51 protein-coding genes and 1 rRNA gene are annotated in these 45000 nt (G+C 48.6%); 11 read left to right on the plus strand and 41 right to left on the minus strand.

Annotation, left to right across the window (positions count from 1 at the left end; all coding sequences use genetic code 11):
* The 4 genes from C7R94_RS18825 to groES form a co-directional block, all read right to left on the minus strand.
* Nucleotides 1-231 (minus strand): 16S ribosomal RNA (locus tag C7R94_RS18825); the annotation flags it as partial.
* Between the two features lie 272 nt (nt 232-503).
* A complete protein-coding gene (locus tag C7R94_RS18830; RefSeq protein ID WP_106783638.1) occupies nt 504-1286 on the minus strand; it encodes an HAD family hydrolase in 783 nt (260 codons plus the stop codon).
* A gap of 231 nt (nt 1287-1517) precedes the next feature.
* Nucleotides 1518-3149, minus strand: a complete 1632-nt coding sequence (groL, locus tag C7R94_RS18835; RefSeq protein ID WP_047074052.1) for a chaperonin GroEL — start codon at nt 3147-3149, stop codon at nt 1518-1520.
* Between the two features lie 55 nt (nt 3150-3204).
* Nucleotides 3205-3489 carry a co-chaperone GroES gene (groES, locus tag C7R94_RS18840; RefSeq protein WP_007721023.1) on the minus strand — a complete coding sequence of 95 codons (285 nt, stop codon included), beginning with the start codon at nt 3487-3489 and terminating at the stop codon, nt 3205-3207.
* A 264-nt stretch (nt 3490-3753) separates the two neighbouring features.
* Here groES and C7R94_RS18845 point away from each other — a divergent pair, with 264 nt between their 5' ends.
* Nucleotides 3754-5073, plus strand: coding sequence for a CAP-associated domain-containing protein (locus tag C7R94_RS18845; protein ID WP_106783640.1), 1320 nt, complete (start codon nt 3754-3756; stop codon nt 5071-5073).
* Nucleotides 5074-5139: 66 nt separating this feature from the next.
* On the opposite strand, the gene C7R94_RS18850 is transcribed toward C7R94_RS18845, so the two are convergent.
* From C7R94_RS18850 to C7R94_RS18875, 6 genes are all read right to left on the minus strand, one after another.
* Nucleotides 5140-5559 (minus strand): hypothetical protein, encoded by a 420-nt coding sequence (locus C7R94_RS18850; protein ID WP_047074078.1) that lies wholly within the window; start codon nt 5557-5559, stop codon nt 5140-5142.
* Nucleotides 5560-5662: 103 nt separating this feature from the next.
* Complete coding sequence (tatC, locus tag C7R94_RS18855; RefSeq protein ID WP_047074049.1) at nt 5663-6439, minus strand: twin-arginine translocase subunit TatC; 777 nt, start codon at nt 6437-6439, stop codon at nt 5663-5665.
* A 21-nt stretch (nt 6440-6460) separates the two neighbouring features.
* On the minus strand, nt 6461-6826 hold the full coding sequence (gene tatA, locus C7R94_RS18860) for a twin-arginine translocase TatA/TatE family subunit (protein ID WP_047074047.1): 366 nt from the start codon (nt 6824-6826) through the stop codon (nt 6461-6463).
* Nucleotides 6827-6887: 61 nt separating this feature from the next.
* On the minus strand, nt 6888-7889 hold the full coding sequence (locus C7R94_RS18865; RefSeq protein WP_047074045.1) for a molybdopterin-binding protein: 1002 nt from the start codon (nt 7887-7889) through the stop codon (nt 6888-6890).
* Complete coding sequence (locus C7R94_RS18870) at nt 7883-8398, minus strand: MogA/MoaB family molybdenum cofactor biosynthesis protein (RefSeq protein ID WP_012684262.1); 516 nt, start codon at nt 8396-8398, stop codon at nt 7883-7885. The genes C7R94_RS18865 and C7R94_RS18870 overlap by 7 nt, the downstream gene beginning before the upstream one ends.
* A 131-nt stretch (nt 8399-8529) precedes the next feature.
* Nucleotides 8530-9108, minus strand: a complete 579-nt coding sequence (locus tag C7R94_RS18875; protein ID WP_106783642.1) for a 5-formyltetrahydrofolate cyclo-ligase — start codon at nt 9106-9108, stop codon at nt 8530-8532.
* A 107-nt stretch (nt 9109-9215) separates the two neighbouring features.
* On the opposite strand from C7R94_RS18875, the gene C7R94_RS18880 reads away from it, so the two are divergent.
* Nucleotides 9216-11150 carry an ABC-F family ATP-binding cassette domain-containing protein gene (locus tag C7R94_RS18880; RefSeq protein WP_106783645.1) on the plus strand — a complete coding sequence of 645 codons (1935 nt, stop codon included), beginning with the start codon at nt 9216-9218 and terminating at the stop codon, nt 11148-11150.
* Nucleotides 11151-11160: 10 nt separating this feature from the next.
* On the opposite strand, the gene C7R94_RS18885 is transcribed toward C7R94_RS18880, so the two are convergent.
* Complete coding sequence (locus C7R94_RS18885) at nt 11161-13398, minus strand: hypothetical protein (RefSeq protein ID WP_106783647.1); 2238 nt, start codon at nt 13396-13398, stop codon at nt 11161-11163.
* A 243-nt stretch (nt 13399-13641) separates the two neighbouring features.
* On the opposite strand from C7R94_RS18885, the gene C7R94_RS18890 reads away from it, so the two are divergent.
* Both C7R94_RS18890 and C7R94_RS18895 read left to right on the plus strand, forming a co-directional pair.
* Entirely contained in the window at nt 13642-14223 is a 582-nt protein-coding gene (locus tag C7R94_RS18890) for a sigma-70 family RNA polymerase sigma factor (protein WP_106783649.1), read from the plus strand.
* On the plus strand, nt 14195-14695 hold the full coding sequence (locus C7R94_RS18895; RefSeq protein WP_106783652.1) for a DUF3600 domain-containing protein: 501 nt from the start codon (nt 14195-14197) through the stop codon (nt 14693-14695). Before C7R94_RS18890 ends, C7R94_RS18895 begins: the two co-directional genes overlap by 29 nt.
* 46 nt (nt 14696-14741) lie before the next feature.
* Here C7R94_RS18895 and tsaD read toward each other — a convergent pair whose 3' ends face one another.
* From tsaD to C7R94_RS18925, 6 genes are all read right to left on the minus strand, one after another.
* Nucleotides 14742-15824: a tRNA (adenosine(37)-N6)-threonylcarbamoyltransferase complex transferase subunit TsaD gene (tsaD, locus tag C7R94_RS18900; protein WP_106783655.1), complete on the minus strand. Its 1083-nt coding sequence runs from the start codon at nt 15822-15824 to the stop codon at nt 14742-14744.
* A complete protein-coding gene (gene rimI / locus C7R94_RS18905; protein ID WP_047074036.1) occupies nt 15824-16279 on the minus strand; it encodes a ribosomal protein S18-alanine N-acetyltransferase in 456 nt (151 codons plus the stop codon). The genes tsaD and rimI overlap by 1 nt, the downstream gene beginning before the upstream one ends.
* A gap of 4 nt (nt 16280-16283) precedes the next feature.
* Nucleotides 16284-17006, minus strand: coding sequence for a tRNA (adenosine(37)-N6)-threonylcarbamoyltransferase complex dimerization subunit type 1 TsaB (gene tsaB / locus C7R94_RS18910; RefSeq protein WP_106783657.1), 723 nt, complete (start codon nt 17004-17006; stop codon nt 16284-16286).
* Entirely contained in the window at nt 16987-17457 is a 471-nt protein-coding gene (gene tsaE, locus C7R94_RS18915) for a tRNA (adenosine(37)-N6)-threonylcarbamoyltransferase complex ATPase subunit type 1 TsaE (protein ID WP_199197946.1), read from the minus strand. Before tsaE ends, tsaB begins: the two co-directional genes overlap by 20 nt.
* A gap of 5 nt (nt 17458-17462) precedes the next feature.
* Nucleotides 17463-18479, minus strand: coding sequence for a thiamine-phosphate kinase (gene thiL / locus C7R94_RS18920; protein WP_106783662.1), 1017 nt, complete (start codon nt 18477-18479; stop codon nt 17463-17465).
* 98 nt (nt 18480-18577) lie between these two features.
* Complete coding sequence (locus tag C7R94_RS18925; protein WP_106783664.1) at nt 18578-19039, minus strand: SprT family protein; 462 nt, start codon at nt 19037-19039, stop codon at nt 18578-18580.
* Between the two features lie 146 nt (nt 19040-19185).
* Here C7R94_RS18925 and C7R94_RS18930 point away from each other — a divergent pair, with 146 nt between their 5' ends.
* Both C7R94_RS18930 and cmpA read left to right on the plus strand, forming a co-directional pair.
* Nucleotides 19186-19524, plus strand: a complete 339-nt coding sequence (locus tag C7R94_RS18930) for a hypothetical protein (RefSeq protein WP_047074029.1) — start codon at nt 19186-19188, stop codon at nt 19522-19524.
* A 77-nt stretch (nt 19525-19601) separates the two neighbouring features.
* The gene (gene cmpA / locus C7R94_RS18935) at nt 19602-19724 is read left to right on the plus strand and encodes a cortex morphogenetic protein CmpA (RefSeq protein ID WP_012684250.1); all 123 of its coding nucleotides are present in this window, start codon (nt 19602-19604) and stop codon (nt 19722-19724) included.
* A 25-nt stretch (nt 19725-19749) separates the two neighbouring features.
* Here the strand turns inward: cmpA and C7R94_RS18940 are convergent, their stop codons facing one another.
* The 11 genes from C7R94_RS18940 to C7R94_RS18990 form a co-directional block, all read right to left on the minus strand.
* Complete coding sequence (locus C7R94_RS18940) at nt 19750-21912, minus strand: Tex family protein (RefSeq protein ID WP_106783666.1); 2163 nt, start codon at nt 21910-21912, stop codon at nt 19750-19752.
* A 97-nt stretch (nt 21913-22009) separates the two neighbouring features.
* Entirely contained in the window at nt 22010-22798 is a 789-nt protein-coding gene (gene sigB / locus C7R94_RS18945) for an RNA polymerase sigma factor SigB (protein ID WP_106783668.1), read from the minus strand.
* Nucleotides 22767-23261 (minus strand): anti-sigma B factor RsbW, encoded by a 495-nt coding sequence (gene rsbW / locus C7R94_RS18950; RefSeq protein WP_106783671.1) that lies wholly within the window; start codon nt 23259-23261, stop codon nt 22767-22769. The genes sigB and rsbW overlap by 32 nt, the downstream gene beginning before the upstream one ends.
* Nucleotides 23261-23587: an anti-sigma factor antagonist gene (locus C7R94_RS18955; protein ID WP_106652693.1), complete on the minus strand. Its 327-nt coding sequence runs from the start codon at nt 23585-23587 to the stop codon at nt 23261-23263. The genes rsbW and C7R94_RS18955 overlap by 1 nt, the downstream gene beginning before the upstream one ends.
* Before the next feature lie 23 nt (nt 23588-23610).
* Entirely contained in the window at nt 23611-24612 is a 1002-nt protein-coding gene (locus tag C7R94_RS18960) for a PP2C family protein-serine/threonine phosphatase (protein WP_106783673.1), read from the minus strand.
* Between the two features lie 20 nt (nt 24613-24632).
* The gene (locus C7R94_RS18965) at nt 24633-25046 is read right to left on the minus strand and encodes an anti-sigma regulatory factor (RefSeq protein WP_106783676.1); all 414 of its coding nucleotides are present in this window, start codon (nt 25044-25046) and stop codon (nt 24633-24635) included.
* A gap of 208 nt (nt 25047-25254) precedes the next feature.
* Complete coding sequence (locus tag C7R94_RS18970) at nt 25255-25605, minus strand: type II toxin-antitoxin system PemK/MazF family toxin (protein WP_005830205.1); 351 nt, start codon at nt 25603-25605, stop codon at nt 25255-25257.
* Between the two features lie 3 nt (nt 25606-25608).
* Complete coding sequence (locus tag C7R94_RS18975) at nt 25609-25908, minus strand: CopG family ribbon-helix-helix protein (protein ID WP_007721089.1); 300 nt, start codon at nt 25906-25908, stop codon at nt 25609-25611.
* 247 nt (nt 25909-26155) lie between these two features.
* Nucleotides 26156-27343 (minus strand): alanine racemase, encoded by a 1188-nt coding sequence (gene alr / locus C7R94_RS18980; protein WP_106783678.1) that lies wholly within the window; start codon nt 27341-27343, stop codon nt 26156-26158.
* Nucleotides 27344-27345: 2 nt separating this feature from the next.
* Nucleotides 27346-27786 carry a hypothetical protein gene (locus tag C7R94_RS18985; RefSeq protein WP_106783681.1) on the minus strand — a complete coding sequence of 147 codons (441 nt, stop codon included), beginning with the start codon at nt 27784-27786 and terminating at the stop codon, nt 27346-27348.
* A gap of 185 nt (nt 27787-27971) precedes the next feature.
* Nucleotides 27972-29054, minus strand: a complete 1083-nt coding sequence (locus C7R94_RS18990) for a coiled-coil domain-containing protein (RefSeq protein WP_106783684.1) — start codon at nt 29052-29054, stop codon at nt 27972-27974.
* 146 nt (nt 29055-29200) lie between these two features.
* On the opposite strand from C7R94_RS18990, the gene C7R94_RS18995 reads away from it, so the two are divergent.
* A complete protein-coding gene (locus C7R94_RS18995) occupies nt 29201-29392 on the plus strand; it encodes a hypothetical protein (protein ID WP_106783686.1) in 192 nt (63 codons plus the stop codon).
* A gap of 411 nt (nt 29393-29803) precedes the next feature.
* On the opposite strand, the gene C7R94_RS19005 is transcribed toward C7R94_RS18995, so the two are convergent.
* The 3 genes from C7R94_RS19005 to C7R94_RS19015 all read right to left on the minus strand — a co-directional run bounded on the left by C7R94_RS19005 (nt 29804) and on the right by C7R94_RS19015 (nt 31901).
* Complete coding sequence (locus tag C7R94_RS19005; RefSeq protein WP_106783691.1) at nt 29804-30841, minus strand: outer membrane lipoprotein-sorting protein; 1038 nt, start codon at nt 30839-30841, stop codon at nt 29804-29806.
* A 264-nt stretch (nt 30842-31105) separates the two neighbouring features.
* Nucleotides 31106-31492: a holo-ACP synthase gene (gene acpS / locus C7R94_RS19010; RefSeq protein WP_106783693.1), complete on the minus strand. Its 387-nt coding sequence runs from the start codon at nt 31490-31492 to the stop codon at nt 31106-31108.
* Between the two features lie 154 nt (nt 31493-31646).
* Nucleotides 31647-31901 (minus strand): gamma-type small acid-soluble spore protein, encoded by a 255-nt coding sequence (locus C7R94_RS19015; protein WP_047074004.1) that lies wholly within the window; start codon nt 31899-31901, stop codon nt 31647-31649.
* Between the two features lie 169 nt (nt 31902-32070).
* On the opposite strand from C7R94_RS19015, the gene C7R94_RS19020 reads away from it, so the two are divergent.
* Nucleotides 32071-32322 carry a glutaredoxin family protein gene (locus tag C7R94_RS19020; RefSeq protein WP_106783695.1) on the plus strand — a complete coding sequence of 84 codons (252 nt, stop codon included), beginning with the start codon at nt 32071-32073 and terminating at the stop codon, nt 32320-32322.
* A 21-nt stretch (nt 32323-32343) separates the two neighbouring features.
* Here C7R94_RS19020 and C7R94_RS19025 read toward each other — a convergent pair whose 3' ends face one another.
* From C7R94_RS19025 to pstB (C7R94_RS19050), 6 genes are all read right to left on the minus strand, one after another.
* A complete protein-coding gene (locus tag C7R94_RS19025; protein ID WP_047074001.1) occupies nt 32344-32679 on the minus strand; it encodes an ArsR/SmtB family transcription factor in 336 nt (111 codons plus the stop codon).
* A gap of 96 nt (nt 32680-32775) precedes the next feature.
* On the minus strand, nt 32776-34395 hold the full coding sequence (locus C7R94_RS19030) for a GMC family oxidoreductase (protein WP_106783697.1): 1620 nt from the start codon (nt 34393-34395) through the stop codon (nt 32776-32778).
* The gene (locus C7R94_RS19035) at nt 34382-34984 is read right to left on the minus strand and encodes a gluconate 2-dehydrogenase subunit 3 family protein (protein WP_106783699.1); all 603 of its coding nucleotides are present in this window, start codon (nt 34982-34984) and stop codon (nt 34382-34384) included. Before C7R94_RS19035 ends, C7R94_RS19030 begins: the two co-directional genes overlap by 14 nt.
* Before the next feature lie 27 nt (nt 34985-35011).
* Nucleotides 35012-35401 (minus strand): hypothetical protein, encoded by a 390-nt coding sequence (locus C7R94_RS19040; RefSeq protein ID WP_106783701.1) that lies wholly within the window; start codon nt 35399-35401, stop codon nt 35012-35014.
* Between the two features lie 135 nt (nt 35402-35536).
* Nucleotides 35537-36829: an arsenic transporter gene (locus C7R94_RS19045; protein WP_106783703.1), complete on the minus strand. Its 1293-nt coding sequence runs from the start codon at nt 36827-36829 to the stop codon at nt 35537-35539.
* 77 nt (nt 36830-36906) lie between these two features.
* The gene (gene pstB / locus C7R94_RS19050; RefSeq protein ID WP_047073991.1) at nt 36907-37659 is read right to left on the minus strand and encodes a phosphate ABC transporter ATP-binding protein PstB; all 753 of its coding nucleotides are present in this window, start codon (nt 37657-37659) and stop codon (nt 36907-36909) included.
* Nucleotides 37660-37889: 230 nt separating this feature from the next.
* Between pstB (C7R94_RS19050) and C7R94_RS19055 the strand changes: the two genes are divergently transcribed.
* Both C7R94_RS19055 and C7R94_RS19060 read left to right on the plus strand, forming a co-directional pair.
* Nucleotides 37890-39935 (plus strand): methyl-accepting chemotaxis protein, encoded by a 2046-nt coding sequence (locus C7R94_RS19055; protein WP_106783705.1) that lies wholly within the window; start codon nt 37890-37892, stop codon nt 39933-39935.
* A gap of 60 nt (nt 39936-39995) precedes the next feature.
* Nucleotides 39996-40379 (plus strand): hypothetical protein, encoded by a 384-nt coding sequence (locus tag C7R94_RS19060; protein ID WP_233220601.1) that lies wholly within the window; start codon nt 39996-39998, stop codon nt 40377-40379.
* Nucleotides 40380-40450: 71 nt separating this feature from the next.
* Here C7R94_RS19060 and pstB (C7R94_RS19065) read toward each other — a convergent pair whose 3' ends face one another.
* From pstB (C7R94_RS19065) to C7R94_RS19080, 4 genes are all read right to left on the minus strand, one after another.
* Nucleotides 40451-41224 carry a phosphate ABC transporter ATP-binding protein PstB gene (gene pstB / locus C7R94_RS19065; protein ID WP_047073985.1) on the minus strand — a complete coding sequence of 258 codons (774 nt, stop codon included), beginning with the start codon at nt 41222-41224 and terminating at the stop codon, nt 40451-40453.
* Between the two features lie 19 nt (nt 41225-41243).
* A complete protein-coding gene (gene pstA / locus C7R94_RS19070; RefSeq protein WP_047073983.1) occupies nt 41244-42134 on the minus strand; it encodes a phosphate ABC transporter permease PstA in 891 nt (296 codons plus the stop codon).
* Complete coding sequence (pstC, locus tag C7R94_RS19075) at nt 42135-43082, minus strand: phosphate ABC transporter permease subunit PstC (protein ID WP_106783707.1); 948 nt, start codon at nt 43080-43082, stop codon at nt 42135-42137.
* A gap of 89 nt (nt 43083-43171) precedes the next feature.
* The gene (locus C7R94_RS19080) at nt 43172-44113 is read right to left on the minus strand and encodes a phosphate ABC transporter substrate-binding protein (RefSeq protein WP_106783709.1); all 942 of its coding nucleotides are present in this window, start codon (nt 44111-44113) and stop codon (nt 43172-43174) included.
* Between the two features lie 181 nt (nt 44114-44294).
* Between C7R94_RS19080 and C7R94_RS19085 the strand changes: the two genes are divergently transcribed.
* Nucleotides 44295-44498 (plus strand): DUF378 domain-containing protein, encoded by a 204-nt coding sequence (locus C7R94_RS19085; protein WP_106783711.1) that lies wholly within the window; start codon nt 44295-44297, stop codon nt 44496-44498.
* Nucleotides 44499-45000 lie beyond the last annotated feature (502 nt).

A 45000-nucleotide genomic window follows, 5' to 3' on the forward strand; every position in this document is an offset into this window, starting at 1 on the left:
GCAGGCCCATCTCCCAGTGACAGCCGAAGCCGCCTTTTCTTTTCGGATCATGCGATCCAAAAACCTATCCGGTATTAGCATAAGTTTCCCTATGTTATCCCAGTCTGAGAGGCAGGTTGCCTACGTGTTACTCACCCGTCCGCCGCTAGGGTCCGAAGACCCTCGCTCGACTTGCATGTATTAGGCACGCCGCCAGCGTTCGTCCTGAGCCAGGATCAAACTCTCCAATAAAGTTTGTTACTGGTTCAAAGCTGGCAAATCATTTAATGATAGACTCATTAACGCTTTCGCTGTTCAGTTTTCAAAGAGCATATTGTTCATTTCTTTCGTCGTTAGCGCTTGTGGCGCCGACCTTTTAAACTATATCAGATCTTCTTTTAAAAATCAAGGGTTATTTTTAGAAGTTCGAAGTTTTTTTCATTCTCTCTAAAATTCCCTTCAAAAGCGACAAGAGTTATCATACCAAGCCGGAAGCAAAAACGCAAGCATTATTACCTGGAATTTTATCCCATCGCTTGTTCATCCAGAACAGACAGCAATTCTCCCATAGAACGGATAACCATTCGCGGCATTAGAAGCTCTGGAAGCTCTAACAATAATGGATTCTTGCACTCTCTTCTCAACTTCTCCAAGCAGAACAAACGCATTCCGTGATTGTTTGCGCGCATCTGCGGTTGGAGCTTCAGCAATTCCTCTGGCAAATTTCGCTCTATTAAAATAGAAGTTACATGACTGCGGTTAGCAAGTTGAATGTCGTGATCCAAGCGATCTCCTACATGAGCAATTACTTCTCCCTGCAGTTTTTGCAAAATAGCTGGGTCAGGCTTGCCGGTACCAGCTCGTTCTGGCGCAATGATCTCATCAAAATAATCTAGCAAGCCTAATGCCTCCATTACTGGTGCCTGAAACTTGTAAAAGCCATTTGTGACCACTGCCAATGAAAAACCAAGCTTCTTTATCTCCTCGAGCACCTGGAGAATTCCATCCTCGAGCAAATAAACCTTGGGCATTACAGAGTGCTTCCGCACCAACGATTCAATATCAACCCTTTTTTCTATACACCATGCATCGCATCTACTAACAAGGATATCATCCCAATCATACGCTTCTACATAGCGTTTTTGGGACATACGCTGCTCATGCTCGGCTACCATTTCAGAAACAACGTCGTGTTCTCTCCCCAATTGACCAGAGATTACACGCGCAATCTCCGGAAATACCCACGCTCCAAACGGGTTTTGCATCAAAGTTCCATCCAGATCAAAGCTAATCCAGCGCTTGCTCATTTTATCACCCCTGAGGTAAGTCCCTCGATAAACTGCTTGGACACAAATCATTGCAATTGAGATAGTCAATACTGGCAACAGCATATTTCATACCGTTTCGCACTCCTCAAATAGTGTAAGCACGCCTAACGGAATGGTGCTAAATTTTTCGCACTTTAAAAAGATCAGCGGGTAAATAAAAAAGAGACAGACTTTCGTCTGCCTCTCTCAAGAAAACGGCAAGCCGCTTTCTTACATCATGCCCATACCGCCCATGCCACCCATATCTGGCATGCCCATAGGAGCTTTGTTTTCTTCAGGTTTGTCAGCAATTACTGCTTCTGTAGTCAGGAACATAGCCGCTACAGATGCAGCGTTGGACAGTGCGGAGCGAGTAACCTTCGCCGCGTCAACGATACCAGCTTCGAGCATGTTTACATACTCTTCTGTTGCAGCGTTGAAGCCGATGCCTACTGCTTCTTTTTTCAGACGCTCTACGATTACAGAACCTTCGAGTCCTGCGTTCGCAGCGATTTGACGAACTGGCTCTTCCAAGGAACGGAGTACGATTTGTACACCTACAGCCTCTTCGCCACCTACATTGATCGCTTCAACCGCTTTGATTGCGTTGATCAAAGTAGTACCACCACCAGGCACGATACCTTCTTCTACTGCTGCACGAGTAGAGTTCAGAGCGTCCTCGATGCGGAGTTTTTTCTCTTTCAGTTCGGTTTCAGTAGCTGCACCGACTTTGATTACTGCTACACCGCCAGCCAATTTAGCCAGACGCTCTTGCAGTTTTTCGCGATCGAAATCGGAAGTAGTATCTTCGATTTGTTGACGGATTTGAGTTACGCGGCTCTCGATGGAAGCCTTGTCGCCAGCACCTTCAACAACAGTTGTGTTTTCTTTTGTAACCACGATTTTACCAGCGCGGCCCAGTTGCTCCAGCTTAGTGGATTTCAGGTCCAGACCCAGCTCTTCTGTGATTACTTCGCCGCCAGTCAGAGCAGCGATGTCTTGCAGCATAGCTTTGCGGCGGTCGCCGAAGCCAGGAGCTTTAACCGCTACAGCTGTGAAGGTACCACGCAGTTTGTTCACTACGAGAGTAGCGAGCGCTTCGCCTTCAACATCTTCAGCGATGATCAGGAGTGGTTTGCCGCTTTGTACGACTTGCTCCAGTACAGGCAGAACTTCCTGGATGTTGGAGATTTTTTTGTCAGTGATCAGGATGTAAGGGTTGTTCAGAACCGCTTCCATCTTGTCAGTGTCAGTGATCATGTAAGGGGAAGCGTAGCCACGGTCAAATTGCATACCTTCTACTACTTCCAGCTCTGTTACGAATCCTTTGGATTCTTCAACAGTGATTACGCCATCTTTGCCCACTTTTTCCATTGCTTCGGCGATCAGGTTACCTACTTCTTGATCGTCAGCGGAAATAGCAGCTACTTGCGCGATAGAGGATTTGTTCTCAACCGGCTTCGCGATGGATTTGATTTCTTCTACAGCTGCACGAACTGCTTTTTCCATACCACGACGGATAACCATTGGGTTAGCGCCAGCAGTTACGTTTTTCAGACCTTCACGGATCATAGCTGCAGCAAGTACAGTTGCAGTTGTTGTACCGTCACCAGCGATGTCGTTGGTTTTAGTAGCAACTTCTTTAACCAGTTGCGCACCCATGTTTTCGTAAGCGTCTTCCAGCTCGATTTCTTTTGCGATCGTTACACCGTCGTTTGTGATCAACGGGGAACCGAATTTTTTCTCAAGAACCACGTTACGGCCTTTTGGACCGAGGGTTACTTTAACTGCATTTGCCAAAGTTTCAACACCGCGGAGCATGGAGCGGCGAGCGTCTTCAGAGAATTTGACTTGTTTAGCCATCTAAACTCAACCTCCTGTTATGTGTTTATTCGTTCGACTTCCTATGTCAAGAGCCTTAACCGATGATCGCGAGGATATCGGATTCGCGCAGCACGAGGTATTCCTTGTTGTCCACCTTTACTTCAGTACCAGCGTATTTGGAGAAGATTACTTTATCGCCTTCTTTTACTTCCAAAGCGATGCGCTCGCCGTTGTCAGCAACACGGCCAGAACCTACTGCGATTACGCGGCCTTCTTGCGGTTTTTCCTTTGCAGAATCAGGCAAAACGATACCGCTTGCAGTCGTTTCGTCTTTGGAGATAGCTTCGATTACCACACGGTCACCCAATGGCTTAAGCACTAAAAACACCCTCCTCAAAAAATGTAGGTAAACAAATTTACGTTGTTAGCACTCGACTGTTATGAGTGCTAACACCCAATTCCTATAATAATGAATCACTATGTACTTTGCAAGTAGTTTCCCTCACTTTTTTCCATTTGCAACTGCTTGACTACTCTTCCTCCTATCAAATTACATTCTCTAGCAAAAAGGTTCTAGTATTTGGACACGCTCATATAAATGAAACATAGAATCAAGCAAGCTCGCCAAGGAGGGAATTGTTCCATGCACAAATGGCTCTGGATTGGCTTAATTGCCCTGGGAGTCTTCGGAATCAGCCGTCTCTTCACTTCGGATACTACTTCCTTTATACGGGTCAATCTTAACTCCGCCTCTATCTATTGGGATGGCCGTGAAATCGTCGCAAGCGAAAAGACCGGGTACTACACGGAGGAAGGAAAGGAAATACCAGCTTCCTTAGAATACGAAGGAACGCTATATGTACCTCTTTCCATGATCAGTCGCCACTTGAATAAGCCTATCGGGTGGGATGAAACTTCCCAAACCGCTTGGGTCGGTCAATCTCCAGTATTCTCCGTCGGACAGCCTGCAAAACAGACTACACCCGATGCAGTCCCTGCCTCTCTGTCGCTTCCCCAAAAGCCTGCAACAGCCAAACCGCCTGCAGCACCGATTCGAGAGGAGAAGCCTAACACGATTTTTGACATCGCTCTCGGGATGTCTTCTAAGGAAGTGCACAAACATTTAGGTGAACCTGCCCGCAAAGAGCCAAGCAGTCTCGGCTATCAATGGTGGGTGTACAATCATGACCCTGCGCGATACATTCAAGTCGGCATCGCAAATGACAAAGTCGTCGATGTATATTCGCTCGCTCCTACAGCAAAGCTCGGAAACATCGGAGTCGGCACCAGCCAGCAGTCACTGGAGCGTCAGTTGGATGTACAAAACATTGTTTCTTTCTCTTTTCAAGGGGCACAAATCCAGATTACCAATCAAAAGCAGCAACGCCCTCTCGTCATGAAAGACGGCACCCCCTACATTTATTACTTGGACAAGCAAAATGGCAACAAGGTCACCGCTGTACGTATAATGGATACGCAAATGCTGTTGCGCGGCAGTTTTTACGAAACGAAATGGACCTATCAAGGTCAGGCACCCAATTTTGATCCCCCGCCGCTTCGTGTCGGTGAACAAGAGCAGGTCGATGCTGCATCTGAGCGCCAAATCCTCGATCTGGTCAATGTCTCTCGCTACCGATACAAGCTTCCGCCCCTTCAATGGAACGAAAAGGCTGCCGATGTGGCACGAAAACACAGTATGGACATGGAGGGCAACAATTTCTTCGATCATATCTCTGCGACTACCGGGAGCAATCCATTTGACCGCATGAAAAGTGCCTCTCTCGCTTACAGCATGGCTGGAGAGAATATTGCAGCAGGCTACACGGATGCCATCGAAGTCCATGAAGGCTGGATGAACAGTCCAGGCCATCGCAAAAACGTTCTCGAAAAAGGCTTCACCCAGCTAGGAGTGGGCGTATATACAGACTACTTCACCCAAACCTTCCTCACTCCCATGAAATAATCGAAAAGCCCGGTTTCGTCGCTTTTTATGGACGACCGGGCTTGTTTTTGTAAGAAGAAGTGCACTTTACCGCAATTTCACCTGTTCCCTTAGATGGTCAACTTTTTCCGTAAACTCTACAACGACCGTCTCATATTCCTTCGTGTGCAGTATCAGCCACGGACGACGCTCCCCTTTTTTGGGCATGATGACAAACATCTCTGCAATCATCGCATCGAGCTTTGCGGATTTTAGCTTGATCGGCTTTGGAGGGACTAGCGGAATTTTTACGATCATGGCGGAATCCAACGATGGATTAAACTCCAAGACCCGTCCACTCACACTTTGCAAAATCTGCTGTGCTTCCTCCTGAAAGCCAGCTGTATTCTCAAAGCTAGCCACAACGCGCTGCTTATCCGTATCAAACAGTTCGATAGGCTCCCCCAGTCCGGCGGCATTAGCAGTACTCCCAGAAAAGAGCAACGCCAAGCATACGATCAGCCACATATTCAGCACCTCCCAGATCACAACGTCTGTAGTATTTCCCAATTTCTGCTGAAATACAAAAAAGTCCTCTGCCACTCGTGACAGAAGACTTCTCTCATGCTCGTTATTGAACGGGTTCGTTTGTTTCCAAACTGCCGTATTCTTGTTCCCACGCTTCTTGTTCTTTCAATTGCTTGCGATAAACAACGCGGGACAGCCAAATGCTCAGCTCGTACAGTAGCAGCAAAGGGATAATCACGAGAATATCGCTGACAATCTCAGGAGGCGTCAAGGTAATCCCGACGACAGCCAGTGCAAAGTAAGCGTAGCGTCGTGCCTTTGCCAGCCTCATTGGATTGAGGATGCGCAGTCTCGTCAGAAACATGACGATAATCGGCAGCTGAAACAGTATCCCGAACGGAATGACCATATTAAACATGAAGCCAAAATATTGCGCGATTCCGTAGTTCGGGTCTGCGCCCATTGATGCTGTAATACTGGTCATAAACTGCATGACCATCGGGAAAACAACGTAGTAGCCAAACAGGATACCAACGATAAACAGAAAACAAGCCGCCGGGATGAAGTAAAGCGTCCCGCGCTTTTCCTGTACTTCCATCCCTGGGGAAACAAAACGCCAAACGTGATAAAGTGCTACAGGCAGTGTGATGACAGCGCCCACCAGAAAGGCTACCTGCATGTAAACACGAAGTGCGTCTGACGGATGCAACGAGACAATGGGCACGCCATCCGCAATCGGTTCTTGCTTTAAATAATCCACGAGTGGACCGGCGAGGAAAAAACCGACGATCAATGCGACAATAAACACGGCCAGCACCCATATGATGCGCTTGCGAAGTTCCGTCAGGTGTTCTACCACTGTCATTTCCTGATCCTTCATGGTAACCACCAACCTTACCTGTTACGCGTTCTTCTGCTCTTTTTCCATTTGCAGGCGCTCTTGCTCCAGCTTTTCGCGGATTTCTTTTTCCAAGCGCTCGCGTTCCATTTTTTCACGAACTTCGCGTTCAATTCTCTCCCGCTCCGCTGCTTCCTTCTCTGAGACTACCGGCGTTGTTTTGGCAGACGCTTCTTTTGCGGCTAGCTCCTTGCGCTTTTTCTCCTCATCGTCGTCTTCATCGTCGCTTGTCAGACTACGCGTAGCATTTTTGAATTCTTTCAAAGTATGACCTACCGCACGCCCCAATTCTGGAAGCTTTTTCGGACCGAAAAGTACCAAGGCTAAAACTAAAATTAAGATTAATCCAGGAATCCCGATTGAGCTCATACGTGTTCACTCCTTTTTCTTGTGAAGTCGTTTGCTTTTCGTTATTTGCCAGTCTAACCAGCTAGCACTTTCGTAAACCACCATATCCGAGTCTTGTCATATCGGAAGCCACAATTCGCTCCCCAGCCAAAATGCGCGGCAAAAATACATCAAAGGAAGTAAACGTTTCATGCATGACTGCTCCCGGCAATCCGAGAATCGGCACTTCGCCTTTGTAAGCAATCATCAGCATGGAACCCGGCAGCATCGGTGTACCGTAACGCACTACTTCTGCTCCTACTCCTGCAATCGCTCCCGGCGTACGGTCATCTGGATCGACAGACATGCCCCCCGTGACCAAGATCAGATCGACCCCTTCATCGAGGAACGAGTGGATCTGCTGTTCGATCGCTTCCTTGTCATCTGGCGCAAAGCGCTGGTCTACGACAGTAGAGCCGAGAGCTTCTACCTTGTTTCGAATCACAGGACCGAACTTGTCTGCAATCCTGCCAGAGAAAACTTCTCCCCCTGTCGTAACAAGTCCCACTCTTTTATCCTGAAACGTTTTTACTTGTACAATCGGTTCGTCAAACTGTTTGGCCAGTTGCTCCAGCTCGATGATTCGAGACTCCTCCATAATTAACGGGATGATTCTCGTAGCCGCCAATGTATGTCCCGGATGCACGATCTGATCGCCGTAAATCGTAGAGAACGCAATGCCTTCGAGTTTGTTCAACGCATGGACAGCTTCCTCGTTGATTTTGGCTAACCCTGTTCTCGCAGCCTTCATCGAAACCTTGCCCTCGTAAGGAGGCGTCAAGGTCAATCCTTGTCCGGAAACAGCCTTCGCGATACGAATGCCCGCTTCTTCCTCATGGATGTAGCCTTCTGGCATCTCCAGCACGTAAATATGCTCTTTGCCAATGGACAACAGCGGCTCAATATCCGCCTCGGTGACAACATGTCCTTTTTTAAACAAGCGTCCTTTGAATTCTCCAGGCAAAATTTGCGTCATATCGTGAGGAAGCATCATTCCGATTGCTTCACGCACTGGCACTTCCCGCATCTGAGGTTTTTCTACCAATGCAATCCTCCCCAATCTTCATTGGCTTCTCCCGTTCCTTGCAAAATGTGCAAAGCGTCGGACAGCATATCACCAATCGCATTGAAACAGATTTCTACACCTTTCGGATTGCCAGGGAGGTTGATAATCAACGAGTTCCCCCTCGTTCCCGCAACTGCACGGGTCAGCATCGCCCGACGGGATTGCTTCAAACCAGCACGGCGCATTTCTTCTGCCAAGCCTGGAACTGGTCTATCAATGACCCATGCCGTAACTTCTGGCGTAACGTCACGCGGGCTAAGTCCTGTGCCACCCGTAACAATCAACAGATCACATTTTTCACGGTCTACGAGCTCAATCATATGTTCTTGCAAATCTTCCATATCATCACTAACGGCACGGTATACAGCGACATCTACTTGAAGCCATTCCCTTGTCAGATGACGAACGATTGGCATACGATCGTCCACACGATCTCCTCTGGCAATCGAATCACTTGCAGAAATAACGCCTACCTTCCATTTGCTCACGATACATTCCTCCGGTTTCTCATTCGATAGTATTGTACACTTTTCTGTCAAAAACGTCTCGTCGTTTTTCCTTGGCGGATAGCACCATTCGCGGCAGGAGAAGGCATGAAAAAGCTACTGACACAAAACATTCAAAAATGCAGAAGACCTTTTTCGGTGACAACTGCATCTAGCAAAACATCATGAGCCTCTAGGGGCACATGCTCTACAACCTGAATAGAGAAGCCGACTCCAACCAAGAACGGGAGCTTTTTCAGCGTTGCCAGAAAGCGGTCATAATAACCACCGCCATACCCCATTCGCCCTCCCTTGCTGTCAAAAGCAACGCCGGGAACAACGATCGCATCCAAATGTGATACGTCCGCTTCCTCTGCCAGGGCAGGATCTGGCTCCCAAATCCCGTAGACGCCTTGCTTTAGCATGTCCGGTCCTGTATAGCGATAGGGAATGAGACGTCCTTCGGCAACATTGGTGAGCGGCAGCCATATGTCTTGGCCTCGCTTTTTTGCCTCAAGTATAAAGGGCAGGATATCCAGTTCATCGCCAAAAGGATGGAAAGCCATGATTGCTTTGGCATCAGCCAGCCTTTCATGAGACAGCAAATGATCGCATGCTTCTCTGGAAAACTGCTCCCGTTCCTTTGCAGGCATGGACTTGCGCCTCTCCAAAATATGGCTTCGCAGCTGTTTTTTATTCGTTTTTTGGTCCATGACAACCTCTTCCCTCTTTCGTAACGTGCTTGGGACATTCCCACGAGGCTTGTCCCATGCGCGCTCTCTAGGCTACACTGGCATTAGTATATAAAGAGGTGAATCCGATGATTTTGCTACAAGCTGAACATATAGAAAAAACGTATGGTATCGAAACCATTCTACAAGACATCTCCCTGCAAATTCAAACCGGGGAACGGGTTGGTCTGGTTGGCGTAAACGGTGCAGGCAAATCTACTCTAATGAAGATCCTCGCCGGCGAACTAAGCTACGACAAAGGAATTATCCGCATTCCAAAGGATGTTACGCTCGGGTATTTGGCACAAAACAGCGGCCTTGAATCGGAACGATCGATTTGGGATGAGCTGCTCTCCGTATTTTCCCATCTGCAAAAAGAAGAGCTGGAGCTTCGTGAGCTCGAGGCCAAAATGGGCGATCCGGCTATTCTCGCTGATGAGAAGCGTTACCAGCAGCTGTTGGAAAATTACTCTCACCGCTCGGAAGCCTTTAAGGAAAAAGGCGGCTACAGCTACGAGGGTGCGATTCGTGGAGTTTTGCACGGTCTGCGCTTTGCGGACTTCGATTACACAACGCCAATCCGCACATTGAGCGGCGGACAAAAGACTCGTCTGGCACTAGCCAAGCTGCTGCTCCAATCCCCTACTATTCTATTGCTCGATGAGCCGACGAACTATCTGGACATCGAGACACTGACTTGGCTGGAGACGTATTTGCAAAACTACCAGGGCGCCATTCTCGTAGTTTCCCATGACCGTTATTTCCTGGACAAGCTCGTTACCGTTGTCTATGAAATCGAACGGACACGCGCTACCCGCTATGTCGGTAACTACAGCCGCTTCCTCGATGAAAAGGCGGCTCGGCTCGAACAGGATTTGAAGCGATTCGAAAAGCAGCAGGAAGAGATCGCCAAGCTGGAGGATTTCATCGCACGCAACATCGCTCGAGCGACGACAACCAAACGAGCGCAGAGCCGACGCAAGACGTTGGAAAAGATGGACCGCTTGGACAAGCCGATTATGAACAACAAATCGGTCCACTTCTCCTTTGATGTGGCGAAAATGAGCGGCACCATCGTGATGAAAGCAAACAACGTCGCGATTGGCTACCCGGATGCTGTCCTTTCTCAGGGCCTTACGTTTGAAATCGAGCGCGAGGAGCGTGTGGCCTTGGTCGGTCCCAATGGTATCGGGAAATCGACGCTGTTAAAAACGATTGTGGAACAGTTGCCTAAGCTGCGCGGCGATATTCATTTCGGAAGCAATGTAACAATCGGGTACTACGACCAGGAGCATCGTAACCTGAACGAACGAAATACGGTGCTCGGCGAAATTTGGGATGAGTACCCGAACATGCTGGAAAAGGACGTCCGTACCTTGCTCGGCAACTTCTTGTTTAGCGGTGATGATGTACAAAAGAAGATCAGCGACTTGTCTGGAGGAGAGCGTGCACGCGTCTCTCTGGCAAAGCTCATGCTGAAGCAAGCTAACTTCCTGATCTTCGACGAGCCAACGAACCACTTGGATATTTTCAGCAAGGAAGTGCTCGAGAACGCCCTCTACGATTATCCGGGTACGATCCTGTTCGTCTCCCATGACCGTTACTTCTTAAACAAGATTGCCACCCGCGTACTGGAGCTGACAGGTGATGGCGTGACCAGCTATTTGGGTAACTACGATTACTTTGTGGAGAAAAAGCAGGAACTGGAAGAGCTCGCAGCCGAACAAGCAGCGCTGCCCGCAAAAAAACAAGGCGGTACCGTAGCGGCACAGCCTGAGAAATCCTCTTATGAGCTCGATAAGGAAGCGAAACGTCGCGAACGTCAACGCCAGCGCCGTTTGGAAGAGATTGAGGTCACGATCCAAAAACGAGAGGCTGACATTGTCAAATGGGAAGAAGAGCTCTGTCTTCCGGAAATTTATAGTGATCATGTGCAGGCAAAAGAACGCAACGATCAAATCCATGCTGCCAAAGAAGAACTGGAGCAGTTGTATGACGAGTGGAGTGCGCTATCAGAAGAGTAGTTGTTCCCCTTTACGTAGAACAGCGCTCCTGCGCAGGCTCCTCCAAGGCGGCATAGAGAGCAGGAACCACCAGAAAGGTAATGCAGGTGGCTGCTGTAACGATGCCAGAGTCATTTAGGATTAGCCCAGCCAGTGCCCCGACAATGACGCCAGCAAAGCCTTTGACCAAGTAAGGCGTGTCCTTCGCCAGATGGTGCAAAAAGCGGTCATTCTTCAAGGTGAGAACACCTAGGGCAATCAGAGAGACGACAAATGCTTTGCTCCAAATGGAAACGCGAATCAAGCGAAGATTCATCGCCAGCTTGCGTTCAATCATCTGCCCTACCTCGGACCATTCCCCATGTACAATCTGCTGGGAAAGACGTCCGACATGGGTCAAGGGCTGATCTGACATGAGACTGATCGCCATCAAACTGCATACACCCATAACCAGGCCGCCTGCCAACAGCAGGAGGCCTTTTTTGCCGATTCGCCAGCCCTCAAGCCGTGACAATGCCACGGAAAATCCAATCAGCCCCGCAAGAAAACCGCCTGCATCTGTTCCCAGGTTCGGTGCCACCATGTAATAAAGCACGACGCTGTATATGGCTGCGGAAACAGCAGGCAACCATTTATTTTCCCGACTTAGCTCTTTTTGTCCCCCACGCATCCTCTGGTACAGCGAAGCCACAAGCATGATCGTGCTGCCGATCAGGACCCCTTCGTATTCATTTCCTAGCCCGTAAAACCTCGCTCCGATTACTGGATCATACCCGAGGTACGATTGCCGCATCAAATGAGCGCCAGTCCATCCGTCCACCAGCAGAATGGCTGTCGTGACCCCGCTAACCGTCATCACGATTCGCGGGAGAGCATGGGCTTCCTGCCAAAAAGCCGCGATCAAGGCAGTCATGATGAGTCCCCCCAAGACAACCGCGCCTGAAACCTGCCAGTCGAGCAGGCTCTCTGCCAAAAGCAATGCAGGAAACCACAATAAAGCCAGCAGCGCGAGACGTATTCCTCTGCGAAGCCGCAAAAGTCCTGCCCCTTCTCTCTTCCGCCCAAACCACCAGAGAACTACCGCACACCCTACAATGACAATCTGCAGCATGACATAGGTATAGAGCACTGCTGACCGTGTCGCATATGTATGGTGAATTTCGCCTACCTGATTCTGTATGGCAGTGAGACCATTCCCTTTTTCGATTCGTATGACATGACCAGCCAGCCCTTTTGGTACGGGTACATCCAGCCAAGACAGTACGGTTGGTACCATATCGAGTCCACTGACTAATCCCGACTGCCTCGTGGTAGCCGATGTCAAAACTCCACTCTCTTTTTCTCCCCAGATTAAAACGGGAGTTAAGAGAGCCTTTTCTTTTGTCGCCACATGATTGACGGCTGGCGATGCCAATACAATGCGCTGATGTGGTTTACGTTCCACAAGGAGTTGGTCAAGGAAAAGGGACAAGTCTCGCAAAACGCGCTGATATTGCCGGGTAAACTGACCTGTGTCCATATCCATACTCAACTGGTATAACCGGGATAAATCTGAGAGTTGAGCAATGATCAAGCCCGCTTGACGCTCGTGGTGGATTTTCTCAAGCAGGTACGTGTAGTTTGTCTTGATCCCGTACGGATAGCCACGAAGGAGCTCCATACTTTTTGCCGAAATGTCCCCTGTCGGAACCCTTCCTTCCTGATCCATCGCAAACAGAACGGCATGTCTCTGTCGGATATCCTCATAGTCACCGTTTCCGTATAAAGCGACCTGAATATTATTTGCTGCAAGCACAGTACCAAGGAGCCCAATTTGCGCAGAATATGGTTTCTCCCGATTATCTGCCAAGAGCCGGAAAATTCCCGGAAAAATGATCGAGGAGCGCGCCACCTCCTGCGCCTGATCACTGCCTAGCTCTTGCGCCCGTTCACCGGCTGTTTCCCTGGACGAGAGCACTTCATACGGATGATAGCCTGTCCCACTCTTATCAGAGTAAAGCGCTTGACCGCCGCTCCCCATAAGCAAGTAGCCGTTTGCGGCTGTGCGCGATCCGGGTGTTCTTATGGAAAGAGCCCCAGCTCCTGCACCATCCAACCATTTATCCACAATAGATAACTTTTTGAGCTGCTCCAGATCATGAAACGACATCCCCTCCACAAACAGCATGATGACCTGTTGTTTTTCCTTTGCTATCAACGGTTTTCCTATATTTGTAGCTAGAAACAATATCAGGAATGATAAGCAAATCAGCGCGAGTTTCTTCCTCACGAGTCTCCCTCCTGTTGATAACTCGACTTTTTTATCCACATTTTCCACAGAACAATCCACAGAGTATATGCGGTTTTCCCGGTCATTTTCTCGTGTTATCACCAGTATTCACAGGAGTACATGTGAACAATCCAGAAAGTTATCCTATGATGTGGATAAACATAGGGAGATGAACGAAAACAACTGAACCTTTTTGCCTCTGTTAGCGAATATAGGGGTGTAATACGTTCTGGAGGGGCCCCCATGAATGATAAAGAGTTACTCCCTTGGCTGGAAAAAATGCTGACGGGAGACGAAGCAGCTTTTCGCGTCGTTTATCAAGCCACGCACACCGATGTTCATCGTACGATCGCTTTTCTTGTCTACAACAAACAAGACATCGAAGACATAGTGAACGAGACCTATATTCGTATGTGGCGTTCTTTTCACACCTATGACCAGAGTCGGCCTTTTCGATTTTGGCTTCACGGGATCACCGTTCGTCAGGTGCAGGACTGGAAAAGGAAGGCTTGGCGAAGAATACGGCTCTTTGAACGAAACCGCCTCATGCACGATGAGCAATTTGATTGGGCAGATTCCAAAGTAATCAAATCAGAGACACAACTCGAATTGCTCGGAGTGGTTCGTACACTTTCATACAAGTTACGCGTAGTGGTCATTCTGCGCTATTTTCACGACTATGCTCTGGATGAAATCGCCGAGTTACTGCAAATCCCGCTCGGTACCGTGAAATCCAGGCATCATCTGGCACTGAAGGCACTACGAAAGCATTGCGAATTATCGGGAGGAGACTCTTATGTCCATAGACAAACAACTACGCGATGAGCTTCTTCAACATGCTGAATCGTTGAAAACCCCACCCGAAATCGAGAGTCGTGTGCACCTCTCCTATCAAAATGACTTCTTGCAAAAGAAAGGGAGATTATCCATGAAAAAACGTTTGATAAGCGGAATCATAGCAGTGGCTATCCTGATCCCAACAGCGGCCCTGGCGACACCTTATTTGGCTGATCAAATCTTCGGGTCATCGCAAACCATCATCGAGCGTGGTGGAACACAGGAGGATTATCAGGAAATCGAGAAATTCTTTCAGGAAGCAAAAAGTAAGCTGACTGAAGAAGAGTACGCAGAGTTTTCGGCGGTCATGAAGCAACTCATGGATCTGAAAATAAAGATCACGGATGAAAACGGAGTGATGCACGAGGATCGACTGACCGCTGAGGAACGGAAGCAGTTTGAAGAGGTACTCCCCCAAAAAGCCGCACCCTTTTTCGAAAAGGTGCGTGGCGGCAAGTAAAAAAAGAAAGGGACTATCCTTGGATAGTCCCTTCTTGCATTTACATCTATTGCTCAGAAAGCGACAAGCTTGGGACTCCGTTCAAATCAAGCCCTTCAAACTGTCCTTTTTCATACTTGATAAAGCCTGCCGCCGCAATCATCGCAGCGTTGTCTGTGCATAACGAGAACGGAGGAATCACGAGAGGAATTCCTTCTGCCTCGCACCTTGCTTGCAGTCGCTCACGCAATCCGCGATTCGCCGCAACGCCCCCAGCCAGCAATACCTGCTTCGCTCCATGCGAACGAGCTGCCCGAATCGTCTTTTCTACGAGCACTTCTGTTACCGAGTCTTGGAAGCTCGCAGCCAGATTCGCCGGTTCGATCGTCTCTCCTCGCTGAGCTGCATTGTGCAAGGTATTGAGCACAGCTGACTTCAAGCCACTGAAGCTGAAATCGTATGAATCTGGCTCCAGCCATGAACGAGGGAGCGGTACATTTGCCTCCCCTTCATGTGCGAGGCGATCAATATGAGGTCCACCTGGATACGGCATATTCAGCGCTCGTGCTACCTTGTCATACGCTTCCCCTGCCGCGTCATCTCGCGTTTCCCCCAAAATCTCGAACTGACCGTGCTCTTTCATCCAGACAAGCTCCGTATGCCCGCCCGATACGACGAGTGCGATCAGCGGAAACTCCATTTCTTGCACCAGACGATTCGCGTAGATATGACCCGCGATATGGTGCACTCCGATTAGAGGAATGTCTCTGGCCATGGAAATGGCTTTTGCTGCTGCTACGCCAACTAACAGTGCTCCAACAAGCCCAGGCCCGTACGTCACCGCAATCGCCTGGATGTCATCCAACGTTTTCCCAGCCTCGGCCAGAGCCTCTTCGATGGTAAGCGTAATATTCTCTACATGTCTGCGAGAAGCCACCTCCGGCACGACTCCGCCAAACCTTTTATGGATATCGGCTTGGGAAGCAATGACGTTTGACAGCACCTCTCGGCCATCACGGATGACAGCAGCCGATGTCTCGTCGCAGCTAGTTTCAATTCCTAAAATATAAGTAGGAGCACCTGATTCCCTATGTGCTTCGTATTTTTGCTGTATGCGCTTCTCGTAGCGCGACGTATACGTCTTTTTCATTACAATGTCACCCACATAATGATTGCGTCCTCATTGTTATCCGAATAATATCCCTTGCGTCGCCCATGTTCTTTAAAGCCGAGCTTGATATACATGTTCCGCGCGACTGTGTTCGAAGGTCGTACTTCCAGCGTCATGCTATGGGCACCCTGCATCTTGGCAACACCCATCATTTTGATCATCAGCGCCAATCCAACCTTCTTTCCACGATATAAGGGATGGACGGCAATATTGGTAATATGTGCCTCATCGATCACGATCCACATGCCGCAATAAGCGATAACCCGATTTTGGTGAACGACGACTACATAGCGTGCATTTGGATTTCTCGTCAGCTCGTTGACAAATGCATCATGCGGCCATGGAGTTGTAAAAGCCAAGCGCTCCAGCTCTGCCACAGCCCCAACGTCCTGCATCGTCATATAACGATATTCCAAATCGATTGGTTGACTCATGCTTTTACTCCTTTACGGCCCCCGCCTGCTTTTGGGCAAGCCACTTCGCTTCTGCTTCTGCCAGTTGCAAATACTCCGGAACCAGTTCATGCGCATTTCCGCCGTCTTGAAGCTTGCGCAGTGCCACATAGCCGATATGGGCAGCCCGCGGGTGATTGAACGCTGGAGAAGCAAATTGCGCCTGATTCCCGAGCTCTTGCACAATCGTCTCCCGATGCAGCCTTACATCTTCACCCAAGAACAAGATCGGCTCTCCTTGCGCCAGGTCTCGCAACAATGGCAGCCATTCTCGCAACAGGATGATTTGTTCTTTGGACTGCGCTCGTACCGCCTCCATTCCATCGGAATGATAACAGCCGGTATACACTTGACCTCTGCGCGCATCGAACAACGGTACAATCAATCCAGAGAAGCCAGTGGCATTCATGGCAATTACCTCCAGACTGGATACACCGATGACTGGCACATTCAGTGACCAAGCCATGCTTTTTGCAGAGGCAACACCGATTCTCACGCCCGTGTAGGAGCCCGGTCCGTTTGCCACCCCGAAGCCGCTGAGATCCTCTGGCGCTGTTCCTGTTGCATCGAGCAGTTCACTAACGCAATCCATCAGACGCACGGAATGGTTTTTTTGCTGGTTCGTCGTCATTTCGGCCAAGACCCGCTCTTCCTCTACTACAGCTACACTTAGCACCAGATTCGATGTATCAATCGCCAGTACGCGCATCAAAATCAAACTCCTCACACAATTTCACATAACGTTTCCCTTGAGGAACCAGCTCGATCATCCGCTGTTCCTCCCCTTCTCTACGCAGGAAGACGGTCATCCGATCTGTCGGCAGGACATCCTCGATCAAAGAGGCCCACTCTACGACACAGACACCTTCTCCAAAAAAGTAATCGTCCAGACCAAGAGAGCCTGGATCATCGCCTACCCGGTAGACATCCATATGATAAAGCGGCAAGCGCCCCTGATATTCTTTTATGATGGTAAAGGTCGGACTGTTCACTACTTGTCGGACTCCTAGTCCTTTGGCCAACCCCTGGGTAAAAGTCGTCTTGCCCGCTCCCAGATCCCCCTCCATCGCAAGGAAGTCACCTGGTTCAAGCAGACCTGCCAGTTGCTCGGCAAAGCGCTGCGTCTCCTGCGCTCCCGTGAGCCTCCATGTATAGCTCATCTCTTTCATCCACTCCTAAAATGGTTGAATCCCGCTTTTGGCAACGGGAGCTGTTGACCATCGCGCTGAAGCATCAATTCTGGTTCATGCGTTGTTCCTACCACCTCACCGATGACAGTAAACGGTACACCACTAGCGGCAAATTGCTTGCTTACAGTTTCGTAGTGACTTTTCGCAAGCGTTCCGACCAATTGATAATCTTCACCGCCATAAAAAGCCCATTCCAGCGGATCTTTATCTACGTGCCGTGCATACTCCCGAACTTCGTCATGGATCGGTACCGATGCAGCATCGACCAAAATCGATACGCCACTGGCCTCGGCAATCTCCCACAACTCTGAGGCAAGTCCATCACTTACATCATTCAACGCACTGCATGCCCCTGATTCAAGCAGCAGTCTGCCCGCCTTTATTTGGGCAACGGGACGCTGGTGGGCATCCATCAATGTCTCCCAAGGTAAAGAGACGCCCCTTTCAGCAGTCTCGCCTTGCAAGAGAAGATGTAGTCCTGCTGCAGAAGTTCCGACATGCCCTGTAACAAAAACAAGCTGCCCGGGCTTTGCCTGTGAACGCCGAATGGCACGCCCTTTTTCCACCTCGCCCAAAACGGTAACACTCAGGTGCAGGGCATCAGGCGCAGAAACAGTATCACCACCAATGACACGAACTCCATATGCCTGACAAGCCTCGTAAATACCTTCATAGATTTGCTGGCAATCGTCAGGCGTCCATAGCGGACTTACCGCGATACTGACAAGCGCATACCGGGCAACCCCGCCCATCGCTGCAACATCGCTCACATTGCTGATAACAGCCTTATATCCGATATCACGAGGATTCATCGTTTTCTTCAAAAAATGGACCGTCTCCACCATCGCATCGCAGCAGGCTACGACTTCCATTTCTGGCGTTGGGGAGAAGACAGCGGCATCATCCCCTATCCCGACGGTCAAACCGTTCCCTTCCTGCCCCGCAGAACGACTCGTCCATTGCCGGATCAGGGAAAATTCGTCGTGTGCCACTTCAAACGCTCCTTTTCCTTCGCGGAAAACATTTTTCGTCTGTTCATTATACCCCTGCTGTCAAAAGCCGCGCAAGAAAGCCAAACGCCTCTGACTTTTTATGTCGTTAGCTCACGCAACAGCAGCTTTCCTTTACAGCGCCCACAACGATAGCGGCTCGGGTTCATCTTTCGTTTACGTTTGTAGCTCATACCACATTCCTGGCAAACCAGCTCGTAGCGATAGGGCAGGGTCGTCCGGCCGTTTCCTACCTGTTGGCAGTATCGGCTTCCCCCCACTTGACGCAAAAGCAGTTGAAAATCCTGATCAGCGTGACGATACCCGCGCTTTTCTATGTGCAAATGATAATGGCAAAGCTCATGCTTAATGATCGCAATCAATTCATCCACACCATGCTCCTGCAAATGCTTCGGATTCAATTCAATGTCATGCGAGCGCAGCAAGTACCTTCCGCCAGTCGTACGCAATCTACTGTTAAAGCGGGCCTGATGGCGAAAGGGCTTGGCAAAAAATTCGCTGGATATTTGCTCTACCAGCATTTGCAGTTCCGTATCGGTCATCCCATCTCCTCCGCTTCCTTTCTTTCACCATAGCAGTTCCAGTTGAAAAGTGCCAGACAGATAGGCTACACTGAGTGCAAATAAACGGTTATGTCCGTTTATTAAACGGTCATATCTAAACGGTAGACAGAATGGTGGAGGAGCTCATGCGCTATTTGTTGTTACAGTCCAGTGACGGACTACAGTTTGTCTCGTTGCCCGAAACGCATATGTACCAATTAATCGCTCTATTGAAACGGCTTTACAAGGAAATTGACAAATTGACGATCACAGAGCGCCCGGAATTGCCTACGGTTCTGGCAGACTGTGCGGATGTGGAACGGTTAGAGAGCGGGCTTTCGATCGTAGATGGTTTGGAGTACGTCAGTGGTCTGGAGCGACGTTTCGCTGCCCTACAAGAGACCGAGTATCCACTCATCTCTTTATTGACAGAGATCCGTGCCTTGCAAGCCCAATTGGAGTATTTGCACGAAGAAGAAGAGTAAAATAAAAATTCTAGGCACCTCCTGCTCGTCTTGGCGCATACATTGCCTATAGACGAATATCTCCAGGAGGTACTTTCATGCCACAATGGATGCGCAGGCAGTTGCAACGTGCCTTTAATGGGAAGGACGTTCGCCAAATTCGTGTGCTCAACAGTTGCTGGTTCTTATATTTAGAAAAAAATGGCGGCCGCCCTGACTGACAGGAGGCCGCCTTTTAGTTCATTGTTATCCTTCCGTTGGCGCGATCATGGTCATCCCTACACGCTGACGTTTTTCGTCAATTTCTACTACCCATACATCTACGATATCGCCAACAGTCACGACTTCAAGTGGGTGTTTCACAAAGCCCTTCTTCAAACGGGAAATGTGCACGAGTCCGTCGTTTTTCAGACCGATATCCACAAACGCTCCGAAATCGACCACGTTGCGCACAGTACCTTGCAGCTTCATGCCCACACTGAGATCAGACAGCTGGAGGACATCACTTCGCAAGAGTGGTTTTGGCAGCTCGTCACGCGGGTCACGACCAGGACGCAGGAGACTGTCTACAATGTCTTGCAGTGTTGGCTCACCAATCCCGAGCTTCGCAGCGGTCTCCTTTACATCCAAAGACTGCAAGCGTTCCTTGCAGTTCTCACTGCCGATCTCCTGAGCGCTAATCCCCAGCATCGACAACAGCTGGTGGGTCGCCTCGTACGATTCCGGGTGAATCGGTGTTTTATCCAGTGGATTCGCTCCATCCATCACGCGGAGAAACCCGATACACTGCTCGTACGTTTTCGCACCTAAGCGCGGAACCGCCTTCAGCTGGGAGCGCTCCGTGAACTTCCCGATCTCGTCCCGTTTTTTCACGATATTCCCTGCCACTTGACGGCTGATCCCCGATACATACTGCAAGAGAGAGGGAGAAGCGGTATTTACATCTACCCCGACATGGTTTACCGCAGACTCAACCACAAACTGCAAGCTGTCTGCCAGTCTCGATTGGGAAACATCGTGCTGGTACTGCCCGACCCCGACGGACTTTGGATCGATTTTGACCAACTCAGCGAGCGGGTCTTGCAAACGTCGCGCGATTGAGGCCGCACTTCGCTCTGCTACATCGAGGTCCGGGAATTCTTCCTTGGCCAAGGCCGATGCAGAATACACGGATGCTCCTGCCTCGTTCACGATGATGTACATCACCTCACGCTTCAGCTCTTTTAGCAGCGTGGCAATGAACTGTTCTGTCTCGCGCGAAGCAGTACCGTTACCAATCGCGACAACCGTAACTCCATAGGTTTCTATCATCTGCTTCACTTTCACTGTAGCTTCTGCCACTTTATTGGCCGGAGGGGTTGGATAAACGACGGCAACCTCCAGAAGTTTGCCGGTTTCGTCTACAACGGCGAGCTTACAGCCCGTCCGAAACGCCGGATCTACCCCAAGTACGACTTTGCCTTTTACAGGCGGTTGAAGCAGCAAATTGCGCAGGTTTTCCGCAAAGATGTGAATAGCACGTTCCTCGGCTGCCTCTGTCAGCTCGGCGCGTACCTCCCGTTCTATAGAAGGGGCAATCAGGCGCTTATACGCGTCCTCGACTGTCAATGTCAGCAGATCGCGGACAACTGTATCACGCGGAATGGTGCGTTTTTGCATCCAAGCCAAAATCTCTGCGACTGGGGCTTCAATAGATACCTTCAAAATACCTTCGTTTTCTCCCCGATTGATGGCCAGTACCCGATGGGGAACGACCTTTTTCAGAGGCTCACTATATGCGTAATACATCTGGTATACATTTTTCTCGTCTGCTTCTTCGGCTTTCTGCTCCGTCAGAAGCAATCCTTTTTGCACGGTGCGTTGACGAACCCACTGGCGAATTTCTGGGTCATCAGACAGAAGTTCCGCCACGATGTCCATTGCTCCTTGCAGAGCTTGCTCAGTCGTCTCGACGCCTTTTTCCGGGTTGATATATGTTTTTGCTTCTTCTTCCGGATTCCCGGTTTTCGGTAAGCTCTTGAGGTAGTTGGCAAGTGGCTCTAGTCCCTTCTCCTTGGCCATGGTCGCTCGTGTGCGGCGTTTTTGGCGGTAAGGGCGGTACAGGTCCTCTACCTCTTGCAGCTTTGTCGCACGCTCAATAGCTGTGCGCAGCTCGTCCGTCAGCTTGCCTTGCTCATCGATGAGTCGAACAACTTCTTCCTTCCGCACTGACAGGTTGCGTAAATAGCGAACGCGTTCCTCAATCGCTCGAATTTGTGTTTCATCTAGCTGCCCCGTCATTTCTTTGCGGTAGCGGGCAATAAAAGGAACCGTGTTTCCTTCATCCAGGAGGGCAACCGTGCGCTCCACCTGGTGAGGTTTGACACCCGTATCTTGGGCGATTGTCTGGATCATCAACGTAAGCTCCATACCTGTCCTCCTGCGCTCATTCTTCGTCGTTTATTGTACCACATTTGCTAACAAGGACTGGAAAAAGGGAAGAAAAAAGAGGAGCCACTTGGCCCCTCTACGTTGCGGTTTCCAGCTGTTCCACTTTCAATGCTTCTCTCAGCTTGCCCAACGCCCTGCGCTGAAGGCGGGAAATATGCATCTGAGACATCCCCATGATGTCCCCAGCTTGCTTCTGACTCAAATTTTGATAAAACGTTAATTGAATGATTTCTTTTTCACGGTGATCCAAAATTTGCAGGGCCCGCTCCAGCATCAGATTCTGCTCGACTGCTCCGTACCCTTCTTCCGTCGTCCCGACTAGGTCGAGTAAAGAAATGGTGTTGCCGTCCATATCCGCTTCCAGCTCACTGTCCATAGAGAGAGAATGATAGCTGCGACCCATCTCCAATGTCTCTAGAATCGCTTCCTCTGTAACGCCGAGGCTGTTGGCAATGTCTGCAATTTGGGGAGATCGCTGCAGCTTGATCGTGAGCTCGTCGACCACTCTTTTGATCTTCGGGCTCAGTTCCTTTACCCTGCGCGGAACATAGACACTCCATGTCTTGTCCCGAATATAGCGCTTAATCTCCCCCACGATAGTCGGGATCGCAAAGCTCTCAAATGTCCGCTCAAAGCTAGGGTCGAACCGGCGAAAGGAAGCAAGCAGGCCGATTAATCCGACTTGCACGAGGTCTTCATACATGACTTGTCCGCGAACAAACTTCTTCGCTAACGATTCCACAAGAGGAGTATAGGCCCTCACCAGTTGTTCCTGTATCGCTGGATCTTTTGTTTCACCATACAGGTGGATGAGGTCCTTCAACTCCTCTGGACTATATTTCTGCTTCCGAGTCTGTCCAGTCATTGCCAGCCACCCCATCCTGCCGAACATACTTGGTCATGGAGACTACTACTCCTGACTCAGAGCGAATCTCCACCTCATCCATAAGCGTGTGAATGAGATAGAGCCCGAGCCCGCCTTCATCCAGATCCTCAAGGTTTTTCCCCGCATAAATCGGCGTCAGTTGCTCAGCAATGAGCTCATTTGAAAACCCAACGCCCTGATCGCTTACCTCGATTACCAATCGATCTTCATAAACATGGCATTGGATATGAATGGAGCAAGGATTCTCTGTTTCCTTGTATGCATGTCTTACTACATTCGTGCATGCTTCTCCGACGGCAAGCTTGATATCCTCAATCTCATCATAAGAAAAGCCCATACGGTTGGCTATACCAGATACAGTCAGACGTGCTACTCCCAAATACTCCGCCTTGCTTGGCAAAGTCAATTGAATCACGTCTGTCTGAGGTCGATTTTGACCCATTACTCGCTCTCTCCTTTGCGGATGGCAATATGATCGTATAAGCCAGTGATGCGAAATAGCCTTTCCACACGCGGAGACAATTTGTGCACCTCAAATGTACGATTTCGTTGGATGCACTCTTTCATAATCCCGATGAAAATTCCGATTCCGGTACTGTCCATGTATTCTACTGCTTCCAAATCAACCGTAATGCGATTGATATCCGGCTTGGTGACGAGTGATAGGAGTGTTTCCTTTACTTTCGGTGCTGTGAATGCATCAATATCTCCACCAAGGACCACTCGGTGCTCAGTTTCAAGGCTTGTTGTCTTAATTAGCAGGTCCATCTGCGTCTCCCCCCGTACGTTGCTTAGGTTCTTCGAAGTACAATCATGGTGTAATCATCCAGCAGGTCAAACTGGGAGAGCAGAAGCAGTCTATTGTACAGGCCGTTTGCCATCTTTTGGGCAGATTCACCCACTTCTTTTTGCAAATGGTGTACAAGCTCTTCCCTTTGCAAATAATATCGGTTATTTTTGCATTCTGTTACACCATCCGTCAGAAGAATCAGAACATCATTTTTTTCCAAATGAATTTCCTGAACAGCGTACTCACTGTTTGGGCATAAACCGAGTGCATTCCCTCGCCCTTCGAGATCGTAAAACTTTCCTTCTGCTGACCTGTACAAAAATCCTGGCTCATGTCCTGCCATTGCATATCGGAAACAGTGTTCCTTTGAGTCATAACTGCCAAACAGCATCGTCACAAACATGCTCGGATCAATATTTCTTCCCACGATCCGGTTTAAATGGTGCAGCATTTCATCGGGACCCAGCTCCATTTGTCCAAGGCTGTCTATCGCATATTTCACCATCGACATACACATCGCAGCAGGCATTCCTTTTCCGGTAATGTCTGCAATGGCGACGCCGAAACGTCCTTCGGTTTGTTCAATGAAGTCGTAATAGTCGCCCGAGATTTGTTTCGCGGCAATGCTAACTACGCCAATCTCCAGTTCTGGATAGACTGGAACCTCACTTGGCAAAAGTGATTGCTGCATCGCTTTCGCCACGGCTATTTCTGATTCCATCTGCTGATGCCGATTGCGCCAGCTATTTACGGATCGGTGCTCGTTCCCATATTCAATCATGACCTCTGTCAAAATGGAGAAGGAGGAGCGCACAAACTCTGGCACTTCCCCGAGCTGCTCAAGCGCTTGCGCATGCAAATCTGTAATTTCTTCTGGCGAAATATCTCGAGAAAGCATCCATTTGCCCAACTGCTGGGCTCCGTAAAGCTGGTCTTCACCTTGAGCACTCAGGTAATCCCGAAGAATTTTTACATACTCTTCTCGGAAGCTCCGGGTTACCATCTATCTCATTCCTCCCTTGCTTAATCGCTCCACTTCACAACTATGACACGTGTCCCTTCTCCCAGGGTACTGTGGATCTCAAATTCATCCATCATGCGCCTGACACCAGGCAATCCGGCCCCGAGGGCACCCGAAGTCGAATAACCATCATCTAACGCCTGACGAATATCAGGAATCCCTGGACCGCTGTCATTTGCTGTTATTTGCAAGCCGATCACTCCTTCGCGCTCAACCGGCGAAATAGTGATCGTCCCCGTACCCGCATACAAATAAATGTTGCGAGCCAATTCGGAGATTGACGTGGCGATGCGGGACTGCGTGATCGTGCCAAAGCCAAACAGCTTCGACATATTTCGTCCTACCTGCCGGGCTGTCACGATGTCTGATTCTTGTTCTATATTGATTGTCTCAGGAGAATAGTCTGCCACAACCAAAAAAACCCCTTCCGCCTCACTTGGTAGGTAGAAATGAGTTTTTTCTCTACCTCGAAAAATAAATCATATTGTGTCACATTTTGTCTTATGTTCTCTTTTCGAACAGTTCGATATGCACCTACGAAATCCCTGCAAATCTGACAGCAAAAAACCACTTGCTTCACTCAAGTGGCTTTTCCTACCAAATCGTCTGATCTTTTTTCACATGTTAAAAGTCAATGAGTCCTAAGCTGATTTGCAAGGATTCATTAACCCGATCCATCATCTCGTCATCGAGATGCGTAATTTTATCAGTGAGACGTTGTTTGTCAATGGTTCGTATTTGTTCCAACAGAATAACGGAGTCACGATCAAATCCATAAGTTTTTGCGTCAATTTCCACATGCGTAGGCAGCTTCGCCTTTTGAATCTGCGCCGTAATGGCTGCGACGATGACCGTCGGACTAAATCGATTTCCAATGTCGTTTTGAATGACTAAAACAGGCCGTACGCCTCCTTGCTCAGAGCCAACGACCGGGGACAGGTCCGCGAAAAACACATCGCCACGTTTGACAATCACCAGTCACACCCCGCTAACTAAGCGGACAAGAGTATGGTCAGCCTCTTCTTCAGCGCCAAAAGCCTCCGATGCCATATTCAGATTGATCTTCGCCATCTCCATGTACCCTTTTTGCATGGTCTCACGGATTGTACGTTTTTTTCGCTCTTTTAAATACAAATGCATCGCTTGACGAATAAACTCGCTGCGATTGGATTTTTCCTTTTGAATAACGCCATCCACTTCCTGAAGCAAGTGTTGTGGCAAGCTGATCATGATGCGTTTCGTGTTTGACTTCGACAAGACAAATCCACCTCCAACCATGACCGTAACTTCCATCCGCTATGCTGGTTCTAGAAAGAACAGCCAATATGAACAATACCATTATGTCGAATCCATTGCAAAAATATACCTACTGTGCGCTTTTTCGGTGAGAAAACGTGAGTGTAAGCAATCCAAAGGTGCAAGGTGAAGACTTCGTTTACCCAAAAAAGCCAGCTTTTTCGCTTAACTAGTATTCGTGTTCCACGGGAAAATTCCTGCTAATTTTCCCTGCTAGTTATTTACATTTTCACGAAGACGAGTGCTTCATCGTCAATGGGTGAAATACGTCCGTTACTTTCTGGTCGCGCAAATAGAGGCGCGGAATTCGGTAATTCAGCATACAAGGAACCTCGTAATTGATAGTTCCCAGTAAATCGGCAATTTCATCCAAGGTGATTTCCTCGTCCCCTTGCTTGCCATACAAGACGACCTCATCATTGACCGCTGCTTCTGTCGAATTCAGGCTGACCATGATTTGGTCCATGCAAACTCTGCCTGCAATCGGGTAGCGCGATCCATTGTACAACACCTCACCGCGATTGGACAAAAGGCGAGAATAGCCATCTGCGTATCCGATCGGCAGTGTTGCAATCCACTCGTCAGGCTGTGCTGAATATGTAGCACCATAGCTGACCGTGAATGGTTCATCTGCCTTCTTCACGTGGGCAATTTTGGTTTTGAGCGCCAAGGCGGGGGCAAGTATGACATCCGCACGTTCTTTCATGTACAAAGAAGGATACAATCCGTATAAACCTATGCCTAAACGAATCGTATCATACCCCCAATCGGGAAATGCGATAGCCGCAGCCGTATTGCAGCAATGAACGGTCGGCAATGTTTTATTTGCTTCACGCAATGCTTGCAAAAAGGATTGAAACAAGTCGTGTTGTCGTCGCACATGGGTCGTATCTGGTTCATCCGCGCAGGCAAAATGCGTAAAAATGCCTGTCCACTCAAGCTTAGAGCATTCTTCAAGAGCACCTACAACCGCAAGCAAATCTTCCTTTGTCCGAACGCCCAAACGTCCCATGCCCGTATCGGTCTTCACATGAATCCCGACAGGCTTGTGATCGTTTTTCTGAAGGATGCCGTTCGCTTCCGTGATCCATTCGACGCTGTAAGCGGTTAACTGCACTTCCAGCTCGCTTGCGGTGACAATGGATTCGACAGGTGTGTATCCCAACACTAAAATCGGCGCTGTGATCCCTGCCCTCCGCAAAATAAGCGCTTCATCGAGCAATGCGACCGCAAGTGAATCTGCACCGCTCGCCAAGGCTTCTTTTCCGACATGGACAGCGCCATGACCATACCCGTCTGCTTTCACAACAGCCATAATACCCGTTTTTTCTGGCAAATGGCGTTTGAATGCCTCGAGGTTCGCCCGGATGGCATCCAAATCAACCTCTACCCAAGTGTCACGACAAAACGATTTCATTCCTATCTCCTCTTGTTCCCTTTTTTATAGTAAAACAAGCGTTCATTTAAATGACTGAGAAATTGCCTGGAAACCATCAATGATTCCTTTTTGCCGCCTACACGATAAAAGTGACGGCCTTCATAAATTTGCTCGACTTCAGACAGCGGGTAGCTCTTTTCCTGTCCTGACATGGTTATAATCAGGTGGGTCTTGGTCAGCTTGTACACTGGACGCAATACCGATTTGTACAGAAACGGAGACAATCCAACAACAGCAATGGCAATGGCAAAAACAAGCACCTTGAATCTCGTGTCATTGGTCGGGAAAAATTGAGAGAGAATCATCATTCCCAGTACAAACATGACAGTCTCGTTAATGCGCATTTTCCAGCTTTTTCGCAGGAGCATGTCTTTGTAGGTCGATGCTTCCTGGTACAAAACTTCGTTAGACGGTTTCTTCATGTAAAGCATGCCACCTCATTCAATAAGTTACTCTGAATGTATCGTGTTTTCCCGCTGTGTGTCAATTCGCGGATTGTCCTTTCATCTCATTCGCACGTTGGTTTTTATGTACAAATCGACCCTCATCGGCCAAATCCCGAGAAAATAGAAAAGCAGATGGGACTCGCTCCCACCTGCTGACTTTTCTACATGGTTTGCTCCTGGTCTTTTTCCTCTTTTTCAAGTCTTGGGAAAACTACTTTTTCAAATCTGCCGTCCACCATCTTTTGCACCATCGCTGTCAATTCCTCGCTGCGTTCGTCTGCTTGCTCCTGTGTCAGCTTGCCTGCCTCTACTGCTTCTTTCAGCTTGGCTTCGTGCTGACCTACCAAGAGCTCGACAACGTCATCGACTTCTACGCCTTGCTCCTTGGCGATGGTCGCCAACGATTTTCCTGCTTTTTGCTCTTCCTTCAGCTTGTCTGCGTCCAGCTTGAGAAGGGACAGCAGTTCTTCATTTTTCTCAATGCCCATTCCTTTACCCGGTCCGCGTCCGTGATGCGTGTTTTGCACCATTTCTTTTACCCGCTCACTGGCGTTCTCATTCATTTTGTCGGCTTGTTCCTGTGTCAGCTTCCCGGCGGTTACCGCTTCTTTCAGCTTAGCTTCCTGTTGTTTCACCAACAGTGCTACCAGATCATCCACAGATACGCCTTGGGCTTCTGCGATGGCAGCCAGCGATTTGTCGGCTTTCAGCTCTTCTTGGAGTTTATCGGCATCCAGCTTCAAGAGGGACAGCAGCTCTTCGTTTTCCTCGAAGCCACCGATGAAGCCTCCTCTACCGAAGCCTTTATCTGGTTTGGTGTTTTCTACCTGTTCTTTTACGCGATCGTTCAGATTTTCAGACAGCTTATCTGCCTGCTCCTGCGTCAGCTTGCCTGCCGCTACTGCTTCCTTCAGTTTGGCCTCTTGCTGTTCAACCAGAAGTGCCACGACATCTGCGGTGTCAACTCCTTGGGCTTGTGCAATCGCTGCGAGTGTTTTCCCTGCCGCAAGCTCTTCTTTCAGCTTGTCAGCATCCAGCTTTAACAGCGAGAGCAGCTCTGTATTTTCTTTGAAACCCACTCCACCGTGGTGGCCCATCTTGCCAGTTTTGAATTTTACTTCAGCGGGTTTATTCAATGAAGTTGGTTTTGCTGAATCGGCTGCCATTGCTCCGCCTATGCTACCCAGACTCAGAACCACTGCCATCGTTCCCATCAGCATTCCCATTTTCGTTTTGCTAAACATGTACACTCAACCCTTTCGTCTTTGCTCGTGTAGTGTGCTTGTTCTTTGTTACAAGACCAAGTGTACATGGGTTTTTTTAGATTCCCGTTTGAGAAAAAAGGAAAACTTGAGGGAAAATCGTAGAAAACTATGTAGGGTATTTTGGTTTGAGTCAACATAGTGGAGGAAAAGAAAAAGCACAGTTCTCTTCGACTCTGACACGCCAGCGTGGGGGATTGACTGTCCGTCTCCACTCCAAAAAGGGGACCGTCGAGCCAAAGCCACCCTACGGGCGGACGTTTTTCAAGGAAGAAGTGTTCGACAAGCGTGGTCCCCTTTTTGGAGTTCCGACTGGGTAGGCGTTGTCAAGGTCTGCGAGCCCTGCGCTTTTTCTTTTCGCCAGCTTTTTCATTCATTGCTTCTTTAAAAACTTAGGAAGATCATCCTTTGAGTATCAACAGGCGCGAGTTTCTAAAATAGTAGAACAAAGCCGCTTGGGAAGAAGTGCATTTCCAGTCCAAGCGCCTCTGGAGCCCGACCCAGTTTCGAAATAAATGACGGGGGTTTTCAGCTTCAACCTCTGCGAATCCTTCATCGAGATGACTACTTTTGAAGCGCTCCCGTCATTTATTTCGGAACGGACAGTCCAACCTACAGCGGGGCGTAGGCCGAAGCGTAGACTGGAAATGCACTTCTTCCCCTCCACTGCAGCCACTTTCCCTAAGAATAGCAAAAAGAGGACGGTATTCACCGTCCCCTCTCCCACGCTTTTATTTTGCGCTAAGACCATATGTCGACTGTGCGACATTCACCATTTCTTCCTCAGGTAGATCCCCCGCGATTGTATATTCGATGCCGTCGAGCTCCCACGTCAGAAGCCGCTGGTTTTCGCCTGTCTGCGCGAGCACACCAACCGTAAAGCCGAGGTTTACAGGCATACCTTGCTCATAAGATACGGATGCTGCTGTCGGGCGCCCTTCGATTACCTTGTAGTTGTAGGTCCCTTTGTAGGTTAAGATAACTTTTCTCTCTCCATCACGGGTGACTGGCTCGATATCTCCTTGCGTAACCCCTTCTGGCATATACGTAGGGACGATGACACCGAATTGGCTGTTCGGTTGTTTCACGACCTGTCCATTTGTTTGCGCCATTGTTGGGATTGTTGTCAACGAGCTCGTTGTCATGTTGCGCTCTTTGTCAAAGGCGTCTTTGTCAAACATAGGGTTGAACGAAAAATCAGTGAAATCAATTCGAACGAGCGGATTCATGCTAGCATCCATAATTTCGGCGTGCGTCGGTTTGAAATCTTCTGTCAGCCAAATTTTTTGCTTGGTTAAAGAACGATTGCCGCTGTAGTTCGCTTTCACTTCGAATACATACTGTTTTTCTTCCATCTTCATTTGGCGCTCCGTGTCATCGATAATGCTCTTGGCCAGCGTTTCGTATAAATATAACGGTCCGTTGTTCTCAGGCCAGCCACTTTGGAAGCGGAAGCTCTTGTTCAGATGCGGGGTCAGTACAAAGACTCCTTCATTGTTTCGCAAGATGATTTGTGTAATGCCACGCTGCTTCGAGGTGAGAGCTACCCGATAGTTGGTTGGCTTTTCATACCAGACCTGAACATCGTACTCCATGGGGGTAGAGCCTGTCTGCATGGTCAAAACTGCCTGAGACTTGTACCCAGTCATTTTTCCCAGCGCACCGTTCAGGTCGCTCACCACATCTTCTGGTGTTTTCTGACCGAAACAACCGCCGAGGAACAGGGTGAAAACCAACAATAACACCAGTGGTAAAGCTACCCGTTTCATTCAATGAACTCCTCCTTGTCAATATTTTCGACAAAGAAGGGCATCCCTGTCTATTTCCTGGGAAATCTGTCAGTCTCTCGCCCATGCAGCGCATATCGTGTCAATGGTTGCGAATGGTTACGAAGTTGGCGATATATCGCTTGGATCGGCTACAGACTTAGCCTTCCTATGTAAGAGCAGGTAGTCCCTCCTGATCTACGCGATATAAATGTATGTCCATCCTCGTCCCAATATGCAGACAAGTTAATCGGTTTTTTCAAACATCTATCGTTCTTCTACAATGACTTGAGCAATCGCATGCGTTTGGCTATGCGAAATGCTCACATGAATATGAACGCGAGCGGGGTCGAGATCAAGCTTGCTGTACACCTCGTTCTTTATAGTCATAACGGGCTTGCCCAAATGATTCGGAAGGATTTCCATATCCAAAAAACTGAGTACAGCACCAATACCTGTGCCCAGAGCCTTTGCTCCCGCTTCCTTTGCAGCAAATCTGCCGGCAACCATTTCCGCCTGTCTCGTCTCTGCTTTTCCCTGTAGGAGCTGTTGTTCACCTGTGGTCAAAAAGCGTTTGATCGCACTCTCTTGTCTTTTTATCAAAGTAGCGATGCGCTCTATTTCTACAATATCTACACCTGTTCCAACGATCATGAGCACTTGCCTCCTAGTGGGCTGATTTACGAATCACAGTATCATCCACTTCCACGCTTTTGCAAGTGCGGGGATAGAAACCACATTCCATGCATAGACTTTACGTAAAAAAATAAAACCCCCGCAAATTGCGAGGGCTTTTGTCCGCTGGCTCCTACTCAGTAGCTTGGCCAGAAGATTGTTGTGCAGCCGATTGTTGGTTTTGACGGCGAACTTCCGCAACATTTGTCTCACTTGCGAATTCAGTCGCAGCACCTTGGGAAGCAGCGCGTTGTGCAGCTTGTTGAGCCGATTGTTGGTTCTGACGACGAACCTCTGCTGCGTTTGTTTCGCTTGCGAATTCAGTCGCAGTGTTTGCTGCTTGGCTAGCTTGGTTCGCTTGGCCCATACCTCTGTTTTGTTTAGGCATCGTTACATTCACCTCCTCGACGTCACTGAATATAATTTGTACAGCCCCCTATGTGCGTATCCATCCTCATTTTTCCAAATCATGCTGTTGTTTACTTGCTTTGTCTCGACCGATCATTCATATTGGAAGGAGCAAGGCTTTTACTCTGCTTTGAAAGGAGCAATTCTGTATGGCTCAGAAGGTTATTATCTATACCCAAGTCACTTGCGGTCCTTGTCAGGAAGAAAAAATGTGGCTGACTTCAAACAACATTGCTTTCGAAGACAGAGACATTCGTCAAAATGAGGCTTTTTTCCAGGAAGCCATTCAGTTAGGCGCCAGCATGACACCTGTAACCTACATTGAAAAGGAAAACGGCGAGCAAATTGTCATCCATGGGTTTGACAAGGAAGAACTAAAAAAAGCGTTGGATCTCAATTGATCCAACGCTTTTTACGACTGATCAGCCAAATGAAGGTTCACTTGCAACTGATTTTTGTTTGACTACTGGCGACATGTCCGGCAAGTTAGACAAAATTTGCTTCACTTCAGGACTGCATTCCGTATTTACGGAGTAATAAACCCATGGTCCTTTCCTGCGCTCTTTGACCAAACCATGCGTTTTTAACTTAGCCAAGTGCTGGGAAACAGAAGGCTGGGAAGTTTGCAAAATTTCCACGAGATCACGGACACATAAGGACTGTACTTGCAGGAGAGCCATGATCGTCAAGCGCGTCTTGTCACCAAGTAGCTTATAAGTCTCTGACAAAAACAGTACCTGCATCAAATCCATTTCCATAAGGATACCCACCTTTGCCCTACATATCTGTTTATCAGTATACTATATGGCTTATATGATGGGGAAGATAGAACACAAAAGTTATGTGACCCCCGCTTATACGTCTTGCTTTTTCATCGCCTCAATGATCTTGTCTGCAGTGCGTGCAGCCAGCGCCATGACTGTATTTGTCGGGTTGCTGCCACTCGAGGTAACGAACGTAGAAGCACCTGCTATGAAAAGATTGGGTATGTCATGTGACTGCCCATACTCATTCACAACAGAGGTTTCTCTGTCATTCCCCATCCGACATCCCCCCATGAGATGAGCAGTATCAGACACCACATGCTCCGACTGCCCCCCCATCGCTTCTATAATCCGGTTCATTTGCCCAATGGCATGCTTGTATAACTGTTTGTCGTTCTCCTGATAACTGAACGTTACTGTAGGGATCGGCATTCCATATTCATCTTTTTCACTTGAAAGCGTCACTCTGTTATCAGGATGGGGCAGCACTTCCCCGACCAAGGTGATCCGCGCATACATATTGTAATCCAGCATGGTCTCTCGAAGCTGTTTTCCCCATAAATACGAGCCGTCTTCCCTCTCAGCAGCAATGGCAGCCGCCATCCCGACCGGACGTACCCCGTGTGCACTCAATGTATATCCGCGGGCAAAACCTCGTTCCCGGTCCGTCTCATAAAAATGCTGGGTCAAGGCAAGGACAGGTGTTCCCTTATACAATCGCACTTCCTCCGGGAGTCTTCCGTATACATCATGGCTGGAGTGAGGCATAATAGCTTTTCCTACCCACCCGCTTGAATTCGCCAGCCCTTGCGGAAACTGAGCATTCGCCGAACTGAGCAGCAATCGGGGAGTCTCCACCACAAACCCGGCCAAAATGACTACACGAGCCATTTGCCTGTGCGTCAAGCCATTATGGTTGAACACTACACCGCTGACCCGGTCGCCAGCCATCAAAATCTCCGTTACCATGCAGTCGGACAGTACCTCTGCCCCCTCCGCTATCGCTTTGGGAATATGATGAATCAACCCGCTGTACTTGGCATTCGGCATGCACCCTTGATTGCAAAAGCCACGATTGATACAGGGGGGACGTCCATCAAAAGGAGCCGATAAAATTGCTAGAGGGGCGACCACACTCTCGATCCCCAGCTTCTCGCACCCTTCCCGGAACAGTTGGGCATTTGCACTGATTGGCTCCCGAACAGGGTACGGATACGGACCTTGAAAGGAACCCCACGGAAAATGATTCGGACCTGAGACAGCAATCTCCCGTTCGATCTTGTCGTAATACGGGGCAAGGTCCTGATACGTAATCGGCCAGTCTTCCCCTACGCCGTCTAATGTCTTCGTCTTAAAATCACTCTCGTGGAAACGCAGGAACACCCCCGTAAAATGCACGGTGCCTCCCCCAATTCCCCGTCCTGAGTTGTTATGTCCCAAACGCAGTGGGTCTTTGCCTGCTACCAGCCTCGTTTCCTGCCAGCCCAATCTCCGCATCGACAGCTCATCACTGGCAAAATCGTGTTGCGGGTCCCAAAACGGCCCTGCTTCCAGTACGACTACGCGCAACCCGGCCTTTGCCAGCTCATAAGCAAGTACGCCTCCTGCCGCTCCAGCCCCTACGATGCATACGTCTGCGTCATCTGCGTATTTTCTTTGATCCACAGGAGTAGGGCGATGAGTAATCGTATGATGGTCATGACTCGTCATTTGCTTTCGCCTCCCATGGGTCCGTCAATCCTTTTTCCACCCGTACATAGCCTCGCGGATAAGCGGGTCCGCCATAGCCGATATCTGACCAAACCAACGGATGTGAATAGTACGCACTGACTGTGTCATGCAGCAAACGCTTGAAAAAATCTGCGGGAGCAAAGTATTTCCACGCCTCCTGGTTTTGGATGCTCCCACTCGCGACGTGCTGAAGAACGGCTTCTTGCTGGTCTAGCTTCAACGCAACAAAATCAGTTCCATAAGCGGCATGGCTCTCCGCATCAATCCCTTTCAAGCCCGAGCGGTAGAGCTCTTTTTTGGGTGGAACTCCGACCTTACGTTGTGATTCACCGATGTTGCTAGCCGTCGTATTATCCAGATGCTCTACTACAAAGGTCAGCACCTCCAAACGGTGATCATTGACCAATACGCCTACGACTGTCTGCAAGAGCAAGGATTCAGGCTTCGTAAAAAATTGATTGGCAATCGCGGGCATTCGTCTGGCGCCTACCACTTTCCTGGTGTGAGCATCCCACTCTGTATGCTGGTCCCAAACATCATAGGATGGGTAACGTCTAGGCTTTTCCATGTCCTCTCACCCCTTTGAAAAAGATTTTTACCAAAACAGCGCAAGAAGCCCTAATGCTGACATTGCCGTGATCAGTAAAGGAAGAATCACAGGAGGACCGACGAGAAAATTTTGACTTTGTGAATAACCTCCCACGCGCTGCCCAACCCCGACCGTATGCAAATAGGCCCCGTACAAACCACCAGCTATGCCGACTACCATCATCAAAGCAAACACCCAACGCAGCCATCCCGCATTCACAAACGATAAAACAATAGCAGTAACCGCAAATACAGGGAGCTCAAGCACGGGAATCCACATTGCCCAATGGCGGAAGTTTTGTCTTGAGTGAAAAAGTGTGACCTGAACCGCAATCAGGGCAAACGCCAATCCAGCAAAAAGAATGAGTACGCGTTCGATCGGCCAGCCGTACCACATGGAAACATCCTCCTTTTTATGTACGATGCGCCTATTTTTTCCTACCATGTTCTGTCCTATTCCGCTTGGTCCACAGCAAGCCGTCTGATAAAAGAAAAACGCCTGCTGACTATTAACCAGCAGGCGTTTCATTCCCTATGAAAAATAAACCAACGTCAGATACAAACCGAGCAAGGTGAGCGTCAATGTCGGTATGGTCAAAATAACCCCCGTCCGAAAATACTGCCCCCACGTAATCGTCACGTCTTTGCGTCCCAAGACATGCAACCAGAGCAAGGTGGCCAGTGATCCAATCGGCGTCATTTTCGGCCCCAAATCGCTCCCGATCACATTCGCGTAGATCATTGCTTCCCGCAACACTCCGTCTGCCTGTGTCCCGGCAATTGCCAGCGCGTTGAATATGACTGTCGGAAGATTGTTCATGACAGAGGAAAGAGCAGCAGCCAGAAAGCCTGTTCCCAAGGTCGTTGCCAATAAACCATGCGCCATGAACCAATCCAAGGTGTCCTTGACCAAATCAGTCAATTTCGCGTTGTGCAGCCCCCACACCACGACATACATGCCTATCGAAAAAACAACGACTACCCACGGTGCTTCTTTCATAATCCGCCGCATGGCGATCGCTTCACTTTTTCTTGCAGCCAAGCAAAAAATGATAGCTGCTCCAGCAATAATGATAGAAACGGGCGTATGGATGGACTCGCTAATAAAAAAACCAATCAACAGGACCGCAAGAATCGGCCACGCCAGACGAAACATTCTGTGGTCGCGAATCGCTTCCTCCGGATTTTTCAAATGGGCAAGGTCAACCTGTGCTGGGATGCTTTTGCGAAAATATAGGTACAAAACCAGCAGACTTCCACCAATCGAAAACAAAGTCGGAATGATCATTTTGGCCGCATACGCAGCAAACCCAATATCAAAGTAGTCAGCGGAAACAATATTCACCAGATTGCTAATCACAAAGGGCAAAGAGCTCGTATCTGCAATGAACCCGCTCGCCATGACAAATGCCAAAACCGCTTTCCCATCCAGCTTCAGTGCCCGCACCTGTGCCAACACAATCGGTGTCAAAATCAAGGCTGCCCCATCATTCGTAAATAAAGTGGATACGAGTGAACCAAGCAGGATGACATAAACAAACATGAGCCGCCCATTCCCTTTGGCAAAACGAGCCATATGGAGCGCTGCCCATTCAAAAAAACCGATTTCGTCCAATACGAGCGAGATGATGATAATTCCAATTAGCGCTAGTGTCGCATTCCAAACAATGGAGGTTACCTCTGCAACATCACCGATTGTGACTACCCCGATCGCCAAAGCCAACAGTGCTCCACCGACAGCCGGATAACCAATCGATAGCCCCCGCGGTTGCCAGATAACCAATGTCAACGTGATCAGAAAAAGGAAGAATGAAATCCAAACCACTGCATGTATCTCCTTTCCAAAAACCAAAAAGAACGGACCTCGAAAAGTCCGCTCTCCTACCATACTACAAAATGAAATTATCCGAAACGTCCGGTAATGTAATCCTCTGTTCTTTTGTCACGAGGATTTTGGAAGATCGTCGGGGTACTGTCGAATTCGACTAGCTCTCCATTCAAGAAAAACGCAGTCTTATCAGAAATACGTGCTGCCTGCTGCATGTTGTGCGTCACGATTACAATCGTATAACGATTCTTCAGCTCTTCCAACAGTTCTTCGATTTTGGCTGTCGAAATCGGGTCCAAGGCAGAGGTTGGCTCATCCATCAAAATGATTTGTGGCTGGACAGCGAGTGCCCTTGCGATACAGAGGCGTTGCTGCTGACCACCGGAAAGCCCTGTTGCCGGCTTCTTCAGCACATCCTTCACTTCATCCCAAAGGGCTGCTGCCTTGAGGCTTGTCTCTACCAACTCGTCCAGCTTGTTACGATCGTTCATGCCATGGAGTCTCGGCCCGTATGTGATGTTGTCATAGATGCTCTTCGGAAATGGATTCGGATGCTGAAACACCATGCCGATATTTTTGCGAAGTCGCTCAACTTCTACACGAGAGCTATAAATATCCTCGTCGAACACTTTTACCGTTCCCGTAATTTTGGTGTTCGGTACAGAGTCGTTCATTCGATTTAGCGTCCGTAAAAATGTAGACTTACCGCAGCCAGACGGACCAATTAAGGCTGTAATGGAATCAGGCTCTACATCCAGATTTATATGATAGAGGGCTTGCTTATTACCGTAGAAGAGATTCAACTCTCTCACCGAAATAACACTCATACGGTCTTCGCTCCTTCGTGGTTGTTACGTCCTTTTACTTTCCCACTATAGCGCACCAATGTTAGGTTTCCGTATGAAGTTTATTAAGTTTCGATAAAGATTTCGTCTTAGGACTTTTTACATAGGTCATCTTACATTAATTTATGGTAAATCTTGCTGGCAAAGCATATACGCTGCTCTAGGTACCCCCTACAATGAAACTGAACGTTTTGATAAGGGGAGAACAATTAATGCCAGACATAAAAAAACTATGGGGTCACTCGTCGTTTCATTATCGTTCAATTTTCACAAGGCTGTTCGCAGGCATCATGGGCATGGTTGTCTGCATGATGGCAATTGCCGCTTTCTTTATCAGTTATCAATCCGAAACTACACTCAATGAAAAAACAAAGCAGCAATTACACGAAGCATCAGGTGCAGCTCTACAGAAAGTACATAGCGGGGTTTATGACATCGTGACCGCCTTGCAATCATTTGCTTCCACTTATAAAAACAGCAAGATCACGAACAGTCAGATCTTTGGCATTTTTACAGATTTGTCTACCAGCAATCCTACGATTTCCGAATTACAGATCGTCACCACAGACGGGCGGTATTTGACCTTTCCGGGATCACCCCTCGACAGTTCCTACGACCCGCGAAAAATGGACTGGTATGAGGGTGCATTGAATCAACCGCAGCAGGGGGTTTTTGTCTCAGATGTCTTCCAGTTTTCCAAGACGGAATTTCCCAAGATCGCCGTCTCACTCCCTTTGCGCAATGAAGACGAGGAGCCTGTAGGTGTCGTCGTGGCATTCGTCTCTGTTCCGAAGCTGAGCGAATCCATTGGGCAGATCAAACTGGGAGAAACAGGATACGCCATGATCGTTGATCAACAAGGCAAGCTGGTCGCTCATCCCGACCAATCCTACGCGTTGCAGCGCCCTCTTCTCTCAGAGCTTGCGATCGTGCAAAACGTCATCGCTGGTCAATCTGGGTACGAGCCGAGCAGGATCGATGGAGTGGACTCATTTGCCGCCTATCAATTTGACCCCTCCCTAAAATGGGGAGTGATCGTTGTGCAGTCGGTATCAGAGGTAAAGCATGAGGTACGCCGCCTTCAGCTAACCATTTTGGCCGTCTCACTCGTCGGACTCGCTGCACTCGCCCTGATGCTGTATGTGTACGTTCGCCGAATCATCAAGCCGATTAAGGAAGCACAACAAAAAATGTCCGCCTTTAGCGAGGGCGATCTGCTGCAAACCATGCGCGTACAAAGCAATGATGAAATTCGCCAGTTGGCGGACAGCTTCAATCGAATGAGTGAACAAATCCGGACGATCATCGGTAAAATCCAGTATGTCATCTCAGACGTCAAACAAGTAGCCGATCATGTAGGAAAAGGGTCCCGCCATTCTCACGCCATGCAGTCAGAAGTCGTAACCGTAACAGAGCGGCTTGCTCAAGAGATGGACAATCAGCAGGAGCAGATCGATGATATCCACGCCACGATGGCCGACATCACGCAAGAAATGTCTCGGATCACAGACTCCATGGAAAAAGCAATTGTACAAAGCCAGGAATCACGTCAGCAAAATGCCAAAGCAGCAAACTCCATCGATTTGCTAAAAGAAAATATGCACAATATCTCAGAGGATATGAAAGCTTCTATGCATGCCATGTCCTCCATGAGAGAAAGCATGTGTGACATCAACGAAATGCTCGGTCTGATTTCCGCCATCTCCAAGCGAACCAAGCTTTTGTCCTTCAATGCCCGAATCGAAGCTTCCAGGGCTGGCCAAGCCGGAGTCGGCTTCAGCGTCGTAGCAGAGGAAATTCGCTTGCTGTCCGACCAGACAGAAGAGGCATCGGCTCGTATTCAAAAGGTAATTGAATCAGGGGAAAAACGAATGGAGCACGTAGCCGCCTGCTTGCAAACGACCGATCATGCTACTGTAAATGGCATTCAAACCTTGCACCAGGCCGCTTCTATCTTCCACAATACGATCCAGCTCAGTGAAGCATTGACTGCGCAATTTGAATCGATCAGACTGCTCACAGGAACAATCTCGACACAGAGCCAAGCCATTTCACAGCGGGTAGATAATCTGTCTGCCTCTGCACAGCAAGTAGTATCAGGCACACAGCAAGCCGTAGCTGCCAATCAAGAAAGTCTATCCTTATCGGAGCAATTTCTCGATGACTCCCTGCGCCTGACAGAAATCGTAGAGGATCTCGAACAAACCATCAAATTTTTTCGAGCCGGAGAAACAACCCCTTGTTTGAAAAATTCATGATATCATAAAGTGAATGTGAACTTTACACAAACCTATCCTATGAAAGGGGATGTCTGGACCTTGGATAAGCGTTCCATTCACTTTTATGTCATTGCCCTAATTGTACTGCTAGCAATGTCCCTCTTATCATTTATCAAGGTCTTTGTTCATAGCCACTATCTGCGTTACTTGTTTGTGGCGATATTTTTTGTTGGCTTGATAGTCGGTTATGTTCGATATTTGATGAAGGTCAAAAGCGAGAACATGCAGCATCAAAGCAAATGGTACAAATATGGATTTTTACTAGCTTTTGCCGTCATCTATATGGCTATCAAATATGGTGTAAAAGCTGTTGTAGGCTATGAGGCTTCCAGCGAAGACTACGGCACTGTCATCGCGTTCTTTTTCTTGGGTCTGTTTATTTCCTACTATGGTCTTTATACACGATATTTGCGGAAAGCCTGAAACCAATAGAAACAAGAAGCCCTCCTGCAAGCTGATTTGCTTGGGAGGGCTTCTTTTGCTTTTCTATTGTCTTATCCAAAACGTCCGCTAATATACGCTTCGGTTTTTTCGTTTTCCGGTGATGTGAAGATTTTCCCTGTCTCATCCATCTCGATCAGCTCACCCATCAGGAAGAAGGCGGTTTTCTCAGAAATTCGCGCTGCCTGATGGAGGTTATGGGTAACGATCACGATCGTATACTCATCCTTTAGCTGCATGACCAGCTCTTCGATTTTCATGGTAGAGATCGGATCGAGAGCGGAAGCCGGTTCGTCCAATAGCAAAATGGTTGGCTGCATCGCGATTGCACGTGCGATACAAAGCCTTTGCTGCTGTCCACCAGAAAGGGAGAGCGCTGAGTCGCGAAGACGATCCTTTACCTCATCCCAAAGCGCTGCTTTTCGCAGGCTCGACTCAACCAATTCGTCCAAATCACGTTTATTGGTCATCCCGTGGAAACGCGGTGCAAATGCGATGTTTTCATAGATCGATTTAAAAAATGGATTCGCTCGTTGGAACACCATTCCTACCACTTGGCGCAGGCTCTCGATGTTTACTTGCGAGCTGTTAATGTCGATACCATCAACAATAATGGAGCCCTCTACACGGCAAGAAGGAACCAGATCATTCATCCGGTTCAAGCTCCGTAGAAGTGTCGATTTCCCGCATCCGGACGGGCCGATAAAGGCCGTCACGGAGTTTTTTTCAATATCCATTGATATATTTTTTACGGCGTGCTTCTCTCCGTAGTATACATTCACGTTATTCGTCTGAATGATCGTTTCTTGCATGGTCAGTACGGACATGGCTGCCACCTACCTCTTCTTAGTTTGATCCTGACGTCATCTTTTTGTAGACCCAATTCCCGAACCAGCGAGCGGAAAGGTTAAAGAGCAAGACGGCAATAATCAGAACAGCAGCCGCGCCATCTGCGACATCACGTGCATCCGGTGTCAGCCCCTCGCTGTTTACCTTCCAAATATGCACGGCCAAGGTCTCGGCAGGACGGAACGGATTCAGAGGTGACGTTGTACTGTTCATCGAGAAGTCGGTGAAATCCAGATTCGGTGAAGACATCCCTGCCGTGAACAGCAAGGCAGCCGCTTCCCCAAATACACGGCCAGAAGCCAGAATGGCCCCCGTAATGATACCTGGGAGTGCTGCTGGAAGGATAACAGACACGATGGTACGCCATTTAGTAATACCAAGCGCGAGACTCGCTTCCTTTTGACTGCGTGGTACGTTGCGCAGTGCATCCTCTGTTACACGAACCAAGAGCGGCAGGTTAAATACCGTCAACGCAAGTGCTCCACCAAACAGGGTATAGCCCCAGCCAGTCATATTTACGAACACGAGCAATCCAAACAAACCAACTACGATAGACGGAAGGGAAGACAATACTTCTATACTCATGCGGATAAACTGTGTAATCTTGTTATCCGGCGCATATTCAGCCATATAAATGCCTGCTCCGATCCCGAGCGGCAACGCGATCAGCATGGTTAGGACCAGCAAGTACAAAGAGTTGAAAAGCTGTGGTCCAATCCCGCCACCTGCATTGACGATATCCGGCGGAGAGGTCAAAAAGTCGAGATTCAGCTTATGCCAGCCTTGTGAGAGAATGAAGCCCAATAGTCCCACCAAGGTACCGATAATCAGTACGGCAATCAGTGTCAAAACAACAGTAGCAGCGCGGTCCATCAGTCTCGCTTTCATCTATTTTGCCAACCTCTTTCTGCCCAACAGGCGCAAAATCACGATAAAGATGAAAGACATCGCCAAGAGCAGCAAAGCCATTGACCAGAGAGCATTGTTATACGGAGTTCCTTGAATCGTATTCCCCATGTTCAATGTGATACCGCTAGTGAGCGTACTGATCGGTTCGAGCAAACCGCCTGGCAGCTTCGTTGTGTTACCGATAACCATTTGCACAGCCAAAGCTTCTCCAAAAGCGCGAGACATTCCCAAAACAATGGCCGTCAAACAGCCAGGAAGCGCGGAATGCAACACAACATTCCAAATGGTTTGCCAGCGAGTAGCACCCAGTGCGAGCGAAGCGTTGCGCAAATCTTGCGGAACAGCCTCAATAGCATCTGCTGCCACACTCGTAATGGTAGGTAAAATCATCAGGGCAAGAACAAGTCCCCCTGCCAATAAACTGAAGCCCAGAACATCAAATTGTTCGCGAATAAATGGAACAAGCAAAGTTAGTCCAACATAACCGTAAACGACGGATGGAATACCAACCAACAGCTCGATAACCGGCTTCAATACTTTTTTCCCGAAGCCAGGAAAGATCTCTGTCATAAAAATAGCGGCGCCGATTCCCAGTGGCGCGGCAATTAAAGCAGCCAATGCCGTTACGAAAAACGAACCGAGGATAAAGGGCAACACACCGTACGCCGAAGGTTCACCTTCTGGGTCCCATTTGTCATGGGTTAAAAATTCTTTAAAGCTTACTCCATCGACAAAGAACGTCGACAACCCTTTTGAAGCAATAAAATAGGTGATCGATAAAACTACAATAACGAGCAAACCCGCACAAATCATCGCGATGGTTTTGCCGCTAATATTCTCTGTTTTTTGACGCTTGTTCGTTGTCAGCATTTTTTGCGCAATCATCGATTGACGCTCTGTATTTACCCCTTGAGTACGATGGCTCATGTTCTCCCTCCTGGAAAGAAAACGACTGTACGCAAGCAAAATGAGGGGAAGGCCCCCCTACCCCTCTATTTTGCTGTTGACGATAACGCTTATTTTTGGGTTACTTTGCCTTCTGCATCACGTTCCACTTTCATGTCTGTGATTGGCAGGAAGCCCAATTCTGTAACGGTTTTCTTTTGTACTTCGTCAGTCAGGATGAAGTCGAGGAATGCTTTTGCATCGCCAGTTGCTTCACCTTTCGTGTACATATGCTCGTACGCCCATACTGGATATTTGTTCGTTGTAATGTTTTCAGCGTTTGCTTCCACGCCATCCAATTTCAGTGCTTTTACAGAGTCATTGAAGTAGGACAGTGCCAAGTAACCAATTGCACCCGGTGTTTCTGCAATGATTTTGCGAACAGTACCGGAGGAATCCTCTGTAATACCTTCTGCTTCTTCTTTGCCATCCAACGCGAATTTGCTGAATGTCGCGCGAGTTCCGGAAGATTTCGGACGGTTAACCAGCGTGATCTTCATATCATCGCCACCAACTTCTTTCCAGTTGGTGATTTTTCCAGTGAAGATGTCGATCAATTGTTGCTTGGACAAGTTGTCCACTTTTACTTGTGGGCTTACTGCTGCTGCCATACCGACAACCGCTACTTTATGGTCTACCAGTTCGTTTGCTGGAATGCCTTTTTTCTCTTCTGCAAAAATATCGGAGTTACCAATCGTTGCTGCACCACTTGCTACTTGGCTCAAGCCCGTGCCGCTTCCTCCGCCTTGTACTTGGATTTGCGCGCCTGCATTTTTTGCCATAAAGTCTTTGGCCGCTTGCTCGACCAGAGGTTGTAAAGCGGTAGAACCCACTGCTGTTACAGGTTCACCGGAAGTTTTTGTTGTCGAACCAGAGTTGCTTTGCTCCTGAGCTGGTTGTTGCGCTGGTGCTGGTGTTTGCGTTTGTGTCTGCGCAGTGTTGCCGCTTCCGCACCCCGCGAGTAATGCCCCTACACATGTCAGCGCAATAAACATTTTGCTGAGTTTTTTCATTGGATGAAAATCCTCCTTAAAAGGTTCGGTTTGTTTTTTCTCTCTTACAAGTACAAACTATACAGCGGGAATGTTGTCGTATTATGTTGTGAATGTAAAGCTTTCTTAAAGATGGAGAAATACCTGTTGTAAAACCGGAAACATGGGAATAATGTCCCTATTCTTTTCTGGGGGTGTCCATGTGGAACGGCTGGCCTTGCTTTTTGTGATTATAGGTGCCCTGAACTGGGGATTAATCGGGTTATTTCAATTTGATTTAGTCGCAAGCTTGTTTGGCGGAGCGGAGTCGATCGTAAGTCGAATCGTGTATACGCTGATAGGCTTGTTTGGGGTATATGCGATCAAGTTTCTTTTCACGGATCGGGAAGAAACACCAACATCATAGACAACTATGTCCGGCTGTTGAGGAGAGGAGGAAACAGGAGAAAACGCTCAGCTTCTTGTCCCACCCGCTGTGGGATTCACTGCCCGCCTCCATGCAAAAAGCGAAACCGCGTCCAAAGTAGTTCTTTCAGGATGTTTTTCAGAGGTGGACGCTTAAGAACGTGTTTCGCTTTTTGCATTACGCCTCGGTCGGTGTACCAAAGATCTCCAAAGATCTTCGCTTATTTCTCCTGTTTCCTCTAAGAGCTTTCCGTGTGATTCCATTTTTTAATGCTTTATAAAGATAGAAGAATGTGAGCAGTCACGACAGAGAAGAATATTTCCAGACGTAGCGACTTGTGGAGTCCTACCGAGCGGAGAAGCGATTAGCGGGCAAAAGAAACGCAACGTGCCCGAGCTACGAAGCGGCTACCACTTTTGCGTTTCCCCGCTAATCGCTTCGGAGCGGGCAGTCTCAACCCCCAGCAGGACGGAGCCTGAAGCCTAGACTGGAAATATTCTTC

It is taken from the genome of Brevibacillus sp. NRRL NRS-603, from assembly GCF_003013445.1.
Taxonomy (GTDB): Bacteria; Bacillota; Bacilli; order Brevibacillales; family Brevibacillaceae; genus Brevibacillus; species Brevibacillus formosus.

Coding starts and splice junctions, on each gene's coding strand:
- C7R94_RS18830 (WP_106783638.1), bottom strand. CDS start 1,286: ATGAGCAAGCGCTGGATTAGCTTTGATCTGGATGGAACTTTGATGCAA.
- groL (WP_047074052.1), bottom strand. CDS start 3,149: ATGGCTAAACAAGTCAAATTCTCTGAAGACGCTCGCCGCTCCATGCTC.
- C7R94_RS18845 (WP_106783640.1), top strand. CDS start 3,754: ATGCACAAATGGCTCTGGATTGGCTTAATTGCCCTGGGAGTCTTCGGA.
- C7R94_RS18850 (WP_047074078.1), bottom strand. CDS start 5,559: ATGTGGCTGATCGTATGCTTGGCGTTGCTCTTTTCTGGGAGTACTGCT.
- tatC (WP_047074049.1), bottom strand. CDS start 6,439: ATGAAGGATCAGGAAATGACAGTGGTAGAACACCTGACGGAACTTCGC.
- tatA (WP_047074047.1), bottom strand. CDS start 6,826: ATGAGCTCAATCGGGATTCCTGGATTAATCTTAATTTTAGTTTTAGCC.
- C7R94_RS18875 (WP_106783642.1), bottom strand. CDS start 9,108: ATGGACCAAAAAACGAATAAAAAACAGCTGCGAAGCCATATTTTGGAG.
- C7R94_RS18880 (WP_106783645.1), top strand. CDS start 9,216: ATGATTTTGCTACAAGCTGAACATATAGAAAAAACGTATGGTATCGAA.
- C7R94_RS18890 (WP_106783649.1), top strand. CDS start 13,642: ATGAATGATAAAGAGTTACTCCCTTGGCTGGAAAAAATGCTGACGGGA.
- C7R94_RS18895 (WP_106783652.1), top strand. CDS start 14,195: ATGTCCATAGACAAACAACTACGCGATGAGCTTCTTCAACATGCTGAA.
- tsaD (WP_106783655.1), bottom strand. CDS start 15,824: ATGAAAAAGACGTATACGTCGCGCTACGAGAAGCGCATACAGCAAAAA.
- rimI (WP_047074036.1), bottom strand. CDS start 16,279: ATGAGTCAACCAATCGATTTGGAATATCGTTATATGACGATGCAGGAC.
- tsaB (WP_106783657.1), bottom strand. CDS start 17,006: ATGCGCGTACTGGCGATTGATACATCGAATCTGGTGCTAAGTGTAGCT.
- tsaE (WP_199197946.1), bottom strand. CDS start 17,457: ATGAGCTATACATGGAGGCTCACGGGAGCGCAGGAGACGCAGCGCTTT.
- C7R94_RS18925 (WP_106783664.1), bottom strand. CDS start 19,039: ATGACCGATACGGAACTGCAAATGCTGGTAGAGCAAATATCCAGCGAA.
- C7R94_RS18930 (WP_047074029.1), top strand. CDS start 19,186: ATGCGCTATTTGTTGTTACAGTCCAGTGACGGACTACAGTTTGTCTCG.
- cmpA (WP_012684250.1), top strand. CDS start 19,602: ATGCCACAATGGATGCGCAGGCAGTTGCAACGTGCCTTTAATGGGAAG.
- C7R94_RS18940 (WP_106783666.1), bottom strand. CDS start 21,912: ATGGAGCTTACGTTGATGATCCAGACAATCGCCCAAGATACGGGTGTC.
- sigB (WP_106783668.1), bottom strand. CDS start 22,798: ATGACTGGACAGACTCGGAAGCAGAAATATAGTCCAGAGGAGTTGAAG.
- rsbW (WP_106783671.1), bottom strand. CDS start 23,261: ATGGGTCAAAATCGACCTCAGACAGACGTGATTCAATTGACTTTGCCA.
- C7R94_RS18955 (WP_106652693.1), bottom strand. CDS start 23,587: ATGGACCTGCTAATTAAGACAACAAGCCTTGAAACTGAGCACCGAGTG.
- C7R94_RS18960 (WP_106783673.1), bottom strand. CDS start 24,612: ATGGTAACCCGGAGCTTCCGAGAAGAGTATGTAAAAATTCTTCGGGAT.
- C7R94_RS18975 (WP_007721089.1), bottom strand. CDS start 25,908: ATGGTTGGAGGTGGATTTGTCTTGTCGAAGTCAAACACGAAACGCATC.
- alr (WP_106783678.1), bottom strand. CDS start 27,343: ATGAAATCGTTTTGTCGTGACACTTGGGTAGAGGTTGATTTGGATGCC.
- C7R94_RS18985 (WP_106783681.1), bottom strand. CDS start 27,786: ATGAAGAAACCGTCTAACGAAGTTTTGTACCAGGAAGCATCGACCTAC.
- C7R94_RS18990 (WP_106783684.1), bottom strand. CDS start 29,054: ATGTTTAGCAAAACGAAAATGGGAATGCTGATGGGAACGATGGCAGTG.
- C7R94_RS19005 (WP_106783691.1), bottom strand. CDS start 30,841: ATGAAACGGGTAGCTTTACCACTGGTGTTATTGTTGGTTTTCACCCTG.
- acpS (WP_106783693.1), bottom strand. CDS start 31,492: ATGATCGTTGGAACAGGTGTAGATATTGTAGAAATAGAGCGCATCGCT.
- C7R94_RS19015 (WP_047074004.1), bottom strand. CDS start 31,901: ATGCCTAAACAAAACAGAGGTATGGGCCAAGCGAACCAAGCTAGCCAA.
- C7R94_RS19020 (WP_106783695.1), top strand. CDS start 32,071: ATGGCTCAGAAGGTTATTATCTATACCCAAGTCACTTGCGGTCCTTGT.
- C7R94_RS19025 (WP_047074001.1), bottom strand. CDS start 32,679: ATGGAAATGGATTTGATGCAGGTACTGTTTTTGTCAGAGACTTATAAG.
- C7R94_RS19030 (WP_106783697.1), bottom strand. CDS start 34,395: ATGACGAGTCATGACCATCATACGATTACTCATCGCCCTACTCCTGTG.
- C7R94_RS19035 (WP_106783699.1), bottom strand. CDS start 34,984: ATGGAAAAGCCTAGACGTTACCCATCCTATGATGTTTGGGACCAGCAT.
- C7R94_RS19040 (WP_106783701.1), bottom strand. CDS start 35,401: ATGTGGTACGGCTGGCCGATCGAACGCGTACTCATTCTTTTTGCTGGA.
- pstB (WP_047073991.1), bottom strand. CDS start 37,659: ATGAGTGTTATTTCGGTGAGAGAGTTGAATCTCTTCTACGGTAATAAG.
- C7R94_RS19055 (WP_106783705.1), top strand. CDS start 37,890: ATGCCAGACATAAAAAAACTATGGGGTCACTCGTCGTTTCATTATCGT.
- pstB (WP_047073985.1), bottom strand. CDS start 41,224: ATGTCCGTACTGACCATGCAAGAAACGATCATTCAGACGAATAACGTG.
- pstA (WP_047073983.1), bottom strand. CDS start 42,134: ATGAAAGCGAGACTGATGGACCGCGCTGCTACTGTTGTTTTGACACTG.
- pstC (WP_106783707.1), bottom strand. CDS start 43,082: ATGAGCCATCGTACTCAAGGGGTAAATACAGAGCGTCAATCGATGATT.
- C7R94_RS19080 (WP_106783709.1), bottom strand. CDS start 44,113: ATGAAAAAACTCAGCAAAATGTTTATTGCGCTGACATGTGTAGGGGCA.